At 62.2% G+C, this 57,671-nt stretch carries 51 protein-coding genes, 1 pseudogene and 1 riboswitch (2 of these 53 running past the window's edge); of the genes and pseudogenes, 42 read left to right on the top strand and 10 right to left on the bottom strand.

Going from position 1 to position 57,671, the window contains the following annotated elements; translation table 11 throughout:
• Positions 1–2,059, top strand: the 3' portion of a protein-coding gene (locus BLS51_RS06885) for a TonB-dependent receptor (RefSeq protein WP_090176092.1). 716 nt of this gene lie to the left of the window's left edge; 2,059 of the gene's 2,775 nt are visible here — the last part of the coding sequence; its start codon lies off the left edge, out of view; its stop codon occupies positions 2,057–2,059.
• Between the two features lie 96 nt (positions 2,060–2,155).
• Here BLS51_RS06885 and BLS51_RS06880 read toward each other — a convergent pair whose 3' ends face one another.
• The 6 genes from BLS51_RS06880 to BLS51_RS06855 form a co-directional block, all read right to left on the bottom strand.
• Complete coding sequence (locus BLS51_RS06880) at positions 2,156–3,454, bottom strand: DUF2325 domain-containing protein (protein WP_090176096.1); 1,299 nt, start codon at positions 3,452–3,454, stop codon at positions 2,156–2,158.
• A 15-nt stretch (positions 3,455–3,469) separates the two neighbouring features.
• Positions 3,470–3,802 (bottom strand): hypothetical protein, encoded by a 333-nt coding sequence (locus tag BLS51_RS06875; RefSeq protein WP_090176099.1) that lies wholly within the window; start codon positions 3,800–3,802, stop codon positions 3,470–3,472.
• Between the two features lie 112 nt (positions 3,803–3,914).
• Positions 3,915–4,115 (bottom strand): hemin uptake protein HemP, encoded by a 201-nt coding sequence (hemP, locus tag BLS51_RS06870; protein ID WP_175472521.1) that lies wholly within the window; start codon positions 4,113–4,115, stop codon positions 3,915–3,917.
• A gap of 173 nt (positions 4,116–4,288) precedes the next feature.
• Complete coding sequence (locus tag BLS51_RS06865) at positions 4,289–5,083, bottom strand: Crp/Fnr family transcriptional regulator (protein WP_090180478.1); 795 nt, start codon at positions 5,081–5,083, stop codon at positions 4,289–4,291.
• A 201-nt stretch (positions 5,084–5,284) separates the two neighbouring features.
• Positions 5,285–5,929: a response regulator gene (locus BLS51_RS06860; protein ID WP_090176109.1), complete on the bottom strand. Its 645-nt coding sequence runs from the start codon at positions 5,927–5,929 to the stop codon at positions 5,285–5,287.
• Between the two features lie 88 nt (positions 5,930–6,017).
• Positions 6,018–6,485 (bottom strand): universal stress protein, encoded by a 468-nt coding sequence (locus tag BLS51_RS06855; protein ID WP_090176114.1) that lies wholly within the window; start codon positions 6,483–6,485, stop codon positions 6,018–6,020.
• Between the two features lie 265 nt (positions 6,486–6,750).
• On the opposite strand from BLS51_RS06855, the gene BLS51_RS06850 reads away from it, so the two are divergent.
• From BLS51_RS06850 to BLS51_RS06755, 20 genes and pseudogenes are all read left to right on the top strand, one after another.
• On the top strand, positions 6,751–7,578 hold the full coding sequence (locus BLS51_RS06850; protein WP_090176117.1) for a protein phosphatase CheZ: 828 nt from the start codon (positions 6,751–6,753) through the stop codon (positions 7,576–7,578).
• The gene (locus BLS51_RS06845) at positions 7,578–9,476 is read left to right on the top strand and encodes a chemotaxis protein CheA (RefSeq protein WP_090176120.1); all 1,899 of its coding nucleotides are present in this window, start codon (positions 7,578–7,580) and stop codon (positions 9,474–9,476) included. Before BLS51_RS06850 ends, BLS51_RS06845 begins: the two co-directional genes overlap by 1 nt.
• A 189-nt stretch (positions 9,477–9,665) precedes the next feature.
• Positions 9,666–11,069: a 3-isopropylmalate dehydratase large subunit gene (gene leuC / locus BLS51_RS06840; RefSeq protein WP_090176126.1), complete on the top strand. Its 1,404-nt coding sequence runs from the start codon at positions 9,666–9,668 to the stop codon at positions 11,067–11,069.
• 48 nt (positions 11,070–11,117) lie between these two features.
• A complete protein-coding gene (locus tag BLS51_RS06835; protein ID WP_090176130.1) occupies positions 11,118–11,243 on the top strand; it encodes an entericidin A/B family lipoprotein in 126 nt (41 codons plus the stop codon).
• 39 nt (positions 11,244–11,282) lie between these two features.
• On the top strand, positions 11,283–11,930 hold the full coding sequence (gene leuD / locus BLS51_RS06830; RefSeq protein ID WP_090176132.1) for a 3-isopropylmalate dehydratase small subunit: 648 nt from the start codon (positions 11,283–11,285) through the stop codon (positions 11,928–11,930).
• Positions 11,931–11,938: 8 nt separating this feature from the next.
• On the top strand, positions 11,939–13,006 hold the full coding sequence (leuB, locus tag BLS51_RS06825; protein WP_090176137.1) for a 3-isopropylmalate dehydrogenase: 1,068 nt from the start codon (positions 11,939–11,941) through the stop codon (positions 13,004–13,006).
• Positions 13,007–13,028: 22 nt separating this feature from the next.
• Positions 13,029–14,156: an aspartate-semialdehyde dehydrogenase gene (gene asd, locus BLS51_RS06820; protein ID WP_090176140.1), complete on the top strand. Its 1,128-nt coding sequence runs from the start codon at positions 13,029–13,031 to the stop codon at positions 14,154–14,156.
• Positions 14,157–14,352: 196 nt separating this feature from the next.
• Entirely contained in the window at positions 14,353–16,950 is a 2,598-nt protein-coding gene (locus tag BLS51_RS06815; RefSeq protein WP_304529048.1) for a motility hub landmark protein FimV, read from the top strand.
• Between the two features lie 51 nt (positions 16,951–17,001).
• Positions 17,002–17,805: a tRNA pseudouridine(38-40) synthase TruA gene (gene truA, locus BLS51_RS06810; RefSeq protein WP_090180481.1), complete on the top strand. Its 804-nt coding sequence runs from the start codon at positions 17,002–17,004 to the stop codon at positions 17,803–17,805.
• 3 nt (positions 17,806–17,808) lie between these two features.
• Entirely contained in the window at positions 17,809–18,528 is a 720-nt protein-coding gene (locus BLS51_RS06805) for a phosphoribosylanthranilate isomerase (RefSeq protein ID WP_090176150.1), read from the top strand.
• Entirely contained in the window at positions 18,488–19,708 is a 1,221-nt protein-coding gene (trpB, locus tag BLS51_RS06800) for a tryptophan synthase subunit beta (RefSeq protein ID WP_090176155.1), read from the top strand. Before BLS51_RS06805 ends, trpB begins: the two co-directional genes overlap by 41 nt.
• Positions 19,709–19,719: 11 nt before the next feature.
• A complete protein-coding gene (gene trpA / locus BLS51_RS06795; protein ID WP_090176159.1) occupies positions 19,720–20,517 on the top strand; it encodes a tryptophan synthase subunit alpha in 798 nt (265 codons plus the stop codon).
• Positions 20,518–20,724: 207 nt separating this feature from the next.
• A pseudogene (locus BLS51_RS30610) lies at positions 20,725–20,859 on the top strand (BrnT family toxin); the annotation flags it as partial.
• 4 nt (positions 20,860–20,863) lie between these two features.
• Positions 20,864–21,127, top strand: a complete 264-nt coding sequence (locus BLS51_RS06785; RefSeq protein WP_090176163.1) for a hypothetical protein — start codon at positions 20,864–20,866, stop codon at positions 21,125–21,127.
• Between the two features lie 77 nt (positions 21,128–21,204).
• Complete coding sequence (gene accD, locus BLS51_RS06780) at positions 21,205–22,077, top strand: acetyl-CoA carboxylase, carboxyltransferase subunit beta (RefSeq protein WP_090176168.1); 873 nt, start codon at positions 21,205–21,207, stop codon at positions 22,075–22,077.
• An 80-nt stretch (positions 22,078–22,157) separates the two neighbouring features.
• On the top strand, positions 22,158–23,447 hold the full coding sequence (folC, locus tag BLS51_RS06775) for a bifunctional tetrahydrofolate synthase/dihydrofolate synthase (RefSeq protein ID WP_090176171.1): 1,290 nt from the start codon (positions 22,158–22,160) through the stop codon (positions 23,445–23,447).
• A gap of 22 nt (positions 23,448–23,469) precedes the next feature.
• Positions 23,470–24,471 carry an SPOR domain-containing protein gene (locus tag BLS51_RS06770; protein WP_090176175.1) on the top strand — a complete coding sequence of 334 codons (1,002 nt, stop codon included), beginning with the start codon at positions 23,470–23,472 and terminating at the stop codon, positions 24,469–24,471.
• A gap of 1 nt (position 24,472) precedes the next feature.
• Positions 24,473–24,961 carry a CvpA family protein gene (locus BLS51_RS06765; RefSeq protein ID WP_090176178.1) on the top strand — a complete coding sequence of 163 codons (489 nt, stop codon included), beginning with the start codon at positions 24,473–24,475 and terminating at the stop codon, positions 24,959–24,961.
• Between the two features lie 38 nt (positions 24,962–24,999).
• Entirely contained in the window at positions 25,000–26,526 is a 1,527-nt protein-coding gene (gene purF / locus BLS51_RS06760; protein WP_090176181.1) for an amidophosphoribosyltransferase, read from the top strand.
• Positions 26,527–26,528: 2 nt separating this feature from the next.
• Entirely contained in the window at positions 26,529–27,773 is a 1,245-nt protein-coding gene (locus tag BLS51_RS06755; RefSeq protein WP_090176185.1) for a cystathionine gamma-synthase family protein, read from the top strand.
• A 15-nt stretch (positions 27,774–27,788) separates the two neighbouring features.
• On the opposite strand, the gene lexA is transcribed toward BLS51_RS06755, so the two are convergent.
• Both lexA and BLS51_RS06745 read right to left on the bottom strand, forming a co-directional pair.
• Entirely contained in the window at positions 27,789–28,427 is a 639-nt protein-coding gene (lexA, locus tag BLS51_RS06750; protein ID WP_090176187.1) for a transcriptional repressor LexA, read from the bottom strand.
• A gap of 117 nt (positions 28,428–28,544) precedes the next feature.
• On the bottom strand, positions 28,545–31,193 hold the full coding sequence (locus BLS51_RS06745; protein WP_217636393.1) for a DUF5695 domain-containing protein: 2,649 nt from the start codon (positions 31,191–31,193) through the stop codon (positions 28,545–28,547).
• Between the two features lie 229 nt (positions 31,194–31,422).
• On the opposite strand from BLS51_RS06745, the gene rpsF reads away from it, so the two are divergent.
• The 12 genes from rpsF (at position 31,423) to BLS51_RS06685 (ending at position 38,973) form a co-directional block, all read left to right on the top strand.
• The gene (gene rpsF / locus BLS51_RS06740) at positions 31,423–31,809 is read left to right on the top strand and encodes a 30S ribosomal protein S6 (RefSeq protein ID WP_090176189.1); all 387 of its coding nucleotides are present in this window, start codon (positions 31,423–31,425) and stop codon (positions 31,807–31,809) included.
• A 21-nt stretch (positions 31,810–31,830) separates the two neighbouring features.
• Positions 31,831–32,136: a primosomal replication protein N gene (gene priB / locus BLS51_RS06735; protein ID WP_090176191.1), complete on the top strand. Its 306-nt coding sequence runs from the start codon at positions 31,831–31,833 to the stop codon at positions 32,134–32,136.
• Between the two features lie 15 nt (positions 32,137–32,151).
• Positions 32,152–32,442, top strand: a complete 291-nt coding sequence (gene rpsR / locus BLS51_RS06730; protein WP_090176193.1) for a 30S ribosomal protein S18 — start codon at positions 32,152–32,154, stop codon at positions 32,440–32,442.
• Positions 32,443–32,469: 27 nt separating this feature from the next.
• On the top strand, positions 32,470–32,922 hold the full coding sequence (rplI, locus tag BLS51_RS06725) for a 50S ribosomal protein L9 (RefSeq protein WP_090176195.1): 453 nt from the start codon (positions 32,470–32,472) through the stop codon (positions 32,920–32,922).
• 119 nt (positions 32,923–33,041) lie between these two features.
• Entirely contained in the window at positions 33,042–34,427 is a 1,386-nt protein-coding gene (locus tag BLS51_RS06720) for a replicative DNA helicase (protein WP_090176197.1), read from the top strand.
• A 63-nt stretch (positions 34,428–34,490) separates the two neighbouring features.
• Positions 34,491–35,117, top strand: coding sequence for a DUF47 domain-containing protein (locus tag BLS51_RS06715; RefSeq protein WP_090176199.1), 627 nt, complete (start codon positions 34,491–34,493; stop codon positions 35,115–35,117).
• Positions 35,118–35,137: 20 nt separating this feature from the next.
• Positions 35,138–36,151, top strand: coding sequence for an inorganic phosphate transporter (locus tag BLS51_RS06710; protein WP_090176202.1), 1,014 nt, complete (start codon positions 35,138–35,140; stop codon positions 36,149–36,151).
• A gap of 133 nt (positions 36,152–36,284) precedes the next feature.
• The gene (locus BLS51_RS06705) at positions 36,285–36,587 is read left to right on the top strand and encodes a hypothetical protein (protein ID WP_090176205.1); all 303 of its coding nucleotides are present in this window, start codon (positions 36,285–36,287) and stop codon (positions 36,585–36,587) included.
• Complete coding sequence (locus BLS51_RS06700) at positions 36,584–36,964, top strand: hypothetical protein (protein WP_090176207.1); 381 nt, start codon at positions 36,584–36,586, stop codon at positions 36,962–36,964. Before BLS51_RS06705 ends, BLS51_RS06700 begins: the two co-directional genes overlap by 4 nt.
• 68 nt (positions 36,965–37,032) lie before the next feature.
• A complete protein-coding gene (locus tag BLS51_RS06695) occupies positions 37,033–37,884 on the top strand; it encodes a metallophosphoesterase (protein WP_090176210.1) in 852 nt (283 codons plus the stop codon).
• An 8-nt stretch (positions 37,885–37,892) separates the two neighbouring features.
• On the top strand, positions 37,893–38,354 hold the full coding sequence (locus BLS51_RS06690) for a GNAT family N-acetyltransferase (RefSeq protein ID WP_090176214.1): 462 nt from the start codon (positions 37,893–37,895) through the stop codon (positions 38,352–38,354).
• A 70-nt stretch (positions 38,355–38,424) separates the two neighbouring features.
• Positions 38,425–38,973, top strand: coding sequence for a hypothetical protein (locus tag BLS51_RS06685; protein WP_090176218.1), 549 nt, complete (start codon positions 38,425–38,427; stop codon positions 38,971–38,973).
• Positions 38,974–39,085: 112 nt separating this feature from the next.
• Here the strand turns inward: BLS51_RS06685 and BLS51_RS06680 are convergent, their stop codons facing one another.
• The gene (locus BLS51_RS06680) at positions 39,086–39,979 is read right to left on the bottom strand and encodes an MBL fold metallo-hydrolase (protein WP_090176223.1); all 894 of its coding nucleotides are present in this window, start codon (positions 39,977–39,979) and stop codon (positions 39,086–39,088) included.
• 226 nt (positions 39,980–40,205) lie between these two features.
• On the opposite strand from BLS51_RS06680, the gene BLS51_RS06675 reads away from it, so the two are divergent.
• From BLS51_RS06675 to BLS51_RS06630, 9 genes are all read left to right on the top strand, one after another.
• On the top strand, positions 40,206–41,837 hold the full coding sequence (locus BLS51_RS06675) for an HD family phosphohydrolase (protein WP_090176226.1): 1,632 nt from the start codon (positions 40,206–40,208) through the stop codon (positions 41,835–41,837).
• 49 nt (positions 41,838–41,886) lie between these two features.
• Positions 41,887–44,082 (top strand): CHASE2 domain-containing protein, encoded by a 2,196-nt coding sequence (locus BLS51_RS06670; protein ID WP_090180489.1) that lies wholly within the window; start codon positions 41,887–41,889, stop codon positions 44,080–44,082.
• A 201-nt stretch (positions 44,083–44,283) separates the two neighbouring features.
• Entirely contained in the window at positions 44,284–45,858 is a 1,575-nt protein-coding gene (locus tag BLS51_RS06665) for a ShlB/FhaC/HecB family hemolysin secretion/activation protein (protein ID WP_090176229.1), read from the top strand.
• Between the two features lie 15 nt (positions 45,859–45,873).
• Positions 45,874–50,994: a two-partner secretion domain-containing protein gene (locus BLS51_RS29945; protein ID WP_217636394.1), complete on the top strand. Its 5,121-nt coding sequence runs from the start codon at positions 45,874–45,876 to the stop codon at positions 50,992–50,994.
• Positions 50,963–51,796, top strand: a complete 834-nt coding sequence (locus BLS51_RS06650; RefSeq protein WP_090176233.1) for a FecR family protein — start codon at positions 50,963–50,965, stop codon at positions 51,794–51,796. The genes BLS51_RS29945 and BLS51_RS06650 overlap by 32 nt, the downstream gene beginning before the upstream one ends.
• A gap of 67 nt (positions 51,797–51,863) precedes the next feature.
• Positions 51,864–54,071 carry a heavy metal translocating P-type ATPase gene (locus BLS51_RS06645; protein WP_229207364.1) on the top strand — a complete coding sequence of 736 codons (2,208 nt, stop codon included), beginning with the start codon at positions 51,864–51,866 and terminating at the stop codon, positions 54,069–54,071.
• Positions 54,068–54,454, top strand: coding sequence for a Cu(I)-responsive transcriptional regulator (gene cueR, locus BLS51_RS06640; protein ID WP_090176237.1), 387 nt, complete (start codon positions 54,068–54,070; stop codon positions 54,452–54,454). The genes BLS51_RS06645 and cueR overlap by 4 nt, the downstream gene beginning before the upstream one ends.
• Positions 54,455–54,457: 3 nt before the next feature.
• Positions 54,458–54,677: riboswitch (cobalamin riboswitch) on the top strand.
• Between the two features lie 66 nt (positions 54,678–54,743).
• Positions 54,744–56,792, top strand: a complete 2,049-nt coding sequence (locus BLS51_RS06635; protein ID WP_229207365.1) for a TonB-dependent receptor — start codon at positions 54,744–54,746, stop codon at positions 56,790–56,792.
• A 39-nt stretch (positions 56,793–56,831) separates the two neighbouring features.
• On the top strand, positions 56,832–57,554 hold the full coding sequence (locus BLS51_RS06630; RefSeq protein WP_090180499.1) for a glutathione S-transferase: 723 nt from the start codon (positions 56,832–56,834) through the stop codon (positions 57,552–57,554).
• On the opposite strand, the gene BLS51_RS06625 is transcribed toward BLS51_RS06630, so the two are convergent.
• Positions 57,555–57,671, bottom strand: the 3' portion of a protein-coding gene (locus tag BLS51_RS06625; protein ID WP_090176246.1) for a heavy-metal-associated domain-containing protein. 84 nt of this gene lie beyond the right edge of the window; only the last 117 of its 201 coding nucleotides appear in the window; the start codon falls outside the window, past its right edge; it ends in the stop codon at positions 57,555–57,557.

Genomic DNA, 57,671 nt, shown 5'->3' with positions numbered 1-57,671 from the left:
CAGCTGGAACGGCAACAACTACGTGTGGGACCGTTCGAGCACCTCGGCGATTCCAGGCAACGTCAGCGCCACCTACCGCAACGGCGTGACCCCGACCTCGACCTCGTCGATCGCTTTCAATCCGTACGCGCGCGCCAATGGCGGCAATTGCGGCCCGATGCAACAGCCTTCGTACAACAACACCGCCACTGCAGTGAACTGCGGTTTCGATTCGACCTCGACCATCGAGATCGTGCCGGAAAGCCGTCGTGACAGCGCCTTCGGTAAAGTCACCTGGCGCGCCACCGACAGCATCGAAGTGTTCGCTGAAGCGGCTTACTCGCGTCTGGACCTGACCGCGCGTATCGCTCCTAACGCCACCTCGATCGCCGTTGCCAAGGGTTCGGCCCTGTACGACGGCTATGTCAAGCCTTACTTGACCGCTGCACAGGACGCCAACCTGACCGCCGCCAGCGTCAGCTATCGTACCTACGACTGGGGCACCCGCGACAGCGAAACCATCACCGAGTCGAAAAACTTCGTGCTGGGCGCTGAAGGCGAGATCGGCACCTGGAGCTTCGGCACCGGCCTGACCTGGTCGCAGAACGCCATCGACGAGCGCTATGTGGGCGGCTATCAGAAGAACGCCGAGTTCCGCAGCATGCTGACCAACAACCAGTTCAACCCGTTCCTGCCAGCTGGCCAGCAAAGCGCCGCGACCAAGGCCCTGATCGCCAATTCGGTGTTCAACGGCTCGATCCGCGAAGCATCGACCACGCTGAAAGGCATCGATGCCCGCGCCTCGCATGAACTGTTCAAACTGCCGGCAGGTACCGCGCAAATCGCGCTGGGCGGCGACTACCGCAACTACCACTACAAGCAAACGCCAAACGCCACTTCGGCGGATATCTACGGCTTCAGCACCTCGGCTGCCTACGATATGGAACGTAATAACTACGGCGTGTTCACCGAGGTGAGCATCCCTGTTGTGAAGTCGTTCGAGATCAGCGGCGCGGCTCGTTACGACACCATCGAAGCAGTGAAAAACAATCTGGCTAACCGCGAGATGGGCAACAAGGAATCGGCCAGCACCTACAAGGTATCGGCCCGTTGGCAGCCTACCCAGTCGTTCCTGGTGCGTGGTTCGTATGGCACCGGCTTCAAGGCGCCTTCGATGCTGGACATCGGCCAGCCGCTGGTGGCTGCAGGCTTCACCGCTGCTTCGTATGACTGCCCAGCCAACCTGGCCGCGGAAAACCAGTCCTACTGCCGTCCAGGCAAGGCGCAGTACTACGTGGTCTCGGGTGGTAACGAAAACCTGAAACCAGAGAAATCGAAGCAGTTCACCGTCGGTTTCCGCTTCGAGCCAACCTCGTCGTGGCACGTACAGGCTGACCTGTGGGATGTGAAGATCCGTGATGCCGTGTCGTCGGTGTCGGAAGCCCAGATCTTTGCTGATCCAGTCAAGTTCCGCCAGCTGTTCACCACCTTCGTCAATCCAGGCAACGGCCAGACCGAGTGGGCCAAGCAGACGCTGTCGATCAACATCGGCCAGACCCACAACCAGGGTATCGACTGGGAAACCAGCTATCGTCACAAGTTTGGCTTCGGTAACTGGACCAATACCCTGAACGGCACCTATCTGCTGAAATCGGATTACACCGTTCCAGGTACCTCGGGCGACTGGACCAACAGCATGAACACCTTCGGTATCAATGATGCCGTATCGTTCCGCCACATCGTCCGTCTGGCCAGCGTGCTGGATACCGGCGCGTTCTCGAACTCGCTGATCGTCAACTACCGTAACGGCTACACCGACGCGTCGGCTACCGCTTACAACCTGGCGACCCTGAAGAACGAAACCTTCCGTATCCACGTTCCTTCGCACCTGACCATCGACTGGCAAGGCAAATGGCAAGCAACCAAAGCCATCGCTCTGCGCGCTGGCGTGAAGAACCTGGCTGACCGCGATCCACCGCTGTCGCTGCGTTCGTCGTCGGGCCACCAGGTTGGTTACGATCCACGTTACGCCGACCCTATGGGCCGTACGTTCTACCTGACCGGCAACTACACCTTCTAAGCTGAAGGGCTAGTCAGATAAAAAACTCCCACCAGCCTGGACGCGGTCAAGACCGCGCCCAGTGCAGGTGGGAGTTTTTTCTTATTGGGAAAGAAATTAAACGGCGCTGGCTTGTTCGAGGCCGCGCGCCAGGCTGGAGATCGACGGATTGTCGATGAACACGCAGCGCTTGCCGTTGCGCTTGCAGTAGTCCTTGACCCGCCAGTAGGCGCTGTGGCTGATGCAGCCGGTCTGGCAGATCACCAGGTCGGCCGCCGCCAGGCTGGCTTCCAGGCGGTTGGCGTTATCCTCCAGGCCGCCGTCGTGATGGCTGAATTGCGCGCCTTCGCGCTCGATCAGTTCACGGTAGCTGGCGACGTTGCCGTTGCGGCCGCCGACACACAGCACCGCGCGCTCGCGCAGGCTGAGCGGCATTTTCATCACATGCTCGACCACCTGCGGCGCTGCTTCCGGCACCGGCACCGGCGCTTCCAGCGCGCGCGCCAGTTCGACCCGCAACTCGGCCATCTGCTGGCGCATGGCGCGCTCGCGTTCTTCCATCTGCCCCAGGCGTTCGGCCAGCTTGGCGCGCGACTCCAGGCCGGGGATCGAGTCGCGCAACTGTTCCAGCTCGACTTTCAGCGAGTCGACCATGCTGTCCTTGCCGACTACCTGCGCGCGCAGCTGCATCAGCTGTGCCGCATGTTTTTCCGCATCGGTAGTCTTCTCCGCCATCAGCGCGGCGGCGCGCTGCTGTGCCTTGGCCAGGTCGTGCGTCAGGCGCTTGTTCTCGTCCAGCGTGGCGTTAAATTTAGTGATGTCGGCGCGCACGCAGGCGCCCGCCTGGTGCTGCACCATGTGCAGGTCGCGGCACATCTGTTCTTCCAGCTCCGAGGTGCAGCGCGGGTGCGTCAGGCCGGCCCAGAAGGCGCCGGCGACATCGCCGTTGTTGACCGCGTTGCGCCACATGTCGGCCACCTGTTCGGTGCTCTTGGCATTGCGGAAGCGCAGCAGCACGGCGGCATAGCGGCGTTCCAGTTCCTTCTGCAACGCCTCCGACAGGCGGTTGCGGCTACCGCATTCGGTGACCGCGCCAACGTGGACTTCGTAATCATCGGCCACCACCTTGCCGTTGGTGACCTTGTCGACCAGCTTGCGCAGCACGCCCAGCGGGAAACCGACGCCAACCAGCGGGCAGTGGCAGGCATGCCCCAGTTCCCACAGCCGGCGGCGGCGCGAAGCCTGCGCTTCGGGCTCTTTCGCCAGCACATTCAGCACGTTGTTAATGATGGGCTTGATGACTTGCGGCTTGGCCGCTTGCTCAGCCGGGCGCTGTACCGGGCTGGCGACGGGGCCGGCCACCTGCGGCATCGAGGCGGCAATGATGGCCGCCAATGGATCGTGTTTCTCGCACATGGTCAGAACGCTCCCTCAGGCCACCGACGGCGCGGTGCGCGCGCGTGCCATGATGCGGCTGAGGAAATTGGTTTTTTCCTGCTCGTGCATATTGCGCTCGACCTCGCTTGCCCACTGTTCCGACAGTTGCGCGCAGGTGGCGCTCAGCACCGGCGAAAGGTCGGGCAGGGTGGCCAGCGCTTTCAGGTGGCGCTCGATGACCGAGGCCAGCTTGACGCAGCCACCCGCATCGTCGCTGCCGGCGGTGTAGTGCGACATCAGATGCAGCACGGCCGACAGCATCAGTTCGGGATTGTGGCCGCCATGCGATGGGGCGAGGAAAATCGGGTTGCTATGTTCGATGGCCATCAGACGCTCCTGGTTCGGAAAGAGAGTTTGGCTGGCGGACGCGGCTGGCTACTCAAGGGGGGGGGGAGAGTGGGGCGCGGCGGCGCCCCTTTAACGCACAGTTAACTGGTACTCAGGCGGTGAGAATCAGCTTGTTCAGCTGAGTGATGCGCAGACGGTAGACCCGGCCCGAATGTTCGATTTCCAGCTCGCGGCCGCCGTCCATCAGGCTGGCGCTGGTGATGCGCTTGACCGGCTTGACCGCTTGCGCGGCAACGGCGGCGACTGGGTGGGCAACAACTACAGGGGGCATCGCAGGGGTGGTCGTAATCATCTTCGCTTCTCCTTAAATAAGAATGATTCGTATTTGCATTCATTATTGTAGAAGCGGGACAGGAATGCAAGCGTTTTTCAGTTATATAGACGATAAAAAATTAGACGATAAAAAAATGGCCCGGCAGGAAACCGGGCCCAAGGCTGGGTAATGCGGGAGGTAATACTGAGATGCTACAACGCCGCCAGCAACTGCCCGGACGGTTCGGTGGCGCCACGCTTGTTGCGGGCGGTAGAGGGCCTGGCCCGGCTGCGCGACGGCGGCAGGCGGCGCAGGGTTTTCAGCGCTTCCGGATCTTTGATGCCGATGGTGCGCTGGTCGACGCTGATCAGACCGATTTCGTTGAAGGCCGACAAGGTGCGGCTGACGGTTTCCAGCGTCAGCCCAAGGTAGCTGCCGATTTCGTGGCGCGTCATGCGCAGGTTGAACAGCTTGCTGGAATAGCCCATCTGCGCGAAGCGTTCGGCCAGTGCCACCAGGAAGCGCGCTACGCGCGCCTCGGCGCTGAGCGCGCCCAGCATGCCGATCATCGCCTGCTCGCGCACCAGTTCGCGACTCATGACGCCGTACATCATGTTCTCCAGTTCCAGGTGGATGCGGCCCAGCGCGGTAAGCTTCTTGAATGGCAGCAGGATCAGGTCGCAGTCCGACAGCGCGACCGCCTCCGACGAGTAGTGGCGGGTGTGGATGCCGTCGACGCCCAGCATGTCGCCCTTCATCGGGAAGCTGAGCACCTGTTCGTTGCCGTATTCGTCGATCAGCACGGTTTTGAGGAAGCCGGAATTGACAATGTACAGTGTGTCGAACGGCTGGCCGATGGTGTGGATGCGCTGGCCGGTCTTGAACTGCACGTGCTGGAACAGCAGTTCCTCGTTGGCCATCGAGCTGGCGGCGGGGATGTGCAGGATGTCGCAGACTTCCTTCAGGTTCGACCAGAGCCGCCCTTGACGCTGGCGGCCGGCTTCCATCGACGACTGCAGCGCCGTCGAGGCCGGACGAATTTCAGACGTTTGCGTAGACAGCATGGCGGGTCTCCTGTGGGCACGTATCTGGACGGTATGGTTTCAGTATGCCAACACAGCGGTAGGATAGATATCAGCAATGGCTGAATCTGGAGGTAGGAGTCAGGCTAGTGTTTGTAGGATAAGTCCTACAGACGAGCCTGCTTCTCAGGTCTTGAAGGGGGACAGCAGCCGGTGCGCGACCGCGTACTGCACCATTTCCGACAGCGAGCTCATGCCCATCTTCTGCATGATGCGGGTCTTGTGGGTGCTGACGGTCTTGACGCTCAGGTGCAGGCTGTTGGCGATCTCGGTAATCGAGCGCCCGGCCACCAGCAGCGAGAACACCTCGAACTCGCGGTCCGACAGCTGTTTATGCAGCAGCGACTCGTGCGGCATCATGATGTTGAGCGCCAGCTGCTCGGCCACTTCGGTGCTGATATAGGGGCGGCCGGAGGCAACCTTGCGGATCGCCCCCACCAGCTGGGTGCCGGCGCTTTCCTTGGTCAGATAGCCCTGGGCGCCGGCGCGGATGGCGCGCACCGCGTATTGTTCTTCCTCGTGCATGGTGAGGATCAGAATGGCCAGCTTGGGCGCCTCGGCCTTGATCTGGCGGATCAGGTCGACGCCGCTGCGGCCGGGCATCGACAGGTCCAGCAACAACAGGTCGAAGCCGCCCTGGCGCACATGGCCAAGCACCTCGAAGCCGTCGATGGCTTCGCCCACGATGTCGATGTCCGGCGCGCCATCAAGGATGCGCTTCAGGCCTTCGCGCATGATGGTGTGGTCGTCGGCAATCACAATGCGTATCATGGGGGTCACCAAAAGTTTATTAATAGTAAGTATTATTACTCTTGAATTAACCTTGTGATCCTACTACAAAATACGCGCCGCGCGGATGTTATTTGCTGCCCGGTTCCTTGATCAGGCGGTGCACCAGCACCGGTATCCTGGAATGCTGCAACACCTTGTTGGTGACGCTGCCCAGCAGCAGCTGGCCCCAGCCGCTGCGCCCGTGCGAGCCCATGAAGATCAGGTCGCAGCCGTGCTGCTGCGCCACCTCGACGATTTTCGCCGCCGCGCTTTCGTGGAAGGCGGTGATGGTCTCGCAGCGCACGCCGCGCCTGGCGCAGGACTCGGCGATGTCGTGCGTGTGGTCCTGGCCGGCGCGCTGCATGGCGGCGCGGTATTCGTCTTCGCTGGGGTAGCTGGGCGGGATGATTTCCACATAGATCGGGTACTGGTATTCCGGCGCCACGAACAGCGCCAGCACCTCGGCGCCCAGCTGTTCGGCAAACTGCACGCCGGCGCAGGCGGTCTTGCTGGAGACGGCCGAGCCGTCGGTGGTGATCAGGATTTTCCGGTACATGATGAACCTCCGTTCAGTATCAGCGCACCACTTTATTGTAGTCGCGATTTACATTATTAACAGGATGGAAAGACTTGATGTTTATCAAATAAAAGCGCTTTGTGCTGTGCGACAGGGTGTGGGCTTTTATGCGTTTTACACCTTTTTTTTGCACTAAAGCACTACTTTTGTGTCATGCGGCGTTCCTCGGCGATCTATCCAATGTTAGTATCTCCAAATACAGCAAGTTTAGGCAGTAACTTATCAATATGGAGAAGCAGGGATTATGACTAACGCCGCTGACGATTTCGACGCCTTATTTGAAGAAGTGTCCGCTCAGAGCAAGACCGCAGCGCCAGCTCCAGCGCCTGCGCCTGCAGCCGCCAGTGCCGAAGACGACCTGGAAAGCCTGTTTGAAGAAGTCGCCGCCGCCCGTCCGGCCGAGGTGGTGGCGGTTGCCGCTCCTGCCGCCGCTGCCGTTGCCGCCGAAGGCGAGGGCGAAGGTGAACCGGAAGAAGGCAAGGCGATGTTCGAACGCCTGGGTGGCATTGTGCGCCTGCTGCACGATTCGCTGCGCGAGCTGGGCTACGACAAGGCGCTGACCGAGGCGTCGACCCAGATCAACGATGCCCAGGACCGCCTGGAATACGTGGCCACGCTGACCGAACAGGCGGCCAACAAGGTGCTGAACACGCTGGACGAGGCGATGCCTGACCAGGACAACCTGTCGAAACAGTCGAAAGACATGGAAAACCGCTGGGCCGACCTGTTCGCGGGCAAGCTCAGCCTGGAGCAGTTCAAGCAGCTGGCCGGCGACTCGCAGCAGTTCGCCATCGCCGTGTCGGCCGCCACCGAGACCGAGAAAGCCCGCCTGCTGGAAATCATGATGGCCCAGGACTTCCAGGACATCACCGGTCAATTGATCAAGAAAGTGGTGAACATCACGAAAACCGTCGAGAGTGAACTGGCCACGCTGCTGCGCGACAATGCGCCACCGGCGGTCAAAGAGAAAATCGCCCAGAAAGAGGTGTCCCTGATGTCCGGCCCGTCGGCGCCGACGGTGGCACTGAATCAGGATAGTGTTGACGATCTGCTTGCCGATCTGGGGTTCTAATGGACGATATGCTGAAGGATTTCGTCGTCGAGGCGATGGATCTGGCGGTCAACGTCGAGGAGCACCTGCTGCGCCTCGAACGCGATCCGGAAAACAAGGAAACGCTGAATGCGGTGTTCCGCTCCTTCCACACCATCAAGGGCGGCGCCGGTTTCATGGGCCTGCCAGCAATGGTCACCGCCTGCCACCTGACCGAAAATCTGTTTGACGCACTGCGTACCGGCGCCGCGCCGGTAACGCCGCTGTCGATCGAAGCCGCACTGCAAGCTTCGGGCTTTGTGGCCGACCAGCTGGCTGAGCTGAACAACGGCGCTGAGCCGGACAGCCTGCCGGCCTTGCCGAAAGATCTGGAAACGCTGCTGAACGACGCCATCGCCGGCAAGACCGGCTCGGCGCCAGCCGCTGCCGCACCTGCACCTGCGCCAGCCCCGGCACCAGCACCAGCCCCGGCCGCTGCGGTAGCCGTGGCTGCGCCCGCCGCTGCGCCATCGGCCGACGGCCTCGACTGGGAAGGCATGTACGAAGCCGTGGTGCCAGCCGGTAGCTTCACCCGCTCGGCGCCTGCGCCGGCTGCGGTTGCGGCGCCGATTGCTGCTGCCGTGATGCCGCCAAGCGCTGCTGAAATTGCCGCTGTCGCAGCCGAAGTCAAGGCGGCCCCGGCTGCCCGCCGCGAAGCCGCCGAGAAGCGCGAAGAGCGTCCGCAGAGCGCGCCGGCCAAGGAAGAATCGATCCGTATCGACGCCGTCAAGCTGGATGCGCTGCTGGAAGTGGCTGGCGAATCGGTACAGGCCGCCAACCAGGCTGCCGTGCTGCTGGAACGCCTGCTGCAATTCAAGTTTGAAGGCCAGGCGCAGACGCTGATGGCAACGCTGGCGGAAACGCTGGAACGTGCCTCGCGCTACTCGACCGAACTGCAACGCGCCACACTGGCGACCCGCATGCAGCCGGTTGGCCGCCTGTTCCAGAAATTCCCGCGCCTGGTGCGCGAGCTGGCCAAGGACCTGGGCAAGGAAGTCGATCTGAACATCGAAGGCGCGGAAACCGAAGTCGACCGCGTGGTGGTGGACTCGCTGTACGATCCGCTGGTGCACATGCTGCGCAATTCGCTGGACCACGGCGTCGAGACGCCGGAAGAGCGTATCGCCGCCGGCAAGCCGATCAAGTCCTTCATCCAGCTGAAAGCCTGGCAGGAAGCCAACAGCGTCATGATCGTGCTGCAGGACGACGGCAAGGGCATGGACCCGGTCAAGCTGCGCGCGAAGGCGATGCAGAAGGGCCTGATCTCCGAATCGGCACAGTTAACCACCGACGATTGCCTGCAACTGGTATTCTTGCCAGGTTTCTCGACCAAGGAAGTGGCGTCGAGCGTGTCCGGCCGCGGCGTCGGCATGGACGTGGTGAAGACCGCCGTGGAGAAGAACCGCGGCGCGATCCAGATCGAGTCCGAGCTGGGCAAGGGCACCAAGTTCTCGATCCGCCTGCCGATCGAGCTGTCGATCGTGCCGACCATGCTGGTTTCGACCTCGGGCGCCGCGCTGGCGCTGCCGATGGCCGTGGTGCAGCGTGTGGTCGAGCTGCCGGAAGTCTTCATGGAAGTCGGCGGCGCCCCGGTGCTCAAGGATCAGGGCCGTCCGCTGCCGGTACGTTCGCTGGCCGACTCGCTGGGCTACGACAGCTGCCGCGAGAAGGTGGGTATTGTTGTCTCGGCACCACAGCCGTACATCCTGGCTGTGGAAGCGGTCGATGGCACTGCCGACCTGGTGATCAAACCGATGACCGCGATTACCGTCGAGGGCATTACCGGCACGGCGCGCTCTGCAGAGGGCGAGCTGGTGCTAGTGGTAGGCCTATCGTTCCTAATGGACGGTTGTAGAGGTAGTGTACGCATGGCGGCCTGAGTCGGAAGATCAGGCCCGAAGGATTAAAAAGCCTGCGTTCACACGCAGGCTTTTTTGTATTTAGGGGTCATACCACGTGGATCGGTAGGCAGAAGGCGTCGGGCTCAAGAGGCTGGACAGCGGTGGCTGCTATTGCATTGCACAATATGGCATAATCAAGTTGGATAATAGTAGCAGTAGCATAAAGACATCATGAAGACGCTTTACGACAAACTCTGGGAATCCCACGTCGTCAACACCGAGGAAGACGGCACCACCATCCTCTATATTGACCGCCACCTGGTCCACGAAGTGACCAGCCCGCAAGCATTTGACGGCCTGCGCGCCGCCAACCGCCAGCCATGGCGCCTGTCGGCCAACCTTGCCGTGGCCGACCACAATGTGCCGACCACCTCGCGCGCCGAAGGCATCGCCGACCCGGTCTCGCGCCTGCAAGTGGAAACGCTTGACAACAACGCCAAGTCCTACGGCCTGACCTACTTCAACATGAACGACAAGCGCCAGGGCATCGTGCACGTGATCGGCCCCGAGCAGGGCGCGACGCTGCCGGGCATGACCGTGGTGTGCGGCGATTCGCATACGTCGACCCATGGCGCCTTCGGCGCGCTGGCGCACGGCATCGGCACCTCGGAAGTGGAACACGTGCTGGCCACCCAGACGCTGCTGCAGAAAAAATCCAAGGCCATGCTGGTGGAAGTCAACGGCGCGCTGCCGGCTGGCGTCACCTCCAAGGACATCGTGCTGGCCATCATCGGCAAGATCGGCACCGCCGGCGGCAATGGCTACTGTATCGAGTTTGGCGGCTCCACCATCCGCGCGCTGTCGATGGAAGGCCGCATGACGGTCTGCAATATGGCGATCGAGGCGGGCGCCCGTGCCGGCATCATCGGCGTTGACGACACCACCATCAATTATGTCAAAGGCCGTCCGTTCTCGCCGGCCGGCCCGCAATGGGAGCTGGCGGTGGCCTACTGGCGCACGCTGCACACCGATCCGGGCGCCAAATTCGACCTGGTGGTGACGCTGAACGCTGCCGAGATCAAGCCGCAGGTCACCTGGGGCACCTCGCCGGAAATGGTGCTGCCGGTTGACGGCCGTGTGCCGGACCCGGACCAGGAAAAGGACAGCGTCAAGCGCAGCGCCATGGAAAAGGCACTGGTCTATATGAACCTGAAGCCGAATACCGCGATTGAAGATATCCGCATCGACAAGGTGTTCATCGGTTCCTGCACCAACTCGCGCATTGAAGACTTGCGTGCCGCCGCCGCCGTGGTGCGCGGTAAGCACCGCGCGTCCAACGTCAAGCTGGCGCTGGTGGTGCCGGGCTCTGGCCTGGTCAAAGAGCAGGCCGAGCGCGAAGGCCTGGACCGTATCTTCAAGGATGCCGGTTTCGAGTGGCGCGAACCAGGCTGCTCGATGTGTCTGGCGATGAACGCCGACCGCCTGGAACCGGGCGAACGCTGCGCATCGACGTCCAACCGCAACTTCGAAGGCCGTCAGGGCCAGGGCGGCCGCACCCACCTGGTGTCGCCGGCCATGGCTGCGGCAGCCGGTATCGCCGGCCACTTCGTCGACGTACGCGCACTGCACTGATACAAGAACGCGGCTGAGGCGCCGCACCAAAACTGGAAGGAACCCATCATGAAAAAGATCTTCGCACTGACCATTATCGCCACCTTCGTGCTGACCGGCTGCAACACCGTTTCCGGTGTCGGCAAGGACATTCAGCGAGCGGGACAAGCGGTGCAGGGCGCCTCGGGCCATTAAAAACCGGCGGGCCAGGCGCCCGTCTACAGAGTAACGATCATGGAAAAATTTACCATTTATGAAGGGCTGGTCGCGCCGCTGGATCGCGCCAATGTCGATACCGACGCCATCATCCCGAAGCAGTTCCTGAAGTCCATTCACCGCACCGGCTTCGGCCCCAACCTGTTTGACGAGTGGCGCTACCTCGACCACGGCGAACCCGGCATGGACAACAGCCAGCGTCCGCTGAATCCGGACTTCGTGCTGAACGAGCCGCGCTACCAGGGCGCGTCGATCCTGCTGACCCGCAAGAATTTCGGCTGCGGCTCGTCGCGCGAGCACGCGCCGTGGGCGCTCGACCAGTACGGCTTCCGCGCCGTGGTGGCGCCGTCGTTTGCCGACATCTTCTTCAACAACTGTTTCAAGAGCGGCTTGCTGCCGATCGTTTTGAGTGAAGCGCAGATTGATCATCTGTTCAACGAAGTCAAGGCTTTCCCCGGATACAAACTGGTGGTCGACCTTGAGCAGCAGCGCATTTCCACCAGCAATGGCAGCGTCTCCTACCCATTCGAGATCGACGCCTTCCGCAAATACTGCCTGATGAACGGGCTCGACGATATCGGCCTGACGCTGCGCCACGCCGACACTATCCGTGCATTCGAAGAGCGCCATCTGGCAAACCAACCATGGTTGGCTAACGTCATCTAAAGATAAACATGAAAATCGCAATCCTCCCGGGCGATGGCATCGGCCCGGAAATCGTCACCCAAGCGGTCAGGGTGCTGAACGCACTGGACGAAAAATTTGAGATGGAAACCGCGCCGGTCGGCGGCGCCGGCTACGAAGCCAGCGGCCACCCGCTGCCGGAAGCCACGCTGAAGCTGGCCAAGGATGCGGACGCGGTGCTGTTCGGCGCTGTCGGCGACTGGAAGTACGACACGCTGGATCGCCCGCTGCGTCCGGAGCAGGCGATTCTGGGCCTGCGCAAGAACCTCGGCCTGTTCGGCAATCTGCGTCCGGCCATCCTGTACCCGGAACTGGCCAACGCCTCGACGCTGAAGCCGGAAATCGTTTCGGGCCTGGACATCCTGATCGTGCGCGAACTGACCGGCGACATTTATTTCGGCCAGCCGCGCGGCGTGCGCGAGTGCCCGGATGGTCCGTTCAAGGGCCAGCGCGAAGGCTTCGACACCATGCGCTATGCGGAAGGCGAAATCCGCCGCATCGCCCATGTGGCCTTCCAGGCCGCGCAAAAACGCGACAAGCGCCTGACTTCGGTGGACAAGGCGAATGTGCTGGAGACCTTCCAGTTCTGGAAGGACATCGTCACCGACGTCCACAAGGAATATCCGGACGTCGCACTGGACCATATGTACGTCGACAACGCCGCCATGCAGCTGGTGCGCGCGCCGAAGAAATTCGATGTCATCGTCACCGGCAATATGTTCGGCGACATCCTGTCGGACGCGGCGGCGATGCTGACCGGTTCGATCGGCATGCTGCCATCGGCTTCGCTGGATGCCAACAACAAGGGCCTGTACGAGCCGTCGCACGGTTCGGCGCCGGACATCGCCGGCAAGGGCATCGCCAATCCGCTGGCGACCATCCTGTCGGCGGCGATGATGCTGCGCTTCTCGCTGAACAAGGTGGAGCAGGCGGACCGCATCGAAAACGCCGTCAAGAAAGTGCTGGCGCAAGGCCTGCGCACCGCCGACATCTACGAACCGGGCACCACCAGGGTGGGCACCGAAGAGATGGGCAACGCTGTCGTCGCGGCACTGTAACGATCACATAAAAGGAAAGCAAATGAAACTCGTAGGTCTGGTAGGTTGGCGCGGTATGGTGGGTTCGGTCCTGATGCAACGTATGCAGGAAGAGGGCGATTTCGCCCATATCGAGCCAGTGTTCTTCACCACATCGAATCCGGGCGGCAACGCGCCGGCGATGGCCAAGAACGAAACCAAGCTGAAAAGCGCCACCGACATCGACGAACTGAAAAAGTGCGAGATCATCATCTCGTGCCAGGGCGGCGATTACACCACCGAGGTGTTCCCGAAACTGCGCGCCGCCGGCTGGAACGGCTACTGGATCGACGCTGCGTCGACGCTGCGCATGGAAAAAGATGCGGTCATCGTGCTGGACCCGGTCAATATGCACGTCATCAAGGACGCGCTGTCGAAGGGCGTGAAGAACTTCATCGGCGGTAACTGCACCGTATCGTGCATGCTGATCGGCCTGGGCGGCCTGTTCCAGCAAGGCCTGGTCGAGTGGATGACGTCGATGACCTATCAGGCGGCCTCGGGCGGCGGCGCGCAGCACATGCGCGAACTGCTGACCCAGTTCGGCACCATCAACGGCGCCGTCAAGCCGCTGCTGGACGATCCTGCCTCGGCCATCCTGGAAATCGACCGTCAGGTGCTGGCCACCCAGCACGGCCTGTCGGCGGACGAAACCAGGCAGTTCGGCGTGCCGCTGGCCGGCAACCTGATCCCGTGGATCGACAAGGATCTGGGCAACGGCCAGTCGAAGGAAGAGTGGAAAGCCGGCGCCGAAACCAACAAGATCCTCGGCTTGGGCGCGGACTTCGGCTCGAAAGCGATTCCAGTGGACGGCCTGTGCGTGCGTATCGGCGCCATGCGTTGCCACTCGCAGGCACTGACGATCAAGCTGAACAAGGATGTGCCGCTGGACGAAATCACCGACATCATCGCCTCGGCCAACCAGTGGGCCAAGGTCGTGCCGAACACCCGCGAGGCATCGGTGAAAGACCTGTCGCCAGCCGCCGTGACCGGCAGCCTGACCATCCCGGTCGGCCGCCTGCGCAAGCTGGAAATGGGTCCGGATTACCTGTCGGCCTTCACCGTGGGCGACCAGTTGCTGTGGGGCGCGGCCGAACCGCTGCGCCGCATGCTGCGCATCGTGCTGGACAAGTAAGCCTCCATCGCTACAACTGAAGGGGTTTTTCCTATGTGTTCTCATAGGGAAAACCCCTTTTTGTCGTTTAAACTTGCAGAGTCAAAAGCATGATGTTATGTTGACATATCTGGGAAAGTAACATTTTCCTACTGACAACCATAAAAAACGTCCCACTATGCCAGTACAAAATCGTCCCCGCCTTGTTTCGTTTGCGTTGAAGACTCTCACCAGCGCAGTTGCCAGCGCGGTGCTGATGGCCGCCACGGCCCATGCAGCGGGGCTAGGCAAGCTGACCGTGCTGTCGGCGCTGGGACAGCCGCTGCGGGCCGAAATCGAGCTGACCGCCGTGACGCCGGAAGAGGCCAGCGCGCTGGTCGCCAAGCTGGCGCCGCCGGAAGCCTACCGCAGCGCCAATATCGACTTCAATCCGGCGCTGATGTCGCTGCGCTTCGACGTGGAGCAGCGCAATGGCCGCCAGATCATCAAGGTGAGCTCCAGCCAGACCATCAACGAACCGTTTGTCGACATGCTGCTGGAACTGAGCTGGACCGGCGGCCGCATGGTGCGCGAATACACCTTCCTGCTGGACCCGCCTGACCTGCGCGCGACGCAGGCGCCGCAAGTGACGGCGCCGGTGGATGTTGCCAGTCGCCCGGCCCAGCCGGCTGCGACGCCAGCCCCGCCAGCGGCACAGGCAGCCGCGCCGGCACGTCCGGCAGCGCCGGCGCCGAAGGTGGCTGCCACCGAATACACCGTCAAGCAGGGCGACAACCTGACTCGCATCGCCAACCAGGTCAAGCCGGTCGACGTTTCGCTGGACACCATGCTGGTCGCCCTGTACCGCGCCAATCCGGAAGCCTTCAGCGGCAAGAACATGAATCGCCTGAAATCGGGCCAGATCCTGTCGGTGCCGGATGCCGAGCAGATCCGCGCCGTCGGCGGTGAGGGCGAGGCGCGCAGCGTGGTGGTTGCCCACGCGGTCGACTTCAACGCCTACCGCGCCAAGCTGGCCGGCCAGGTAGCCGCCAGCACGCCGGCCAAGGAAGCCGATCCGACGCAGAATGTGTCCGGCAAAATCACTGCCAAGGTGGAAGAGAAACCAAACGCCGCCAACACCGCCAAGGACAAGCTGACGCTGTCCAAAGCCACCACCGATAAGCCGCAAGCCGGCAAGACCGGCGTGGCGGCGGATGAAGACAAGATCGCCAAGCAAAAGCAGGTGGATGAAGCTGCAGCGCGCGTCAAGGAACTGGAAAAGAACGTCAACGACCTCGAAAAGCTGATGGCCGTGAAGAGCAAGACCGCCGCTGACGTCAAGGCGCCTGCCGCCTCGGCTGCGGCTGTTGCATCGCCACCCGCCGAAGCGGCGGCCGAGCAGAAGCCGAAGAAAATGGTGCTGCCGCCGAAACGCATCGCCGAGCCGAGCCTGTTCGAAACCATCATGGACAACCTGACCTACATCGGCCTGGCCGTGGCGGCTGTCCTGGCGGGGGCGTTGGGTATCGCCGCTTCGCGCCGCCGCAACAAATTTACCGTGCCGCCAGAGGAACCGTCGATCCTGGGCGAGGTGGCCGAGCCGTCGCCGCAGCCGCTGATCGCTGAACCGGGTGGCCAGAGCGTCGACACCAACAACAGCGTGTTCAATTCGAACTTCGCGCCGTCGGCCAGCCAGCTGGACACCAATGAAGTTGATCCGGTGGCAGAAGCCGACGTCTACATCGCCTACGGCCGCGACGCCCAGGCGGAAGAAATCCTGAAAGAAGCACTGCGCACCCATCCGGAACGCCACGCCGTGCGCCTGAAGCTGCTGGAAATCTACCTGGCGCGCAAAGATGCGCGCGCGTTTGAAACCCAGGCTTCGGAACTGTATTCGCTGACCCGTGGCGATGGCGAAGAGTGGGAGCAGGCCGCCACCATGGGCCGTTCACTGGACCCGGCCAATCCGCTGTACAACGCTGGCCAGAATGACGGCTTTGCCACTGCGCCAGTCGCCACCGCCGCTGTCGCTGCTGCTGCCGTCGCTGCGACGCTGCCGGAGGAAGATCAATTTGGCGATACCTTCGCCACCGAGCCTGAATCGGCGCCTGCGCTGTCGCCGATGGATCTGGACCTGAGCCAGGATACCGCACCAGCCGCTGGCAGCGCCGACTTTGACGCTAGCTTTGGCGGCGCCGACCTGGAAACCGCGCTGCCGCAAGCGGCCGATGCCAGCGTGTCGCCGGCTTCCGTGGCTGCCGAAGGCAACCTCATGGACTTCGATCTGGGTGGCCTGAACTTCGAGACTACCCCGGCGCCATCGGCTGAAACACCAGCCCCGGCACCGGCTGACGACATGAGCATGGACTTCGGCCTCGATCTGCCAGCAGCGGCGCCGGCCGCCGATTCGCTGCCAGCCGCCAATACTGATCCGCTCGATCTGGACCTGGCCGGCTTCGATATTCCGCCAGTGCAAGCCTTCACCGAAACACCGAAAGCACCAGCCGATCCGCTGGACTTCGACACCAATCTGGACCTGCCGGCCGATGTGGAGACCATCACGCCGGCGCCGGCCAGCCAGGAATTCGACCTGTCCGGCATCGATCTGGACCTGGGCAACCTGGGCGGCGACACCACACCGGCAGCGCCTGCTGGCGGCAGCAACGAACCGCTGTCGGCCATGCACATGGAAATGGACACCAAGCTGGACCTGGCGGTCGCCTATCAGGAAATCGGCGACAAGGAAGGTGCGCGCGAACTGCTGGACGAGGTGCTGCGCGGCGGTAACGACGAGCAGGTGGCCAAGGCCAACGCCATGAAGGCCCAGCTGGGATAAAGCCCCGCCGTTATATAATGGCTGACTCAGACATTTAGATTGGGCAGCAATTTGAAACGGATCGCAATCGGGCTCCAGTACGACGGCCAGGCCTGGCACGGCTACCAGAAGCAGGACCACGGCCTCACCGTGCAGGACAAGCTGGAGCAGGCCATCCTGGAATTTGCCACCGTGCCGCTGGCCACCACCTGCGCCGGCCGCACCGATGCCGGCGTCCACGCCTCCGAGCAGGTGGTGCACTTCGATACCGAGCTGAACCGCTTGCCGCACGCCTGGGTGCGCGGCATCAACGCCTTCCTGCCGCCATCGATCGGCGTGCGCTGGGTCAAGGAACTGGACGGCGATCCGACGGTCGACAACTTCTTCCATGCCCGTTTTAGCGCGCAGGCGCGCACCTATCACTATGTGCTGTACAACAATCAGACGCGCTCGCCGCTGCTGAATGGCCGCGCCGGTTTCTATCATCACCCGCTGGATGTGGAGCGCATGCAGGAAGCGGTCAAGCCGCTGATTGGCATGCAGGATTTCACGGCTTTTCGTGCCGCCCATTGTCAGGCCAAGTCGCCGGTCAAGCTGATGCACGACATCCAGATCCGTCGCCAGGGCGACCTGATCATCTTCACGCTGAAGGCCAATGCCTTCCTGCACCACATGGTGCGCAACCTGGTCGGTTCGCTGGTCTACATCGGCCAGGGGCGCGAGGAGGTCAGCTGGATGGGCGAGCTGCTGGCGGCGAAGAACCGCCAGATCGCCGCGCCCACCTTCATGCCGGACGGCCTGTACCTGGCCAAAATCGATTACGATGAAAAATGGGCGCTGCCGCAGGAAGCCAGCGACCAGCTGCCCTGGTTTTAAAGGATGAACATGCGCACCCGTATCAAGATCTGCGGCCTGACCCGCGAAGAAGACGTGCAAGCGGTGGTGGCTGCCGGCGCGGATGCGATCGGTTTCGTGTTCTATCCGAAAAGCCCGCGCTACGTGACGCCGGAACGCGCCGCCGAATTGATACGCAGCGTGCCGCCGTTTATCACCGCCGTCGGCTTGTTCGTCAATCACACGCCGGAAGAAGTGGCGGCGGTGGTAAGTACGGCGCCGGTATCGTTAATACAATTGCATGGCGATGAAACGGTCGGGCAGGCTGCTGCCATCGCCGCAGCGGCCGGACGACAGTTCATGAAGGTGTTCCGCGTCAAACCTGACACCCGCCCGGATGAACTGCTAGAATACGAACAGGCAAACCGCGCCGCCAGTCCCTTGTTCACCAGCCTGTTGCTGGATACCTATGTGGACGCCTACGGTGGCGCAGGAAAGGGTTTTGATTGGTCTCTCATTCCAAAAGATCTCGCGCCTCGGGTCGTTTTAAGTGGTGGCTTGAGCGTACACAACGCGACTGACGCGGTGGCAGGTGTACGCCCCTACGCTGTCGACATCAGCTCTGGTGTCGAGGCGGCCAAGGGGATCAAGGATGCCCGCAAGATCGCCGACTTTGTCGCGGCGGTGCGGGCCGGAGATGCCATTTTAGAAAGCCTGAATCATCATGAAACCTCTGTTTCACGCCAAGGATTACCAACTTCCTGACGCCAAAGGTCACTTTGGCCCCTACGGCGGCAGTTTCGTCGCCGAAACCCTGACTTATGCGCTGGCCGAGCTGAACGAAGCCTATGCGAAGTACAGCAAAGACCCCGAGTTCCTCGAAGAGTTCCGCTACGAGCTGAAGCACTTCGTCGGCCGTCCGTCGCCGATTTATCATGCCAAGCGCTGGTCCGAACTGGCCGGCGGCGCGCAGATCTACTTCAAGCGCGAAGACCTGAACCATACCGGCGCGCACAAGATCAACAACGTCATCGGCCAGGCCTTGTTGGCCAAGCGCATGGGCAAGCCGCGCATCATCGCCGAGACCGGCGCCGGCCAGCACGGCGTAGCCACGGCCACCATCTGCGCGCGCTTCGGCCTGGAGTGCGTGGTGTACATGGGCAGCGAAGACGTCAAGCGCCAGGCCCAGAACGTCTACCGCATGAAGCTGCTCGGTGCGACGGTGGTACCGGTGGAGTCCGGCTCCAAGACCTTGAAAGATGCGCTGAATGAAGCGATGCGCGACTGGGTCACCAATATTGAAAACACCTTCTACATCATCGGCACCGTGGCCGGTCCGCATCCGTATCCAATGCTGGTGCGCGACTTCCAGTCGGTGATCGGCGAGGAGTGTCTGGTGCAGATGCCGGAAATGACCGGCCGCCAGCCGGATTATGTGGTGGCGTGCATCGGTGGCGGCTCGAATGCCATGGGTATTTTCTATCCGTACATCGACGAAACCGGCACGCGCCTGGTCGGCGTGGAAGCGGCAGGCGAGGGACTGGATGGCGACAAGCACGCGGCTTCGCTGACCAAGGGCTATCCGGGCGTGTTGCACGGTAACCGCACCTATCTGCTGCAGGATGAAAACGGCCAGATCATCGAGACGCACTCGGTATCGGCCGGCCTGGATTATCCGGGCGTCGGGCCGGAGCATGCGTATCTGAAGGATAGCGGCCGTGCCGAGTATGTATCGATTACTGACGAGGAAGCGCTGCAAGCCTTCCACGATTGCTGCCATATTGAAGGCATCATTCCGGCGCTGGAGTCGTCGCACGCCCTGGCCTATGCGGCCAAGCTGGCAGCCACGCTGCCGAAGGATAAGATTGTATTGGCCAACCTGTCGGGCCGTGGTGACAAGGACATGCATACGGTGGCTGAACGTATGGGTCTGAACTTCAACTAAGGAAACCGACAATGTCCAACATCGCAGCAACCTTCAGCGCTTTGAAAGCGCAAAACAAGACCGCGCTCGTTACTTTCATCACCGCCGGCGATCCAGGCCGTGAATCGACCGTGCCGCTGATGCATGCCCTGGTGGCAGGCGGCGCCGATATCATCGAGCTGGGCGTGCCGTTTTCCGATCCGATGGCCGAAGGCCCGGTGATCCAGCGCGCCTGCGAACGTGCGCTGGCGAATGGCGTCGGCATCAAGGACGTGTTTGCTTATGTGGCCGAGTTCCGCAAGACCAACCAGACCACGCCGGTGGTGCTGATGGGCTATGCCAATCCGATCGAGCGCATCGGCACCGCCGAGTTCATCGCCCGATCGGTGGCGGTGGGCGCGGATGGGGCGATTGTGGTTGACTATCCGCCGGAAGAGTGTGAAGCGTTCGCCGCCGCCATGCGCGCGGCCGAGCTGGACCTGATCTTCCTGCTGGCGCCGACCTCGACCGAACAGCGCATCGAGCAGGTGGCCAAGGTGGGGGGCGGCTTCAGCTACTACGTCTCGCTGAAAGGTGTGACGGGCGCCGGCAATATCGATGTGGTGGATGTGGCCAATCGCCTGCAAGCCATCCGCAAGCATGTGAAGTTGCCGGTTGGCGTAGGCTTCGGCATCCGCGACGGCGCCACCGCGCGTGCCGTGGCCGAGGTGGCGGACGCCGTCGTCATCGGCAGCCGCATCATCCAGGAAATCGAAACCGCCGGCAAAGACGGCGCCGTCGCCGCCGTGCAAGCCTTCACCACCACCATCCGCACCGCCCTCGACGCCTGACGTCCATCAAATCCCGACTGCTCACCTTGATACATAGTTAAGTACCCGCTATGTTGAAAGGGAGCAGTCGTGCGCTTCACCTGGGATACCCGCAAAGCCAAAAGCTAACCTGCGCAAGCACGGCGTAAGCTTTGATGAGGCTTCTACGGCTTTTGACGATCCGCGTGGACAGCTGCGCTTCGATACCGCTCATTCGACTATGAAGACAGATTTATTCAGTTGGGCCGCAGTGATCGGGGCCGCCTGCTTTTGGTGTGCCACTGTTACCGGCGCGATGTGATTCGCATTATTTCTGCGAATCAAGCTGATCCGGTGGATGAAATGGATTATTTCGAGAGGTAATCACATGAGCAAACATGCGTGGCAACCAAGTCCGTACTTCGAGCAACTTAGCGAGGAAATTACCTTCAGGCTGGATTTTCGCTCGATTGAGTACTTTGAAGAGCTGGGCAGACCATATGGTTTGCCGGCGCAGGATATGATCAGCATGTACCTTCGCCACATGGCTGGATCTGGTTATAAAGCCAATCTTGGCATTCTCACCCTGGAAGAACGTGAGGCCTTGAGGAAATCGCTGGAGGCAGAGGGGAAGCTCCCTCTGGAGGGCTAGTGGATTTCCTCTAAAGTTCGACAGGGGGGCGAGAAACGGCTACACTTCGGGCCACGAGTAAGCTGCAAGGAGAATTTATGAGTTGGTTGGAAAAACTGCTGCCCCCACGTATCCAGCGTTCCGACGCCGGCGCCCGCAAGACCATGCCGGAAGGCCTGTGGGTCAAATGCCCGTCGTGCGAAGCCGTGCTGTACCGCACCGACCTGGAGTCGAACCTGCACGTCTGCCCGAAATGCGACCACCATATGCGCATCCGCGCCCGCGAACGCCTCGACAGCCTGTTCGACGCCGGCGGCCGTTATGAAATTGGCATGGATACGCTGCCAGTCGATACGCTGAAGTTTAAAGATAGCAAGAAATACCCGGACCGCCTGAAGCAGGCCATGGAAGCCACCGGCGAAACCGACGCGCTGATCGTCATGGGCGGCTCGATCATGAGCCTGCCAGTCGTGGTGGCGTGCTTCGAATTCGAATTCATGGGCGGCTCGATGGGCTCCGTGGTCGGCGAGCGCTTCGTGCGCGGCGCCCAGGTCGCGCTGGAACAGAAAGTGCCATTCATTTGCATCACCGCCACCGGCGGCGCCCGCATGCAGGAGGGCCTGCTGTCGCTGATGCAGATGGCAAAAACCACCGCCATGCTGACCAAGTTGTCGGACAAGAAACTGCCCTTCATCAGCGTGCTGACCGACCCGACCATGGGCGGCGTCTCCGCTTCGTTCGCCTTCATGGGCGACGTGGTGATCGCCGAACCGAAGGCGCTGATCGGCTTCGCCGGCCCGCGCGTGATCGAGAACACCGTGCGCGAGAAACTGCCGGAAGGCTTCCAGCGCGCCGAGTTCCTGGTGCAGAAGGGCGCCGTCGACATGATCGTCGATCGCCGCAAGATGCGCGAAGAAATCGCCCGTCTGCTGGCACTGTTGCAAAATCAGCCAGTGGAAGTGCTGGCTTAAGTTCGAGCCACCGCTACACGCGACGGCGCGCAATCGGATATCATCCGGCCTGCGCGCCGTTTTCATTTCAGAAGTCAATCATGTCGAACCTCCCAACTACTTTGCCCGCCTGGCTTGCGCTGCTTGAATCGCGCCACGCCGAAACCGTCATCAACATGGGCCTGGACCGCGTGCTCGCCGTCAAGGAACGCCTGCAGCTGAGTTTCAGCTGCCCGGTCATCATGGTGGCTGGCACCAATGGCAAGGGTTCGACCTGCGCCATGCTGGAATCGATCCTGATGCGCGCCGGCTACAAGGTCGGCCTGTACATCAAGCCGCACTTCCTCGACTTCAACGAACGCGCCCGCATCAACGGCGACATGGCCAGCGACGAGACGCTGGTGCAAGCCTTCAACGCAGTCGAAGCGGCGCGCGGCGACACCTCGCTGACCTACTTCGAATTCACCACGCTGGCCATCATGATGCTGCTGTCGCAATCCGGCATGGATGTGGTGATCCTGGAAGTCGGCCTGGGCGGCCGCCTGGACGCGGTCAACATCATCGATGCAGACGTCTCCATCGTCACCAGCGTCGATATCGACCACACCGACTACCTGGGCGACACGCGCGAGAAGATCGGCTACGAGAAGGCCGGCATCTTCCGCGCCGGCAAAACCGCGATCTGCTCCGATCCGGTGCCGCCGCAAGCGCTGATCGACCATGCCGAAGCCATCGGCGCCGACCTGTGGCTGATGGGGCGCGATTTCAATTACTCCGGCGACAAGCAGCAATGGAGCTACGGCGGCCGCAACCAGCGCCGCAATTCGCTGGCTTACCCAAGCCTGCGCGGCGCCAACCAGATTCTCAACGCCTGCGCCGCGCTGGCCGCGCTGGAGGCACTGAAACTGGAACTGCCGGTCGGCGCACAGGAAGTGCGCACCGGCCTGGTGACGGTGGAACTGCCGGGCCGCTTCCAGGTGCTGCCGGGCCGCCCGACCATCATCCTCGACGTCGCCCACAACCCGCACGCCGCCGCCGCGCTGAACCAGAATCTCGGCAATATGGGCTTCCACCGCTACACCTACGCGGTGTTCGGCTCGATGCATGACAAGGATATCGACGGCGTCATCGCCGCCATGTCCGAACACGTCGACCACTGGTGCCTGGCGACGCTGCCATCGCCACGCTCGGCCAGTGCGTCGGAACTCGCCGCCAAGGTGCAGCTGGTACAGCCGGAACGCGACGAACGCACCATCAACGTGTTCGACGATCCTGCCGCCGCGTACGCAAATGCCATCAGCCGGGCCGGGGAGGATGATAGAATTGTGGTCTTTGGATCTTTCCTGACCGTCGCCGGTGTCATGGCGGCCCGAAAATCCTCACTCCACTGAACGCACAGGACTGAAATCACGCATGGGCTTGTTCTCGAAATCTGGCAAAAACAAGCAAGACGCTGGTCAAGACAGCGGCTATTACACCAGCGCAGATGATCAGGCGATGACGGAGCGCGCCCGCTCCAAGCGCGCCTCATCGGCTGACGGTCCGAAGCGCCGCACGCGCGACCGCGAAGATGACGATCCGGTATTGCCGGAAAAGAAACGCGCACGTCGCCGTCTGGTTGGCGCCATCATGCTGGCGCTGGGCGTCGCTGTCGGCCTGCCGATGCTGCTCGATTCCGAGCCAAAACCGCTATCGTCCGATATCGAAATCAAGATTCCAGCCAAGGACAAGCCATTGGCTGACGCCGCACCTGCGCCTGCGCCTTCGTCCGCTGCAACGGTAGCCGCCAACGCCGCGCTGGACAGCCGCGAAGAGATCGTCGAAGACGTAAAGCCGGCCGCCAAGCCGGCACAAGCGCCATCGCCGGCCGCCGCCGCGCCGGTGGTTGCCGCCGTCGACACCAGCAAAGCCGACGCCAGGGCGGAAGCCGAGGCGAAGGCCAAGGCAGACGCCAAGGCCGAACGCGAGCTGAAGGCCCGCCAGGACGCCGAGCACAAACAGGAACAGGAACGCAAGCTGGCCGAGGCCAAAGCCGAAGCAAAGCTGAAAGCCGAAAAACAGGAAGCCGAGCGCAAGCTGGCCGACGCCAAGGCCAAGGCCGCTGAAAAGCCGGCGGAACCGAAACCGGCCGCCAAGAACGAGGATGCGCGTGCGCTGGCCATCCTGGAAGGCAAACCGGCCGCCGCGCCGTCGGCCGAAAAGTTCGTGCTGCAGGTGGCCGCGCTGAGCGATCAGGCCAAGGTGGATGAATTGCGTGCCAAGCTGAAAACCGGCGGCATCAGCTCCTTCACACAGAAAACTGCGTCGGGCATCACCCGCGTGCGCGTTGGGCCGTTCAGCAGCAAGGAAGAGGCCGAGAAGGTGAAGGCCAAGTTGAGCAGCATGGGCCTGGAAGGCCGCCTGGAAACTGTCTGACGTGACGGTCTTCGACTACCTGGTGATCTTTGTCATGGTCACCTCGGTCATCATCGGACTGGTGCGCGGACTGGTCAAGGAAGTGCTGTCGGTGCTGAGCTGGATTATCGCCTTCATCGTGGCCAATGCCTATGCCGTGCCGCTGTCGCAGATGTTGCCGGAGGCGGTGCCGGGCGAAGTGCTGCGGCTGATCATTGCCTTTATCGCACTGTTTATCGGCGCGCGGATTTTAATGGGCCTGCTGTCGCTGGCGCTGGACGCCTTGCTGGACGCCGGCGGCCTGAGTTTTATTGATCGCCTGCTGGGCGCCGTGTTCGGCGTGGCGCGCGGGCTTGTAATTGTGCTGGCAGCCGTCATCTTGAGTGGGATGACCTCGCTGCCGCAACAGGATTTGTGGAAGCATGCGATGTTGAGCCATTACGCCGAGGACGGCGTGCGCATGGCCAAGCCCTATCTTCCCGCTGCATTGGCGCAGCACGTGAATTTTTGAATTCTTTAAATCTGTAGTACCTGTCCAGGAGCACCATCATGTGTGGCATTGTCGGCGTCGTTTCCCATCAACCTGTCAACCAAATGCTGTATGACGCCTTGTTGCTGTTGCAACATCGCGGCCAGGATGCGGCAGGTATCGCGACCAATCACAGCAGCATGTTCGCCATGCACAAGGCCAACGGCCTGGTGCGCGACGTTTTCCGCACCCGTAACATGCGTACGCTGCAAGGCAATTCCGGTATCGGCCACTGCCGCTATCCAACCGCCGGCTCGTCCAGCGAGGAAGAAGCGCAGCCGTTCTACGTCAACGCGCCGTTCGGCATCACGCTGGCGCACAACGGCAATCTGACCAACTGGGAACAGCTCAAAAAAGAGATGTTCGAGAACGACCGCCGCCACATCAACACCGACTCCGATTCGGAAGTGTTGCTGAACGTACTGGCGCACGAAATTGAAAAAGCCACGGTGGGCATCTCGATCGACGCCAACACCATCTTCAACGCGGTCACCGTGCTGCATCGCCGGGTACGTGGCGGTTACGCCGCCGTGGCGCAGATTGCCGGTGTTGGTCTGCTGGCGTTCCGCGATCCGTTCGGCATTCGCCCGCTGTGCCTGGGTATCAATGAAAGTGCCGATGGCGTCGAATACCTGATCGCTTCGGAATCGGTGGCGCTGGAAGGCATGGGCTTCCGCTTCGTGCGCGACATCGCGCCGGGCGAAGCGGTGTTCATCGACAACGACAAGCAGCTGCATTCGCGCCAGTGCGCCGACAACCCGTCGCTGAATCCATGCGTGTTTGAATTCGTCTACCTGGCGCGTCCGGACTCGGTGATCGACGGCGCCTCGGTGTACGCCACCCGCCTGAAAATGGGCGAGTACCTGGCCGAGAAGATCAAGCGCGAACTGAAGGACATGAAGATCGACGTGGTGATGCCGATTCCGGATTCGTCGCGTCCGGCGGCGATCCAGCTGGCGCTGGCGCTGAACGTCGAGTACCGCGAAGGCTTCATCAAGAACCGCTACATCGGCCGTACCTTCATCATGCCGGGCCAGGCCGCGCGCAAGAAATCCGTGCGCCAGAAGCTGAACGCGATTCCAGATGAATTCAAGGGCAAGGTCGTGCTGCTGGTGGATGACTCCATCGTGCGCGGCACCACCAGCCGCGAGATCGTGCAGATGGCGCGCGACTCCGGCGCCACCAAGGTGATCTTCGCGTCGGCGGCGCCACCGGTGATCTACCCGAACGTGTACGGCATCGACATGCCGACCCGGGACGAGCTGATCGCCCACGGCCGCACCGTGGAAGAAGTATGCCGCGAAATCACCGCCGATGCGCTGGTCTACCAGGATATCGACGCGCTGAAACGTGCGATCTCGGACGTCAATCCGGCGCTGACCAACTTTGAAGCGTCGTGCTTCGACGGCGTGTATGTGACCGGCGACGTCACCCGCGAGTATCTGGACAAGCTGGAATACGAGCGTCATCACCCGACCAAGGCAGCCGCGCCGGAAGACGCCGGCCGTTCGCAACTGAACCTGAACCTGGCCGCCAGCGAAGCGTAACCATGAGCGAAAAAAAGCACTACGGTTTCACCACCACCATTTTGCACGGCGATCGCCAGAAGGGCATCGAGCACGGTTCGCTGCACAAGCCGATTCATACGTCGGTGGCCTTCGGCTACGCCGATGCGCGCCAGCTGGCGTCGGTATTCCAGGGCAAGGAGCCGGGTTTCCGCTATGGCCGCCAGGGCAATCCGACCATCTCGGCGCTGGAAGAGAAGGTCAACAAGATGGAGCAGGGCGTTGGCACGATCTGCTTCGCCACCGGCATGGGTGCGATCGGTGCCGTGGTGCAGGCGCTGCTGCGCGCCGGCGATCACGTGGTGTCGTCGGCCTTCCTGTTTGGTAACACCAACAGCTTGTGGCAGACCGCCATGAGCCAGGGCATCGGCGTGTCCTTCGTCGACGCCACCGATGTCGCCAACGTCGAAGCGGCGATCACCGACGCCACTCGCGTGGTGTTCGTGGAAACCATCGCCAATCCGCGCACGCAAGTGGCGGACCTGAAACGCATCGGCGAGCTGTGCAAGGCACGCGGCATCCTGTACGTGGTCGACAACACGATGACCACGCCGTATCTGTTCCAGCCGAAGTCGGTGCACGCCGGTCTGGTGGTCAATGCGCTGACCAAGTCCATCGGCGGCCACGGCAACGCACTCGGTGGCAGCATCACCGATACCGGCGCCTATGACTGGAAGCAGTTCCCGAACATCTACGAGAACTACAAGAAGGCCGCGCCGCTGCAATGGGGGCTGGCGCAGATCCGTGCCAAGGCGCTGCGCGACTTCGGCTCGTCACTGGCACCGGACGCCGCCCACCACATCGCGGTTGGCGCCGAAACGCTGGCGCTGCGCATGCAGCGCACCACCGCCAACGCGCTGGCGCTGGCCGAGTTGCTGGAGAAAGATGAACGGGTGGCCGCTGTCTACTACCCGGGCCTGAAGTCGCACCCGCAGCATCACATCAGCGCGGAACTGTTCCGCGCCCATGGTTCGCTGCTGAGCTTTGAGCTGAAGGATGGACTGGACTGCTTCGACTTCCTGAATCGCCTGAAGCTGGCGATTCCGGCGTCGAACCTGGGCGACAACCGCACCCTGATCATTCCAGTCGCGCACACCATCTTCTACGAGATGGGCGCGGAACGCCGTGCTTCGATGGGCATCGCCGAGTCGCTGATACGCGTATCGGTCGGCATCGAAGACACCGACGATCTGCTGGACGACTTCTGCACCGCCCTCGAAGGCTGCTAAGTCACTACGGTAGGCTTAGTGCCAGGTGCGCATCAGGCCTACCGCCAAACCTTCCAGCGCAAATTCATCCGCTTCAGGATCAACCTTGATGATGTTGAAGTCCGGATTCTCCGGCAGCAGTTCAATGGTGGCGCCGGTCTTGCGATAACGCTTGACCGTCACTTCGCTGCCGATGCGGGCCACGACGATCTGGCCATTCTTGGCGCTATCCACCTTTTTCACCGCCAGCAGGTCGCCGTCCATGATGCCGGCGTCGCGCATCGATTCGCCGCGTACTTTCAGCAGGTAGTCCGGCTTGGCGGCAAACATCGCCGGATCGACGCTGTAGCTGGTTTCCAGGTTTTCCTGCGCCAGAATCGGCGAGCCGGCGGCGACGCGGCCGATCAGCGGCAGCGACATCATCAGCGCGGCCGGTACTTTCGGCGTGGACGGTTCGGCGTGCGTGCCCAACAGGCGGATGCCGCGCGACGTGCCAGCGGCGATTTCAATCGCGCCCTTGCGCGCCAGCGCCTGCAAGTGTTCCTCGGCCGCGTTGGCGGACTTGAAGCCCAGTTCGTTGGCGATCTCGGCGCGGGTCGGCGGGAAGCCGGTGTTTTCGATCGCGTCCTTGATCAGATTCAGGATTTGTTCCTGGCGTGCAGTGAGCTTGAGCATTGTGGTCAGTAGCCTGTGGATATAGACAGTCTGTATTTTTGTACAGTATGGCCGGCAATGCAAGGGAATTTATTGCTTTCAGCGAAATAAAGTGAAAAAAGTTGCTGCACGGTTGCTTCAATCCGGCCGCACGGTCAGCCCGGTCGGCGTGGCCGACAGCGGTACCGTGTAGCCGCCGCGTTCGCCCAGTGCGCCCAGTGTGGGCAGCGGCTTGCCATCGCGCGTGACGAAGACGCGTGCGCGCGGCGTGTGCGGCGTGGCTGGCGCCAGTTGCAGGAGGATGGCGCCGCTGCGCGTGTCGATCTCGGCGCCGGCGATCTTGCCGGCTTCCAGCGTGATCCAGGTTTTGTTTGGCGCGTAGAACAGGCGCGTGCGGGCGCTGTCCTTCGGCGCGATGTGCAGCTTGCCGTTGTCGTCGCGCAGGTTGGCGCCGAAGGCCAGCCAGCCGAAGGTCGGATCGTTGACCACATAGGTGGCGCTGGCGTAGGCGTGGCCGTAGAAGCCCATGCCGTAATCGCCGCTGTAGGCGTCCCAACGCATCATGTCCGGCCAGGCGTGGAAGGCGGCCGAGGAGAAGCCTTGTTGGTCGATATTGGTGACGCCGCCCAGCAGGCCGCCGTAGGCGACGCGCAGCAGGTGCAGGTCGGACGGGTTGGCGCGGTAGGCTTCAAATAGCGGCACCGCGTTCAGCGTCGAGCCGTAGTGGTGGATCTGGCGTTCGATGCGCTGCGTCTTGCCGCCGTACAGGAAGTCCCAGTAGCGGCGGGCGTTGCCGTTGTAGCCCCAGCTCGGCACGGTTGGATCGTAGCCGAGTATCACTTCGCGCGTGATGTCAGCCTGCTTCTGGTAGCCGAAGTGGCGCATCCACGCGTACACCTCGGCCTGGCCGGTCGAGTCCCACGCCATCTCGCTGCCGAACGGGAAGGCCAGCGAGCGCCAGTGGTCGGCGCGCTGCTTCATCAGCTTTTCCATGTTGACGGCTTCGGCCTGCAGGCCTTCGCGTTGCAGGTCCTTGAGGATGTCGACGAAGACGTCGCCTTCCATCAGGCCGAACTGCGCGTACTCGGGCGCATCGCGCACCATCGCCACGACAGTCTGGTAGGCGCGTTCCAGATACCAGCGCCAGTCGTGTGCCATCACCAGGCCGGTATGGTTGCGCGCCAGGCGGTAGAGCACCCAGTGGCCGATGGCCACGTGCGGGTAGTTGTAGGCGCGGCCGAGGTTGTCGGCGTCCTTCTTGCTCCACGAGGTCCAGGTTTTCCAGTCCTGCTTGGCATCGTAGTACTGCGGGAAGGCTTGCGGGTCGTAGTAGAACAGGCTTTTGCGCACGGCGCCGGCTTGCGCGCCATCGGCTACTTGCAGCTTGCCGACCACGGTTTCGTTGACCACGCGTTCCAGCTTGGCCACTTCGGCGGCGTCGGGATTGTCCAGCTGTTTCATGATGGCGGCCACCCAGCTGCCGCCACCGCCTTCATCGCTCATGCCGGAAATCCACACTCGGGCGTCGCCGGTGACGATGCGCTTGGCGTCGTTGTCGTAGGTGAGGATGGCTGGCGCGCGCTTGAACGGATCGTTGTGGTCGTCAAACCATTGCTGCGTGGTGGCGAAGCGGCCAAGATCGGCCACCGCCTGTTCCAGCGGCTTGGTGATGAAGTAGCTGACGGTCTGCACGCTGCCATCGGCGTAGGTGATGTTGAGGCGTGCCGGTCCCCAGCCCTGCGTGCGCACCGCATAGCGCTGCCAGCCCTTGGCGGTGGCGCTGGCCGGAGCGGCAATCGGCGTCGCGGCGAGCGCGCCGGCCGGCTGGCTGGTGATGCTGGTCACCTTGTGCGGTGCATGCAGGAACAGCGCGGCGTCGAGGTCGGTCGGCACGACGTAGCCGGGAATGCCGACCGCGACTGGCCGCTGCTGCTTGATCAGCGTTGGCTCGATGGCGCGGATCGATGCTGCGGTGACGAAGCGCACGCCGATGTCGCGCCGCTCGCCAGGCGCCAGCGTCAGGCTGGTTGGCTGGTTCCATTGTTCTCCAGCGTCCTTCCAGTCGGTTTCGGCGTAGGCTTTGCTGGCCACGGTCCAGTCGTAGAAGCCTTCTGCGGTTTGTGCGCGCTTGCTGTTATCGTCGATCGGCCGCCAGGCTTCCAGCGGCGTGCGGCCATCCGGCAGTACCAGCAGGGCGGGGCCCTGGCCGTTCAGGCGCGTGACCTGCACGTAGCCGGCGTCGCGGCCGATGTAGGGATCGGCAAAGCTGGCGCTGGCGTGGGCCTGCTCCAGCGAGCGGTCGGTAATGATGTTGTCAAACACCATCGGCATGCCGAGGCCGCCAATTTCAACCGGCTGGGCCGAGCGATTGATCAGCGTGAAGCGCAGCACCAGCGCCCCTTTATCGTTGAGCCAGCGCCGCTCGACCGTCAGCGGCAGGCCGGCGCCGAAGGTGGCGCTGAGGTCGGCGGCGGCCAGTGCGCGGCCGGCCGGCAGCACGCGGATCGGCTGGCGCGCCTTGGATGACGAGAATTCCTGCCAGGCACCGTCACCGCTGCGTAGCCGCAGGTTCAGGTCGCCGACATGGGCATAGCCGTCGCCGCGCCGCTCCTGCGCCCGCGTGCCAGGCACGAAATCGAAGCTTGGGTCGGCAATCGGCGTCAGCCGGGCCAGCGTTTGCGTGTCGGCGCGCAGGGCCAGCAGCAACTGCGGCGTGCTGTAGGCCTTGTCGGCGGCAATGGCGGGGAGGGCGATCAGGGCGGCAATGGCGGCAGCGAATAGTTTCATAAGCAATCCTGTTAGAAGTGCAAGCATTGTAACTCCGGTGTCAGGTCTGACAATCGCACACAACCTCGACTGTATTAAGGCTGTGCTCGTGTGCGAATGTCAGACCTGACACCGGGGTTTTTGCTGGCGTTCTTGCCCAAAAGCTGCTATAGTCGCGGGCTTACCTCTTCCCACACCTGTCTTGACGCCAGGGTGGGCTTATTTTCACAAGTCCTTAAGGGAGTTATACATGCGTCACTACGAAATCGTATTTATCGTCCACCCGGACCAGAGCGAGCAAGTGCCCGCGATGATCGAACGTTACAAAACCACCGTAACGACCCGTGGCGGCAACGTTCACCGTGTTGAAGACTGGGGCCGTCGTCAGATGGCTTACCCAATCCAGAAACTGGCCAAGGCACACTACATCTGCCTGAACATCGAAGCCGACAACGAAACCCTGGTTGAGCTGGAAACCGCATTCAAATTCAATGATGCCGTTCTGCGTCACCTGACCGTCAAGCTGAAGAAAGCCGAAACCGCTCCTTCGCCAATGATGAAGTCGGTACAACGCGAAGATGCAGCGAAATCGCATCGCACCGAAGCTCCAGCCGCTGCTGCTCCAGCCGCTGCTTAATTGTTCTGAGAAGGAACCGCGCTGAACCAGCTCCAGTTCATCGCCCTCATCGCCGAACGGGATGCAATACGCTATACACCCGCCGGCATGCCGATCGTGAATGCTGTACTCCAGCACCGGTCGCAGCAGGTGGAGGCGGGCATCGTCCGATTGAGCGAGTTTGAAATTACCGCGCTTGCCGCGGGCGAGATTTCAGGCCGCTTCAGTCAGACGCCGCTGGCAGGGCTGTACCAGTTCACCGGTTTTCTCAACAAGAAAAGCCGCAATAGCAAAAGCCTGGTGTTTCACATCATTGATTTTAGTGCTGTCGCAGACAGCGCAATTTAAATACAGGAGCCTAAAATGGCATTCGGTAAAAAGTTCGACAAAAACAAGCTCAAGCTGAAAGAAAAGCGCAAGCAACAAAACCCACTGTTCAAGCGCAAGAAGTTCTGCCGCTTCACCGCCGCTGGCGTTGAGCAAGTAGACTACAAAGACGTAGACACCCTGAAAGACTTCGTCCAGGAAAACGGCAAAATCATGCCAGCACGTCTGACCGGTACCAAAGCGCACTACCAGCGCCAAGTTGACACCGCCATCAAGCGCGCTCGCTATCTGGCCCTGCTGCCGTACACCGATCTGCACAACGCTTAATCGCGGCAGAGTAACTGGAGAAGAACTATGCAAATCATTCTGTTGGAAAAAGTTGTCAATCTGGGCAACCTGGGTGAAGTCGTTAAAGTTAAAGACGGCTACGCACGTAACTTCCTGATCCCGCAAAAAATGGCCCGTCGTGCTACCACGTCGGCTATCGCGGAATTCGAAGCCAAGCGCGCTGAACTGGAAAAAGCTGCTGCCGCCAAACTGGCTGCTGCCCAAGCCCAAGGCGAGAAACTGAACGGCATGACCGTGACCGTTTCGCAAAAAGCTGGCGTTGACGGCCGTCTGTTCGGCTCGGTCACCAACTTCGACATCGCTGAAGCCCTGACCAAAGCAGGTTTCGCTGTTGAAAAAGCTGCTGTGCGCCTGCCTACCGGTCCACTGAAGACCACCGGCGAGTTCCCAGTCAGCGTTGCGCTGCACACCGACGTGATCGCAGAAGTGACCGTTGCTGTCGTAGGCGAAGCTGCCTAAGACTGGACCGGGCGGCAACGCCTGTCCGGTATGCAACACCCTAAAAAAGCCGGGCTTTGCCCCGGCTTTTTTCTCGTCATAATTTTGTAATACTGCACAAGCAGGTATAATTCGTCGCCATGAACGCCCCCTCCGATCCGCAAGTCGAGTCGCTTCGCGTCCCGCCGCATTCCATCGAAGCAGAACAGTCCGTCATCGGCGGCCTGCTGCGCGATAACGCGTCGTTCGACCGTATTGCCGACATGATGCAGCCGGAAGACTTCTACCGCTACGACCACCGCATCATCTTCGAACAGATCGTGCGCATGATTAACGCGTCCAAGCCGGCCGACGTCATCACCGTCTTCGAGAACCTGACCCAGCTGGGCAAGGCCGATGACGTCGGTGGCCTGACCTACCTGAACGCGATGGCGCAGAACACGCCGTCCGCCGCGAATATCCGCCGCTACGCGGAGATCGTCCGCGACCGCTCGGTGCTGCGCCAGCTGATCACCGTGGCGGACGACATTTCCGGCCAGGCGTTCAGCCCGCAAGGCAAGGAAACCAAGGAAATCCTCGACGAGGCCGAATCGCGCATCTTCGCCATTGCCGAGCAGGGCGCGCGTGGCGCCGCCGGCTGGCTGGCGGTGCAGCCGCTGCTGACCCAGGTGGTCGAGCGTATCGATGAGCTGTACTCGCGCGAAAACCAGTCGGAAATCACCGGCGTGCCGACCGGCTTCATCGATCTGGACCGCATGACTTCCGGCCTGCAGGGCGGCGACCTGGTCATCGTGGCCGGCCGTCCGTCGATGGGTAAAACCGCATTTTCGGTCAACATCGGCGAAAACGTTGCGATCGAAGCCGGTTTGCCGGTGGCGATCTTCTCGATGGAGATGGGCGGCGCACAGCTGGCGATGCGTATGCTGGGCTCGGTCGGCCAGCTGGACCAGCACCGTCTGCGTACCGGCCGCCTGAACGACGAGGACTGGCCGCGCCTGACGCACGCCATCCAGAAGATGAACGACGCCCAGGTGTTCATCGATGAAACCCCGGCGCTGAATCCGATCGAGATGCGCGCCCGCGCACGCCGCCTGGCGCGCCAGTGCGGCAAGCTGGGCCTGATTATCGTCGACTACCTGCAGCTGATGCAGGGTTCCAAGGCCGGTGACAACCGCGCCGCCGAGATCTCCGAGATCTCGCGTTCGCTGAAAGGCCTGGCCAAGGAGCTGGGCTGCCCGGTGATCGCGCTGTCGCAGCTGAACCGCTCGCTGGAGCAACGCCCCAATAAACGTCCCGTCATGTCCGACCTGCGCGAATCCGGCGCGATCGAGCAGGATGCGGACGTCATCATCTTCCTGTATCGCGACGAGGTGTACAACGCCGACTCGCCGGACAAGGGCACCGCTGAAATCATTATCGGTAAACAGCGTAACGGTCCAATCGGCGCGGTGCGCCTGACCTGGATCGGCGCGTATACCAAGTTTGGCAATTACTCTGGTAGTTTGGGTGTTTACCAGGGCGACTAATCCTAACGCCGGTCAGGCACAAGCTGGCTGGCGATCTGCAGTAGTAATAAAACGGAGAAAAATATGTTTGGACGTTTGATGCCCACCGAGGGCAAATTCTTTGACCTGTTCAATCAGCACGCTGAGCTGTGTGTCAAAGGCGCAAAAGAGATGGTGGGCCTGATGTCGAATTTCGATGACCTGGAAAATCGCGTGCACGCGATCGAGAGCATCGAGAAGCAGGCTGACAAGATCACTTACCAGACGGTCGACCTGCTGCACAAAACCTTCATCACGCCGATCGACCGCGATGACATCCACAAGCTGATCACGCGCCAGGACGACATCCTCGACCTGCTGGAAGACGCTGCGCAAACCGTGTCGCTGTACGACCTGCATTCGGTGACACCGGAAGCCAAGCGCCTGGCCGAGCTGGTGCTGGCCTGCGCCGAGAAAGTCAAGGAAGCAGTCGGCATGCTGCACAATATGGACAATTCGCGCCAGATCGTCGCAGTCTGCGAAGAGATCGACCGCCTGGAATCGGACGCCGATCACGTGATGCGCGCCGCCATGTCCAAGCTGTTCCGCGATGAACCGGACGTGCGCAACCTGATCAAGATGAAAGCCATCTACGAAATCCTGGAAACTGTGACCGACCGTTGCGAAGATGTGGCCAACATCATCGAAGGCATCATCGTCGAAAACGCTTGATTACAGAAGACTGACCTGACATGCAAACCCTACAAATCAGTATCTACGTGCTGGCGGGCCTGATCGCGCTGGCACTGATATTTGACTTCATGAACGGCTTCCATGACGCCGCCAATGCGATCGCCACCGTGGTGTCGACCGGCGTGCTGAAGCCGCAGACCGCTGTTGCCATGGCGGCGGTGTTCAACTTTGTCGCCATCTTCGTGTTCCACCAGCTGACCGTGGCCGCCACGGTGGGCAAGGGCACCATCGACCCGGGCGTGGTCGACCAGTATGTGATCTTTGGCGCGCTGGTGGGCGCCATCGTCTGGAACGTGTTCACCTGGTACTACGGCATTCCATCGTCGTCGTCGCACGCGCTGATCGGCGGCCTGGTGGGCGCGGCCGTCGCCAAGAGCGGCACCGGCGCGCTGATCTCGGCCGGCCTGATCAAGACCGTGCTGTTCATCGTGCTGTCGCCGCTGCTGGGCTTTGTGTTCGGCTCGATCATGATGCTGCTGGTGTCGTGGGTCTTTGTCCGCTCGACGCCGCGCCGGGTCGACAAATGGTTCCGCCGCCTGCAACTGTTCTCGGCTGCTTCGTACAGCCTGGGACACGGCGGCAATGACGCGCAGAAGACCATCGGCATCATCTGGATGCTGCTGATCGCCGCCGGTTATTCGACCGCTGGCGAAGCAGAACCGCCACTGTGGGTGATCGTCTCGTGCTACACGGCGATTTCGTTCGGCACGCTGTTTGGCGGCTGGCGCATCGTCAAGACCATGGGCCAGAAGATCACCAAGCTGAAACCGGTGGGCGGCTTCTGCGCCGAGACCGGCGGCGCCATCACGCTGTTCACCGCGACTGCGCTGGGCGTGCCGGTATCGACCACGCACACCATCACCGGCGCGATTGTCGGTGTCGGTTCGGCACAGAAAATGTCGGCGGTGCGCTGGGGCGTGGCGGGCAACATCGTCTGGGCCTGGATCTTCACGATTCCGGCCTCGGCCTTCGTTGCCGCGATCGCCTGGTGGATCGGCCACCACATCATGTAACAAAGGGAGCCTCGGCTCCCTTTTTTGTTTCGACTGACATTTCGCAAATGGCTGACCCGGCAATTGGAGTGAGCTTGGTATCTTGAAGTCGCATTTTGCGACTTCAAGTTGGGGAGGTAAGCGCAAGATACCCGTGGCATTCACGGAGCACGGTGCGATTATGGCTGCGACGGTGCTGAGGTCACCGAGAGCCGCAGAGGTCTCGGTGTATGTGGTGCGTGCTTTCGTGCAGCTAAGAGGATTGTTGGCAAGCCACCAGGAACTGGCGGACAAGCTGGCTGACCTGGAGGCGACGACTGCGCAGTTGTCTGCACGGCACGAGTCTTTCGCCCTGCAGTTAGCGCAGATTATTGAGGCTATCCGTCAACTGACCGCTGTGCCGCAGGCGTCGGCGCGGCGAGCGATAGGTTTTGTAACACAGCAGGATACACAATGATCGATTTTGCGCATCTTAAAAAATTGGCCGAGGCTTCAGCAGCGGTGACGGTGGCTTGCAGTTGCCACGACGCGGCGCTGCTGGCATGGCAGCAGCTGCCTTTGACGCTGGAACTGGAACAGTTCGAAGAGGTGGACTCGCTGGTCGAGGATCCATACGATGAGCCGGCCTTTGCCGAGTACCATCCGGCCGGCACGCGCTATGAGAGTGAGCAGGCGCCGATCGCGCCGCGTTACTATCCGTACAACCGCTGCCAGCTGGCGCGTTGCGTCAAATGCAGCCGCCACTATCTGCGCTATAACGAAGCCGGCGGTTATTTCACCGAAATGCGCATCCGCGCCTTGCGCCCGCAACTGCTGGTGGACGCACCACTTTAATCGTTGACGGCCGCCGGGGCGGCTTCAGTTCGGTTATCATGCCGGGTTTGCCTTGCCGGATTGCCGCCATGTCCTCCCCGCGTAACAAGCGCTATACACGCCGCCAGCATTTCATCGAGACACTGCTCGGCGCGGCCATGCTGGGCGGCAGACTGTCGGCCCTAAGTTACCGCATCGGCCTGCACGGCAAGCTGGGCGTCACGCGCCATACGCTGACGCTGCCGTCGGAGCGGCGCCTGGCGCAGCCGCTGAAGATCGCCTTTGCGTCCGATTTCCACGCCGGCCGCACCACCCATGCGGCCATCTTCGACGACCTGTTCGCGCGCATCGCCAGCGAGCAGCCCGACGTGCTGCTGCTGGGCGGCGATTACATCACCGGGCCGGCCACGCATGCCGAGGTATTGAGCGCACGCCTGGCGCATTGTCATCCGCCGCTGGGCAAGTTTGCCGTGTTCGGCAATCATGACCTGTCCACCGATGACGCGCTGATTGCCGATCTGTTCGAGCGTGCCGGCGTGCGGATGCTGGTCAACCGCAGCATCACGCTGGCGGCGCCGTTCAGCGAGGTATCGATCTGCGGCATGGACGATCCGTGGACCGGCGCCCCTGACGCCGCCGCCACTTTCGACGGCGCCGGCGCCGTGCGGCTGCTGCTGATGCACGCGCCGGATGGTCTGCTGAAGCTGCGCGGACAGCGCTACGACATCGGCTTCGCCGGCCACACGCACGGCGGCCAGATCGCGCTGCCGGACGGCACGCCGATCATCATGCCGCAAGGACCGCTGTCGCGTCCCTACTATTACGGCCGCTTCCCGGTACAGGGCAATGGCGACCTGATCGTGACGCGCGGTATCGGCTGTGGCGGCATCCCGGTGCGCATCAATGCTGATCCGGAGCTGGTGATCTGCACTGTGCAATAATAAGCCGCATGAACACTTCGACCCTGCAACTGCGCAAAGAAGATCCCGCCGCAGCCGATTCGATGCGGCTGATGGAGGAATTGTCGAACGCTCTGGAAGCCATCACTGGCGACAGCGGCAAGGCTTCGTTCGACGCGGCCGACGTGATCGGCCCCGCCGCCTGCTTCGTGGTGGCGCGCGACGACAGCGGCAGCGCGATCGGCTGTGGCGCCTTGAGGCCGCTGCAGCCGGGTGTCGCCGAGATCAAGCGCATGTATGCGCGCCATGGCACCGCTGGCGTCGGCAGCGCCGTGCTGCGTTTCCTGGAAACAGAGGCGGCAGCATCAGGTTATCAGGCGCTGTGGCTGGAGACGCGGCTGGTCAACCGCCGCGCGGTCGACTTCTACGAAGCGCACGGCTACACGCGCATCGCCAACTACGGCAAATATATCGGCAACCCGCTGGCAGTTTGTTTCGAGAAACAGCTGTAAGGATCGTCTTACAAGGCGTTGCGGCAAGCGCTGCTACCGTGCTGAAGCGTGGCAGGGCAGAATAACGTCCATGAAAATCGTAGACCAACGCTATCTGGATAGCGACAACCGCTATTCCACCCAACCCTGCCTGCTCAGCATCCTGGAGCTGGACCCTGTTGAACCCGAGCAAACCGCGCAAGCGCAAGAGCGTCTGTACGCCGCTTTGCCAGGCCTGCGCCGCCTGCGCGGCCTGGTCGGCAAGCGCGCCGACGCTGAATCCGTACCAGCGCTGGTCGAGCTGGTGCAGCAAACCGCGATCGAACTGCGCCGTCTGGCGCTGAATGAAGTGACGGTCGGCTTTGTCGGCGTGGTGCCGCGCATGCCGGGCCGCTATCGCCTGGTGCTGCCGTACAACGCACAAGCTGCCGCCGCGCCGGCGCTGGCGATGGCCACGCAGCTGGTCAGCGCCATGCTGGCCGGCCGCTCGTTTAACGTCAAGGCCGGACTGGCACGCCTGCGCGCCTTGGCCGACCGCCGCAGCAAGCCGCGCTATTTGATGCAGACCGCGCGCACCATCTTGATGTCGGTGATCCCGAAGAGGACTTTTTCGATGCCGTCCATTTTCACGGCCCTATAGCCCTTGTAGCCCTTTTAGCCCTTGTTGCACTCCTCGCAGCCGACCGCGCAAAGCGGCGTGAGCTGCCCTCCTGCGCAGATTACGCGCGCCACCAGCGCCGAGCGGGACTAGGTCACAACTGCACTTCCATGCCTTCGTAAGCCAGGAAGACCTGTAAATCGCCCAACAGCGGCGCATGGCGCTCCATGACATCAGCGAACACGGCTTCCAGTTCGTCGTCGCTGCGGGTTGGTTCGTGATGGGTACAGTACAGCGCCTTGGCGCCGGTGCGCAGCGCCAGCGCCAGGGCCGAGTCGAAGGTGCCGTGGCCCCAGCCCCGCTTGGCCGGGTACTCTTCGCGCGTGTACGAGCAGTCGACGATCAGCGCGTCGACGCCGCGCACGGTGGCGTCGATGGCGGCGCTGCGCTCGGTCATCCAGGTTTCGTAGACGGCATGCTCCGGATGGCCGGGCGGGTGGATGTTGTAGTGCGGTTCGTGGTCGCCGGTGAAGAACAGCGAACGGCCATTGCAGTCGACGCGGTAGCCGAGGTCGATCACCGGGTGATTCATCACCACATTGCTGACGGTGGCGTCGCCGACGCTGATCGGCTGGCCGACCTCCAGCGTCTGGTATTCGATGGTGGCGTCCATCTGCGTTTCGCTGACCGGGAAGTAGCTGTTTTGCAGTTGCACGCCCATCACATGCTCGATGCCGTTGCCGGTGGCGGGATCGGTCACGCCATGCAGGCGCACGCGGCTGTCGCGTATGAACAGCGGCGTGAAGAACGGCAGGCCATGGATGTGATCCCAGTGACTGTGGGTAATAAAGATGTTTGCGTGGATAGGTTTGGTCTTGTTCTGTATCAGCGATTGCGCCAGCGAGAACAGGCCGGTGCCGCCATCGATAACGATCAGGGTGTCGTTATTGGAGCGCACTTCGATGCAGGTGGTGTTTCCGCCATAGCGCGCAGTGCGCGGGCCGGGTGAAGGGATGGAACCGCGGACTCCCCAAAATTTGAATTTCATACGCTGATCCCTGGTGTGCTTTTTATTATTGCTATGTTGTATTGCCGCGTTGCCTGCGACCGATGATAGCTTTTTTTGCCAGACACAGGGAAAAAGCCGAGTCAAAAGTGTTGCATCGCCAATTTCTGGATGTACAACAGCTTGCACTAAAGCTACACTTATACAACTACGTCCATGCGTAGGGGGAACACGCGCCTTGTCCTGAGCAGGTATTGAAAAAACAACCATGCAAGAGTTGAATCAAACGCAGATTGCTGAACGGCTGTACCAGCTGACCGAACTGAGCGTTCAGCTGGGCAGTACGCATGAGACCGACTCTTTGCTTGAGCGCATCCTGGTGCTCGCCAAGCGCATGACCAATGCCGATGGCGGCACGCTGTACCGTCCCAGCGACGACAAGCGGCAACTGAATTTCCACATCCTCCTCAACGATACGCTGAACACCCACCAGGGTGGTTCCAGCGGTGTGCCGGTGACGGCCGGCAGCGTGCCGCTGTACAACGCCGACGGCGAGAAGAACCTGTCGGCCGTGGCTGCCTATGCCGCCCACTTCGGCCTGTCGGTGAATATCGAAGATGTGTACAAGGCCGACGTGTTCAACTTCTCCGGCATGGTCAAGTTCGACCAGCTGCGCAACTACCATTCGCAGTCCTTCCTGACAGTGCCGATGAGCGACCACGAGGGCAAACTGGTGGGTGTGCTGCAACTGATTAACTCCAAGGACGCCGACACCGGCGAGATCCGCGCCTTCACCCAGACCGACCAGCGTTTCATCGAAGCGCTGGCGGCCCAGGCGGCGGTGGCGCTGACGCACCAGCGCCTGATCGCCCAGCTGGAAGAACTGCTGGAATCGCTGGTCAACCTGATCAACATCGGCATCGATGAAAAGTCGCCGTACACCGGCCGCCACTGCCAGTTCGTGCCTGAGCTGACCATGATGCTGGCCGAGGCGGTGCACAACACCGACAGCGGCCCGCTGGCGGATTTTCGCATGACCGACGCCGACCGCAAGGAGCTGTGGCTGGCCGGCCTGCTGCACGACTGCGGCAAGATCACCACGCCGGTGCACGTGGTCGACAAGGCGACCAAGCTGGAAACCATCTTCGACCGCGTCGCCATGGTCGACACGCGTTTTGAGGTGCTGCTGCGCGATGCTGAAATCGCCGCACTGAAACGCAAGCTGGAAGCCGGCGCCGACGTCGCCGCGATCGACGCCGAACTGGTACAGCAACAAGCCACGCTGCGCGAGGAGCGCGACTTCATCCGCTACGCCAACGTTGGCGGCGAGGGCATGAAGCAGGAGGACCAGGAGCGCGTGCGGCAGATCGGCAAGCGCCGCTGGATCGGGCCGGACGGCGCCGAGCGCGATTTCTTCGACGACGACGAACTGACCAACCTGACCATCAAGTTCGGCACGCTGACCGAGAGCGAGCGCAAGGAAATCAACAACCACATCGTGATGACCATCAAGATGCTGGAGGCGCTGCCATGGCCCAAGCACCTGAAGAACGTGCCGGAATACGCCGGTGGCCACCATGAACGCATGGACGGCAAGGGCTATCCACGCGGCCTGACCAAGGAGCAGATGTCGGTGCAGGCGCGGGTGATGGCGATCGCCGACATCTTCGAGGCGCTGACCGCCAAGGACCGCCCGTACAAGAAGGGCAAGATGCTGTCGGAGTCTTTGCGCATCCTCGGCAACTTCGCGCAGAACGGCCATATCGATCCGGACCTGTTCGACATCTTCATCCGCAATAAGATCTATCTGGAGTTCGCCCACAAGAATATGGACGAGAAACAGATCGACGTCATCGACGTATCGAAGATCCCGGGCTACCGTGCGGATCAGGGCGCTTAAAAAATACGGCCTGCGCTGGGCACTGGGCCTGCTGCTGACCGCCATCGCCATGCTGCAGGTGGCGGGACAGGTGCGCATCGATGCGATCGAACGCATGGACACTTTCTTTGCCGACCTGCGCATGCGGCTGGTGAAGCCGGTGTTCGATCCGAAGATCGTCATCGTCGACATCGATGAAAAAAGCATCGCTGAAGTCGGCCATTTTCCGTGGAACCGCAAGATCGTCGCGCAACTGGTCAGCCAGCTGACCGACCACTACGGCGTGGCGGCGGCCGGCTTCGACATTGTGTTCCCCGAGGCCGACAACACCTCCGGCTACGAGGTGCTGGACGGCCTGGCGCGGCACGAGATGAAAGACGTCAACGGCTTCCGCGCGCGCGTCGACACGCTGAAGGAGGCGATGGATTACGATGGTCTGCTGGCCAAGGCGCTGCAGGACCAGCCGGTGGTGCTGGGCTATAACATTGCCGACAACCAGCGCAAGGGCCAGTTGCCCGATCCCTTTTTCACCAGCGAGACGCTGAACGGCCGCACGGTGCCGGCGATCACTTCGCGCGGCTACCTGGCCAACCTGGAGCGGCTGCAATCGGCTGCGGCCACCGGCGGCATCTTCACCGCCACGCCGGATCCGGACGGCATCCTGCGCCATTCGGCGCTGGTGATGCGCATTGGCGATGGTTTCTATCCGACGCTGTCGCTGGCGACGGCGGCGGTGGCCTTGCAGGCGCGCGCCATCACGCCGGCCTTCAGCAAGACGGTCGACCAGTTGTCGGCCAGCGAGCGCGCTTACGGCGGCCTGGAAGAATTGCTGATGTTTGTCGGCCAGGAGAAAGTGCCGCTGCGCATCCCGGTTGGTGAAAACCTGACCGCGCTGATCGAGTATCGCGGCAGCGGCGGGCCCAAGGGCGGTGCCTTCCCGTATGTGTCGGCGGCCGACGTGCTGGCCGGCCGCGTGCCGAAGGAGGTGCTGGCCGACCACATCATCCTGGTCGGTACCACCGCGCCGGGTCTGCTGGACTTGCGGCCGACGCCGGTCAACAACGAATATCCCGGTGTGGAAGTGCACGCCAATATGATCAAGTCCATCCTCGACGAGCGCTTCAAGGTGCGGCCGGATTACGCGGACGGCATCGAGGGCGTCCAGGTGCTGCTGGCCGGCGGCGTGCTGGCGATCGCGCTGGCGGTGCTGTCGCCGCTGCCGTCGATGCTGCTGGCGGTGGCAGTGGCCGGCGCTGTGTTCGGCTTCAATTACTGGGCCTACAGTGAGATGGACTGGGTGCTGAAGATGGCGATGACGCTGGTGCTGATTGCTGCCGTGTTCGTGTTCAATGTCGCCTGGGGCTATTTCTTCGAGGTGCGCCGTAACCGCGGGCTGGTATCGCGCTTCGGCGAATACGTGGCGCCGGAGCTGGTGGCGCAGATGTCCGAAAATCCCGAACAGTACAATATGGACGGCGAAAGCCGCGAGCTGACCGTGATGTTTGTCGACGTGCGCGGCTTCACCACCATCTCCGAAGGGCTGACGCCGAAGCAGCTGCGCGAATACATCAACCTGTACCTGACGGCGATGTCGGAAGACATCCGCAGCGCCCACCAGGGCACGCTGGACAAATACATCGGCGACGCGGTGATGGCCTTCTGGGGCGCGCCGGTGCATTTTGACGATCACGCCAGCCGTGGCGTTGCCACCTCGCTGCTGATGCAGCAAAGCGCCCAACGGCTCAACGAGGACTTCATCGCGCGCGGCTGGCCGGCACTGAAAATAGGCATCGGCCTCAACTCCGGCCTGATGCACGTGGGCGACATGGGCTCGAACATCCGCCGCGCCTACACGGTGATGGGCGACGCGGTCAACCTCGGTTCGCGGCTGGAGGGTATTACCAAGGTCTATGGCGTCGGTATCGCGGTGGGCGATACCACCCGCGCGGCAGCAGCGGAATTCAGTTACCGTGAGCTGGACCTGGTGCGGGTCAAGGGTAAGAACGAGCCGGTGGCGATCTTCGAGCCGGTGGCGCTGGCAACCGAGGTTGACGAGGCCACCCAGCGCGAACTGGCGCGCTGGCACGAGACGCTGGCCGCCGTGCGCGCCCAGCAATGGGAGACGGCGGAAAACTTGCTTGCCGAGTTGCAGGCGCTGTCGCCGCAGCGCGGCCTGTATCAGCTGTATGTCGAGCGGATTGCCCACTATCGCCAGCACCCGCCTGGCGCGGACTGGGATGGTGTGACCACATTTGAAACAAAATAGCGAAAAATTCTCGGCCCGAGCGTAACGATAGGAAACGCCACAAGCACTATTGCAACTAAGTCCAGACAGAAATCCAACACTTCAGCCGGATGCGAAAGGAAGCTCCCGCAGGCGGGTGTTGCTATGCTAGCATCGGCAGATATTATTGCGGAATAGCAAACAAGATCGAGTCTTCGTCATAAGAAAACCATGAGTCAAATAATGAGATCTACCATGAGGCGCCTGCTCGCAGGCACTGTGCTGGCCGCTGCTGTGGCCTCGGCCTGGGGCGCGGATGAGGGCGTCATCCGATTTGAAATCGCCCGCTTCGAGGTGAAGGGCAATACGCTGCTGCCTCCAGCGCAAGTCGATGCCTTGCTGGCGCCTTTTGCCGGCAAGCAACGCGACTTCGGCGATGTCCAGCGTGCGCTGGAGTTATTGGAAAAAGTCTATCACGACAATGGTTATAACGTCGTCACGATTGAATTGCCGGAACAGGAATTGAACGGCGGCGTGGTGACGCTGCGCGTGGTGGAAAACAAGATAGGCCGTGTCAGCGTCAAGGACAACCGCTATTTTGACGAGGCGAATATCCGCCGCAGCCTGCCAGCATTGCAGGAAGGCCGCTCGCCCAATCTGAAGGCGGTGTCGGCCAACCTGAAGCAGGCCAACGAGAATCCGGCCAAGCAGGTCACTATGAAGTTGCAGACCGGCGAGCGCAACGAAGAGGTTGACGCCGTGCTGGAGGTCAAGGATGAGTCGCCGTGGAAGATCATGGGCAATGTCGACAATACCGGCACCGATCCCACCGGCAAGACGCACGTCGGCGTGACGCTGCAAAACGCCAACCTGTTCAACCGCGACCATGTCGCCACGTTGCAATACATCACGTCGGCCGAGGAGCCGGGCCGCGTCAAGGTGTACGGCGCCGGCTACCATATTCCGCTGTACGGCTCGGGCGACTCGCTGGACTTCTACGCCAGCTATTCCAATGTCGATTCCGGCACCGTCAACGCCGGCCTGTTCAACCTGGCCGTCAGCGGCAAGGGCGCCGTGTATGGCGCACGCTACAACCAGGTGCTGGCCAAACGCGGCGAGCTGGAATCGCGCCTGTCCTACGGCGTCGACGTCAAGGCCTTCAAGAACAGCGTACAGTTCGAAGGCACCGAGCTGGGCAATGATGTCACCGTGCACCCGGTCAGCATCAGCTACCAGGCCAGCACGCCGATCAAGCAGGGCGACGCCGGCGTGCAGCTGACGCTGTTGCGCAATATCTCCGGCGGCTCGAACGGCGACCAGCGCGCCTTCACGCTGGCGCGCATCCACGCCAAGACCGATTACACCATCCTGCGCGTGGGCGGCAGCATCACCCGCGCATTGGAAAACGCATGGCAGCTGCGCGCCATCGTCAACGGCCAGTACACCCGCGATGCACTGATCCCCGGCGAGCAGTTCGGCGCCGGCGGCGCAACGTCGGTGCGCGGCTTCGTCGAGCGGGAAATCGCCAACGATTCCGGCCTGAGCGTCAACCTGGAAGCATACACGCCCAACCTGTGCGCACGCGCGGGCTGGAACTGCCGCCTGCTGGGTTTCTACGATACCGCCTACGTCAGCCGCAACAAGGCCCTGCCTGGCGAACTGGACAACACGACCATCGCCAGCGCCGGTGTCGGCGCCCGCTTCGTGCTGTCGACCTACGTTAACCTGCAACTGGACTACGGCCATGTGACCAAGGCCGGCGCCACCACCCGCGCCGATGCCAACCGCCTGCATGTGCGCCTGGGCCTGGCTTATTGATCGAAGAGAACGCATATGAAACCGCAAATCGCATTTAACCTGCGCCGCAAGGCGCTGGCCGTGGTGGTGGCCGCAGCCTTCAGCACGGCCCAGGCAGCGCCGGTGGCGCCGACCGTGGTGCACGGCATGGCCACCTTCAACCAGCAGGGCAGCCTGTACTCGATCACCAATACGCCGAACACCATCATCGACTGGCGCAGCTTCTCGATCGCGCCGGGCGAGATCACCCGCTTCATCCAGCAGAGCGCGGACAGCAAGGTGCTGAACCGCATCACCGGCCAGGACCCGAGCCAGATTCTGGGTTCGCTGCAATCGAACGGCAAGGTGTTCTTGATTAACCCGAACGGCGTGATTTTCGGCGCCGGTTCGCGGGTCGACGTCAACGGCCTGGTGGCCTCCAGCCTGAACCTCTCCAACGCCGATTTCCTGGCGGGCAAGAACAACTTCAGCGGCGACAGCAGCGCCGGCAAGGTCAGCAACCAGGGCACGATCAGCACGCCGTCCGGCGGCCAGATCTTCCTGATCGCGCCAGCGGTGGAAAACAGCGGCATCATCTCGTCACCGAATGGCGATGTGGTGCTGGCGGCGGGCAAGAGCGTGCAGCTGTTCGACTCGGCTGATCCGAATGTGCAGGTGGTGGTGTCGGCGCCGTCCGACCAGGCGCTGAACCTGGGCAGCATCGTGGCGCAGGGCGGCCGCGTTGGCGTGTTCGGCGCGCTGGTCAACCAGCGCGGCACCATCAACGCCAACAGCGCGGTGCGCGGCGAGAACGGCAAGATCGTGCTGAAGGCCAGCGGCACTACGCTGGTGGAGGCGGGCAGCAGCACCACCGCCACCGGCAGCAATCTGAACACCGGCGGCGATATCGTGCTGCTCGGCGCACAAGTGGGCCTGACCGGCAATGCCGTGGTCGACGCCAGCGGTGAGGGCGGCGGCGGCAAGGTGCTGGTCGGTGGCGACTATCAGGGCAAGAACGCGGCAGTCATGAACGCCGACTCCACCTATGTGGGCAAGGATGTGGTCATCAGCGCGGACGCCACCCGGCAGGGCGATGGCGGCACCGTGGTGGTATGGAGCCAGGATGCCACCCGCATGTATGGCGCGCTGTCAGCGCGCGGCGGCGCGGCTGGCGGTAACGGCGGCCTGGTGGAAACCTCGGCCAACTACCTGGATGTTGCCAGCGCGCGCGTGAATACCAGCGCCGTACACGGCAAGACCGGCACCTGGCTGCTGGACCCGTATGACATCGAGGTGGTGTCCGGCCGCGCGCCCGACAGCCTGACGCCAACCGCCACTTTTGGCGGCGGTTCGGCCACCGGCAAGACGACTGTGGGCGCCGACCTGATCTCGGAATCTTCCACCAATGTGGTGTTGCAGGCCAAGCACGACATCACGTTCACGAGCGCCATCAGCAACGATGCAGGCGCTTCGCTGACGGCGCAAGCCGGCAATAACATCACGGTGGACGCGCCGATCTCCATGGCTGGCAACATCACGTTGAGCGCGAATGACGCGGCCAGCGGCAGTGCCACCGGCGTGGGCGGCGTGACGGTGACGACAGCTGGCAGCGTGAGCACCAACGGCAGCATCGCCACGCTGAAAGGCAGCTTTGTCACCATCAATGGCCAGGTGGACGTGGGCACTGGCAGCCTCGATGCGCGCGCCAATGTTGCTGGCGGCTATATCACGCTTGGCGCGGAAAGCCGGGTTGCCAGCACAGGCGACAGCGAGGCTTCCTTGTCCTTTATTACCGACAATATCAACCTGTACGGCAGTGAAGGCACCGTCGGCGGCAATGGCCCGTACGATTCGGTGTCGTTTGCCACTTACACTGCCGGACGCGGTATCACGCTGGGCGGCACCGGCACCAATACGCTGAACCTGGAGGCCGGCCGGCTGGACTCGATCGCCACCGGCAACCTGATCATCGGCAATAGCGGCGCGGGCAATATCACCACCGGCGGCGAAGTCAACCTGTATAGCGCGCGCAATCTGACCCTGGAGAGCGGCGGCAACATTACCATCAACCATGCGCTGAACGGCTACTCGACTGCCTATGTCAGCGTGGATGGCACGGGGACGCTGGCCATGGGGGGCAACGGCAGTCTAAGCAATCCCGACGGTACGGTTTACCTGGTCGGTAACAAGATGGACCTGAAAGGCAGCGTCAACGCCTACCACATCTATGTGGATACCTATGGCGCCACTACCGGTATCAACCTTGGCACGGAAGCCAACGGCAAACTAAGCCTGACCGGCAGCGAACTGAATACGCTGCATTCCAGCAGCCTTGACATCGGCACCAGCCAGGACTACAACGGCGCGTTGACGGTTGCGGGTGAGATCGACTTGAGCAGCGGCTTAACCGCATCCAGCGAGCTGAACCTGCGTGGCAAAGGCGTGACGGTGACGGGTACGCTGAATACCGCCGGGCAGTTAAGCCTGGACGGTATGACAGGCGCGATCAGCGGCACGGGCGCCATCACGTCCGCCGACCTGGAGCTCAAGGCCGCGTCGGTCTCGTTGACCGGCGCTAATGTGGTCAGCAGCATCAGTGGCAGCGCGTCCAGCGGCGATTTCGCTTTCAAGACCGCAGGCTCCTTGTATGTCGGTGGCGGCGGCATCACCGCGCTGAACGGTAATACCTCGCTGACGTCAACCCTCGCGGGTGATTCATCAGGCAACATCTCGCAGGAAAACACTGCGCAGATCCAGACCAAAAAGCTGACGGTCAGCGCCCCTGGCAGGGTGACGCTGGCGTCACCTTCCAACCAGGTTGAGTCGCTGACGGCCACCAGCGCCGCTTCGCTGTCGCTGACCAACAAGACGGCGCTGACGTTGAACGCCATCACGCTCAACAGCAATGGCAATTCCGATTCCAGCCTGAGTGTTACTGCCACCAACGCCAACATTACTGTGGCAGGCGCAGTCAATACCAATGGTCGCGATATGTACCTGAATGGTAGCAATATCGGCGGTGGCGGCGCAATTACTGCCGCCACGCTGAATCTGCAAGCCAGCGCTTCGGTGAACCTGACTGGCGCCAACAAGACCACGAGCGTCCAGGGGAGTTCGGTCGGCACCTTTGCCTATAATGCTTCCGGCGCCATGGCGTTGGGGTCGATCACATCGGCCACGGGCATCGCGCTGACGGCTACCGGCGATATCACCCAATCGGGCGGCTACAGCTACCTCATCGCACCGGAGCTGAGCGTCAGCACGCCGGGCGCCGTGAGCATCGGCGGCGGTACCAACGCGATCGATGCTTTGCGCGCCAGCAGCGTAGGTTCGCTGAAGGTAAGCAATCCTGGTGATATGACCGCAGGAGCGATTACGCTGACCGGCAATTATGCCGGTGGTGGCGTCATCGACCTGTCTAGCTCGTACGGCGCCATCACGGTGGCAGGGCTGCTTGATGCGAAAACCAAGGGCGCGGTAACGCTGTCCGCCGGCCAGGTGACCGTCGGCGCCAACGGCGGCGGGGCCGCCGACATTTTCAATTTCAACGCCAACCAGTTGACGCTGAATGCTGACCTGACCGGCAAGGTGGCCAACATCAAGCCACTGAATGCTGAATACGGCATCGTGGTCGGCGCGGAAAGCATCTCGTGCTCGGGTTGCCTTGGAGTGAGCAAGCTGTACCATCTGGTAGTACCCACCATCAGTATCGGCTCAACCGACGCGGCGCTGAAAGTAGGGCCGGTTTCGGTCGCAGGTATCAGCGGCGTCGGCGCATCGGCGTCCAGTATCAGCAGCGCCACCAAGCGCGTTTTGCTGAACAACTCCGTCGGTGACATCACCCAGACTGGCGCGATCAATGTGCAGGACCTGGGTATCCAGACCAGCGGCAATGTCGCGCTGGACAATGCTGGCAACATGGTCAAGAATCTGGCGGTGTCGCAAAAGGGATCCGACAACGATATCAGCTTCGTTAACAACACGACCGTGGCGATCGCCCAGTTGCGCACTCTTAGCGCAGCGGGGACTGAGCTGTTCAACATCAACGGCGTGCAGTCCGATGGCGATGTGGTGATGAATGTCACCGGCGGCATTATCAAAGGAAGTGGCTCGGTGCCTGGCGGCAGCATTGTTGCGGATAACCTGACCATGCACACTACTGGCGGAGTCGGTATCTCGACACTGGCGCTGGCGACCACGGTTGCCAGTTTGAGTGTGGAGAACAGTGCAGGTAGCGGCAGTACCAGCATGATCAACATCGCCAACGTCAATCCTGAAGGTGTGGAGATGACGGTGACCAAGGCGTGGCAGACCGATATTGGTGGCGGCAATGGCGGTGCCATCACGATTGATAACATTGGCGGCATGCTCATCGGCGCTGCAACGCCTACTCCCTCGCCCGGTGTGCCGATCGTGAAAACCACTACCGGTGCGATCACCTTGCAAACTCACAGTCCATTGACGATTAACGGCGAGGTGACTTCGGGTAGCGGCGCCATTACACTGGCAGCCGGTACCGGGTATAGCCTGGATAACAAGGTTATTATTGGAGCGAACGGCAATGTGCATACGACCAATGGCGGCACGGTGTCGGTTATTACTACGGTATTTGACAATACCTCGGGCGGCACGATCACAGGCGCCAACGGCAGCACGGTGACACCAACGATTCAACAGCCAGTGACACCAACGCCGACGCCGACACCGACGCCAACGCCAACGCCAACGCCAACGCCGACGCCGACGCCGACACCGACACCAACACCGACGCCGACGCCGACGCCAACGCCGACACCGACGCCGACGCCGACGCCGACGCCGACGCCAACGCCAACGCCAACGCCAACGCCGACACCAACGCCAACACCGGCGCCATCGGCCGACATCTGCGTGATCGCGCCGAATTCCGCGCTGTGCCAGGTGCTGTCGCCGCCAACCGCGTCGGAGCCGAACAAACCAGCGCAAGGCGCGGCTACCCAGGTGGTCACCACGCTGGCCTCGGCAACGGGTGACGGCAAAGGTGGCAGTTCGTCCGGTGGCGGCGGCTCCAGTTCGGGCAACAGCTCGACCTCGGACACGCCGGAAGACGACAAGAAATCTGAAAAATCCTCTGGCTCCGCAGCCAACGAAAAGACCGGAAAGCAAAATGAAGCCACTGACAAAAAATACTGCAATTAAGGCGTGGCTGGCGTTGATGCTGTTCTGGGTGGCCAGCGTCAGCTGGGCTGCCCAGGTGGCCGGCACGGTAATCCAGCTGAGCGGCCCGCTGATGGCCAAAAAGGCCGATGGCGCCGTGCGCATCCTGTCCATGCGTTCCGAAGTGGAAAGCGGCGACACGCTGATGACCGAGAAAAACACCTATGCCATGGTGAAATTCATCGACAACAGCGAAATCACGCTGAAGCCATCGACCACTTTCAAGGTGGAGAACTTCTCCTACGACGCCGACAAGCCGGACGGCGACAAAGCCTCGTTCAACCTGGTCAAGGGCGGCTTGCGCTCCGTGACCGGGCTGCTGGGCAAGCGCAACAAGGAAAAGTTCGAGATGAAAACGCCAAGCGCCACCATTGGCATTCGCGGCACCACCTTCATTGCGGAATGGGTGGAACCGTCGGCGACGGCAATCGCCGCGCGCGAAGCCTACCTGATGGCCAGCACCGCCTCGCTTGATCCGCTGGCGGCGCCGGTACAGCCATTGATGCTGGCGCAGGCGCCGATGGCCAGCCCCACTGGCTTCGCAGCTGGCCTGTATGTGCATGTGCTTGACGGCATGATCAACCTGAACAATCAGGGCGGGTCGATGCAGTTCAACGCCGGACAGTTTGGCTTCACGCCCAACTTTAAAACGCCTCCTGTCGTGCTGCCGCAAAATCCCGGTCTCCAATTCTCGCCACCACCGACATTTGGCACCGTCTCCGGTCCGTCGGGCAACAGCGGTGCACCGGCGCAATCCAACCAGGTCGACTGCGTGGTGCGCTAAAAAAACCTTGACCTTCCAATCGTGGGATACTTGATGCTGTAGAGGATGAAACAGCACTGGGTGTCCCATGAATCAGCAAGCGATCAAAATTGAAGGCATGAGCTGCGCCTCCTGCGTTGGCAGGGTGGAGCGGGTATTGGCGGCCGTGCCCGGCGTCGACAAGGTCAGTGTTAACCTGGCAACCGAGATGGCGCGGGTGGAGTCGGCCCAGCCGGTCGAGTTTGCCGTGCTGGCGCAGGTCATCGACAAGGCCGGCTATCACGCGTCGCTGCCGCCGCCGGAACCGGGCGTCGCGCCAGCGGCGGACACGCCGGCCGGGCCAGCATCCGCCGCGCCGGCGCTGATGCCCACCGGCGGTGTCGCCGTGCTGCTGGCTGCCTTATTTTCCCTGCCACTGGTTCTCCCCATGCTGCTGGAGCTGGCCGGTATCCACTGGATGCTGGACGGCCGCCTGCAATGGCTGCTCGCCACGCCGGTGCAATTCTGGCTGGGTGCGCGTTTCTACCGCGCTGGCTGGCTGGCCGCGCGCGCCCGCAGCGGCAATATGGATCTGCTGGTGGCGCTGGGCACCAGTGCCGCCTATGGCCTCAGCGTCTACCTGCTGCTGGCCGGTGGCGCCATGCCACACCTGTATTTTGAAGCGTCGTCGGTGGTCATCACGCTGGTCCTGCTGGGCAAGTGGCTGGAAGCGCGCGCCAAGCGGCAGACTGCTGCCGCTATCCGTGCGCTGCAAACGCTGCGGCCGGAATCGGCGCGCGTACGGCGCGATGGACAGGACGTGGACGTCGCCATCCATGCGGTGCGGGTTGACGACATCATCGTCGTCCGTCCCGGCGAGCGCATTGCCGCCGATGGCGTGATCGCCGAAGGCGCCAGCCATGTCGACGAAGCGCTGATTACCGGCGAAAGCCTGCCGGTGGCACGCCATGCCGGCGAGCGCGTTACCGGCGGCGCCATCAACGGCGAAGGCTTGCTGCTGGTGCGCGTGACGGCGATCGGCGCGGAAAGCACGCTGTCGCGCATCATCCGACTGGTGGAAGACGCGCAGGCGGCCAAGGCGCCGGTGCAACATCTGGTCGACCGTGTCAGCGCGGTGTTCGTGCCGGTGGTTCTGGTGCTGGCACTGCTGACCTTTGGTGGCTGGTGGCTGCTTGGCGGCGACGCCGAGCAAGCCATCATCAACGCCGTGGCGGTGCTGGTGATCGCCTGTCCATGCGCGCTGGGGCTGGCGACACCGGCCGCCATCATGGCCGGCACCGGCGTCGCCGCGCGTTATGGAATCCTGATCAAGGATGCCGAGGCGCTGGAACTGGCGCACCGCATCACCACCGTGGCGTTCGATAAAACCGGCACGCTGACGGAAGGGCAGCCATCGCTGGCGGTGCTGGCGCCGGCGCCAGGCGTCGACGAAGCGCGGCTGCTGCAACTGGCTAGCGCCGTGCAGCGCGGCAGCGAGCACGCACTGGCCCGCGCCGTGCAGCAGGCGGCCGCTACACGCGCGGTGGCGGCGCTGGCGCCCGCCGCCGACATCAGCGCCTTGCCGGGACGCGGCGTGGCGGCGACAGTGGATGGCGTGCGCCTGCTGTTGGGCAGCACGCGGCTGATGCAGGAGCAGGGCGTGTCCTTGCAGGCGCTGTCCGCACGCGCGGAGGAACTCGAACGTAGTGGCCACACCATCTCCTGGCTGGCCGACGCCGATGCGCATCAGCTACTTGGCCTGCTGGCCTTCGGCGACCGCATCAAGCCACAGGCGCAGGCAGCGATCGCGGCGTTGCACGCGATGCATATCCAGACCATTCTGCTAACCGGCGATAATCAGGGCAGCGCGGATGCTGTTGCCCGGCAGCTGGGCGTACAGCGTGTGATCGCCAACATGCTGCCGGCGGACAAAGCCAGCACGGTCGCCGGGCTGAAGGGCGAGGGCGCCACCATCGCCATGGTTGGCGACGGCATCAATGATGCGCCGGCGCTGGCGGCGGCGGATGTCGGGATCGCCATGTCCAGCGGCACCGATGTTGCCATGCATGCCGCCGGCATCACGCTGATGCGCGGCGATCCGGCATTGGTGGCGGCGGCGATTTCCATCTCGCGCCGCAGCTATAGCAAGATCCGGCAGAATCTGTTCTGGGCCTTTATCTACAACCTGATCGGCATACCGCTGGCAGCGCTGGGCCTGCTCAATCCGATGGTGGCCGGCGGCGCGATGGCGCTGAGTTCGGTCAGCGTCATCAGCAATGCGCTGCTGCTGCGGCGCTGGAAACCGGAGGGGCAATGAATATCGGCGAAGCAGCCAAGGCGTCCGGCGTCTCGGCCAAGATGATACGCTACTACGAAAGCATCGCCCTGATACCGCCGGGGCGGCGCAGCGACGCCGGTTATCGCATCTACGCCGACAACGACCTGCACACGCTGCGCTTCGTCAAGCGCGCGCGCCTGCTGGGCTTCTCGCTGGAGCAGATCCGCGAACTGCTGTCGCTGTGGCAGAACAAGGCGCGCGCCAGCGCCGATGTCAAGCGCATCGCCACCGGTCATGTGGCGGAACTCAACCAGCGCATCGCCGAACTGACCGAAATGCGCGACACGCTGCAAACGCTGGCCAGCTGCTGCCACGGCGATCACCGCCCCGACTGCCCCATCCTCCAAAGCCTCGCCGACTAACGTATAATCCTGACACGTTTTGGTGCTCGCGCATTCGCCCGGATGCGCAGTTAAACGGGAAACAGGGAGCCTTCGCCGGCGATCCTGTGCTGCCCCCGCAACGGTCAACAAGCGTCGTCCCACGACGACAATCCGCTTCGCTATACCACTGTGCCTTGTGCATGGGAAGGTCAGGTGGATTTGCTTGCCAGCCCGGATACCGGCCAAACAGGTGGAGGCGTCATGGGCGCCTCTGTTCAATCCACTCACGGGGAGGTGAGGGGATTGCATCTTTAGTCAAATCATATCTATGCGTTTATCCATTTGTTCGATGGAGGTGCTGGCTTCGCTCGCGCTTCTGCCTTTGACCACCCACGCCGATCCAGCCGACACCACCATTGAAGTGCGCGGCCACTATGACAACGGCGTTGGCACTTCCAGCGCCGCCAGCCAGGGCGCGGTGACGGCCGACCTGATCGCCAACCGGCCGGCCTTGCGTCCCGGCGAGCTGCTGGAGTTTGTGCCCGGCGTGATCGTTACCCAGCACAGCGGCGACGGCAAAGCCAACCAGTACTTCCTGCGCGGCTTCAATCTGGATCACGGCACCGACTTCGCCACCTTTGTCGACGGCATGCCGGTGAATATGCGCACGCATGCGCATGGACAAGGTTATACCGATCTGAATTTCCTGATTCCCGAACTGGTGGACCGCATCAATTACAAGAAGGGGCCGTACTACGCGGACGAGGGAGATTTCGCCTCCGCCGGCGCGGCGCACATGACACTGGCGAACAGGCTGCGCGACAATACCGCCAGTATCAGCGTGGGCGAGAACGCCTATTACCGCTCGGTGTACACCGGTTCGACGCCGCTGGGCGCGGGCAATCTGGTATACGGCGCGGAGCTGGGACACAACGACGGTCCGTGGCAAACGCCGGAGGCCTTTCACAAGAGCATAGGCGTGCTGCGTTATGCGCAAGGCGCGAGCGACGATCAGTTCAGCGTGACCGGCATGTTCTACAAGGGCGCATGGCATGCCAGCAACCAGATTCCCTTACGCGCGGTGCAGAGCGGCGAGCTGAATGAATTCGGCGCGATCGATCCGAGTGATGGCGGCGACACGTCGCGTTACAGCCTGTCGGCCAGTATGCGCAAGCGCTCCAGCGATAGCCTGCTGCAGGCGAATGCCTATCTGGTGCAGTCGGAGCTGACCTTGTTCAATAACTTTACCTACTTCATGGATGATCCGGTCAATGGCGACCAGTCGCGCCAGCACGAGAAGCGCCGCATGGGCGGCTTCGATGTGGCACAGACGTGGTTCGGCCATTGGGGCGGGCTGGATGTCAGCAACAAGGTGGGCGTGCAGGGACGCTATGATTATCTGTCGCCGCTGTCGCTGCACGCGACGCGCAATCAGCAGGTGTTGCGCACGGTGTCCGAGTCGCGCGTGAAGGAGGGCAGTGTCGGCGCGTATCTGGAGAATACCGTGCAGTGGCGCGACTGGCTGCGCACCACGGCGGGCCTGCGCTATGACCGTTATCGCTTCGATGTCGACAGCAATATCGCCGAGAATTCCGGCAAGGTGAGCGCCGGCACGACGTCGCCTAAATTGTCGGTGGTGCTGGGGCCTTGGGCCAAGACCGAGTTCTTCGTCAACTATGGCGAGGGCTTTCACAGCAACGACGCGCGTGGTGCGACGGTGCATCTGACGCCGAAGGAAGGTGAGCCGATCGATCCGGTGACGCCGCTGGTCAAAACGCGCGGCGCGGAGATTGGTGCGCGCACCGAGTTCCTGCCTGGTCTGCAAAGCTCGGTCGCTGTGTGGAAGCTGCGCTCCGCTTCGGAGCTGGTGTTTTCCGGCGATGCCGGCGACACTTCGCCAAGCCGTGGCAGCTACCGCTCGGGCATTGAGTGGAACAACCATTACATCGCCAATTCCTGGCTGCTGTTCGATCTGGATCTGGCGTACTCGCGTGCTCACTACACCGAACATGACGAGGTGGGTGACAAGATTCCGGGCGCGATCGGCAAGGTGGCGTCGTTCGGTGCGACCATTGTGGATCTGGGGCCGTGGTCGGCGGCTTTCCAGATGCGTTACTTCGGCCCGCGTCCGCTGATCGAGGATGACAGCCGGCGTTCATCGACCACCGCGATTGCGTATGCGCGTGTGGGCTACAAGTTCAACCGCCGCTGGTCGGCGCAGCTGGATGCCTTCAACCTGTTTGACCGCCGCGTCAGCGATGTCGATTACTACTATGCCTCGCGTCTGCCGGGCGAGCCGGCGGAAGGCGTGGACGATATCCACTACCACCCTGCCGAACGCCGCACCTTCCGCCTGACGGTGAAGGCGACGTTCTAGCGCGCTCCCGCGATGAAGCGGTGGTGCTACCATCGCTTCATGACGACTCCATACCAACTCTATTACTGGGACGGCTTGCAGGGCCGCGGTGAATTTGTCCGGCTGGCGCTGGAGGAGGCGGGCGTGCCGTATGTGGATGTGGCGCGGCAGAAGAAGGGCATGCCGGCGCTGATGGCCAGCCTGGATGGCGACAAGGTGGCGCATCCATCGTTTGCGCCGCCGGTATTGCAGGCAGGCGCACTGCTGATCGGGCAGACCACGAATATCCTGATGTTCCTGGGCGCGAAACATGGACTGGCACCGCGTTCTTTAGAGGGACGCTTGTGGGCCAACCAGTTGCAGCTGACGATCGCCGACATCGTCGCCGAGGCGCATGATACGCACCATCCCATCTCCACGAACGCCTACTACGAAGACCAGAAGAGGGAAGCCAAGGCGCGCGCCAAGGATTTCCGCGAGCAGCGCATCCCGAAGTTCCTGGATTATTTTGAAGGTGTGGTGCAGCGCAATCCGGGGCGCGGAGGCTATGCGATCGGTGCGCGCCTGTCCTACGTGGATCTGTCGCTGTTCCAGCTGATCGACGGCCTGCGCTATGCGTTCCCCAAGACGATGGCGAAGCTGGCAGCCACCTATCCGCACCTGCTGGCACTGTATGACAAGGTGGCGCAGCGTCCAAATGTCGCCGCCTACCTGCGTTCCAAACGCCGGCTTCCACACAATGAAAGCTGCATCTTCCGCCATTACCCGGAGCTGGAGAAATAGTCAGGCTGCGCTGGTGACCGGGTAGCCGGCGTCGGCGATGGCGGATTTCAGCGGTGCCAGCGGCGTCGCGCTGTCGATCCGGACCGACTTGGTGGCCAGATCGATATCCACCTTGGC

The organism is Duganella sp. OV510 (genome assembly GCF_900100205.1).
GTDB lineage: Bacteria > Pseudomonadota > Gammaproteobacteria > Burkholderiales > Burkholderiaceae_D > Rugamonas.
Note: the sequence above shows the minus strand (reverse complement) of the source record. Positions and strands in the feature narration are given on the sequence as shown.

Bases quoted from the DNA above. Each gene is read 5' to 3' on its own strand.
- BLS51_RS06880 (WP_090176096.1), bottom strand. From the start codon at position 3,454: ATGTGCGAGAAACACGATCCATTGGCGGCCATCATTGCCGCCTCGATG.
- BLS51_RS06875 (WP_090176099.1), bottom strand. From the start codon at position 3,802: ATGGCCATCGAACATAGCAACCCGATTTTCCTCGCCCCATCGCATGGC.
- hemP (WP_175472521.1), bottom strand. From the start codon at position 4,115: ATGATTACGACCACCCCTGCGATGCCCCCTGTAGTTGTTGCCCACCCA.
- BLS51_RS06865 (WP_090180478.1), bottom strand. From the start codon at position 5,083: ATGGAAGCCGGCCGCCAGCGTCAAGGGCGGCTCTGGTCGAACCTGAAG.
- BLS51_RS06860 (WP_090176109.1), bottom strand. From the start codon at position 5,929: ATGATACGCATTGTGATTGCCGACGACCACACCATCATGCGCGAAGGC.
- BLS51_RS06855 (WP_090176114.1), bottom strand. From the start codon at position 6,485: ATGTACCGGAAAATCCTGATCACCACCGACGGCTCGGCCGTCTCCAGC.
- BLS51_RS06850 (WP_090176117.1), top strand. From the start codon at position 6,751: ATGACTAACGCCGCTGACGATTTCGACGCCTTATTTGAAGAAGTGTCC.
- BLS51_RS06845 (WP_090176120.1), top strand. From the start codon at position 7,578: ATGGACGATATGCTGAAGGATTTCGTCGTCGAGGCGATGGATCTGGCG.
- BLS51_RS06835 (WP_090176130.1), top strand. From the start codon at position 11,118: ATGAAAAAGATCTTCGCACTGACCATTATCGCCACCTTCGTGCTGACC.
- leuD (WP_090176132.1), top strand. From the start codon at position 11,283: ATGGAAAAATTTACCATTTATGAAGGGCTGGTCGCGCCGCTGGATCGC.
- leuB (WP_090176137.1), top strand. From the start codon at position 11,939: ATGAAAATCGCAATCCTCCCGGGCGATGGCATCGGCCCGGAAATCGTC.
- asd (WP_090176140.1), top strand. From the start codon at position 13,029: ATGAAACTCGTAGGTCTGGTAGGTTGGCGCGGTATGGTGGGTTCGGTC.
- BLS51_RS06805 (WP_090176150.1), top strand. From the start codon at position 17,809: ATGAACATGCGCACCCGTATCAAGATCTGCGGCCTGACCCGCGAAGAA.
- trpB (WP_090176155.1), top strand. From the start codon at position 18,488: ATGAAACCTCTGTTTCACGCCAAGGATTACCAACTTCCTGACGCCAAA.
- trpA (WP_090176159.1), top strand. From the start codon at position 19,720: ATGTCCAACATCGCAGCAACCTTCAGCGCTTTGAAAGCGCAAAACAAG.
- BLS51_RS06785 (WP_090176163.1), top strand. From the start codon at position 20,864: ATGAGCAAACATGCGTGGCAACCAAGTCCGTACTTCGAGCAACTTAGC.
- accD (WP_090176168.1), top strand. From the start codon at position 21,205: ATGAGTTGGTTGGAAAAACTGCTGCCCCCACGTATCCAGCGTTCCGAC.
- folC (WP_090176171.1), top strand. From the start codon at position 22,158: ATGTCGAACCTCCCAACTACTTTGCCCGCCTGGCTTGCGCTGCTTGAA.
- BLS51_RS06770 (WP_090176175.1), top strand. From the start codon at position 23,470: ATGGGCTTGTTCTCGAAATCTGGCAAAAACAAGCAAGACGCTGGTCAA.
- purF (WP_090176181.1), top strand. From the start codon at position 25,000: ATGTGTGGCATTGTCGGCGTCGTTTCCCATCAACCTGTCAACCAAATG.
- BLS51_RS06755 (WP_090176185.1), top strand. From the start codon at position 26,529: ATGAGCGAAAAAAAGCACTACGGTTTCACCACCACCATTTTGCACGGC.
- lexA (WP_090176187.1), bottom strand. From the start codon at position 28,427: ATGCTCAAGCTCACTGCACGCCAGGAACAAATCCTGAATCTGATCAAG.
- BLS51_RS06745 (WP_217636393.1), bottom strand. From the start codon at position 31,193: ATGAAACTATTCGCTGCCGCCATTGCCGCCCTGATCGCCCTCCCCGCC.
- rpsF (WP_090176189.1), top strand. From the start codon at position 31,423: ATGCGTCACTACGAAATCGTATTTATCGTCCACCCGGACCAGAGCGAG.
- rpsR (WP_090176193.1), top strand. From the start codon at position 32,152: ATGGCATTCGGTAAAAAGTTCGACAAAAACAAGCTCAAGCTGAAAGAA.
- rplI (WP_090176195.1), top strand. From the start codon at position 32,470: ATGCAAATCATTCTGTTGGAAAAAGTTGTCAATCTGGGCAACCTGGGT.
- BLS51_RS06720 (WP_090176197.1), top strand. From the start codon at position 33,042: ATGAACGCCCCCTCCGATCCGCAAGTCGAGTCGCTTCGCGTCCCGCCG.
- BLS51_RS06715 (WP_090176199.1), top strand. From the start codon at position 34,491: ATGTTTGGACGTTTGATGCCCACCGAGGGCAAATTCTTTGACCTGTTC.
- BLS51_RS06710 (WP_090176202.1), top strand. From the start codon at position 35,138: ATGCAAACCCTACAAATCAGTATCTACGTGCTGGCGGGCCTGATCGCG.
- BLS51_RS06700 (WP_090176207.1), top strand. From the start codon at position 36,584: ATGATCGATTTTGCGCATCTTAAAAAATTGGCCGAGGCTTCAGCAGCG.
- BLS51_RS06695 (WP_090176210.1), top strand. From the start codon at position 37,033: ATGTCCTCCCCGCGTAACAAGCGCTATACACGCCGCCAGCATTTCATC.
- BLS51_RS06690 (WP_090176214.1), top strand. From the start codon at position 37,893: ATGAACACTTCGACCCTGCAACTGCGCAAAGAAGATCCCGCCGCAGCC.
- BLS51_RS06685 (WP_090176218.1), top strand. From the start codon at position 38,425: ATGAAAATCGTAGACCAACGCTATCTGGATAGCGACAACCGCTATTCC.
- BLS51_RS06680 (WP_090176223.1), bottom strand. From the start codon at position 39,979: ATGAAATTCAAATTTTGGGGAGTCCGCGGTTCCATCCCTTCACCCGGC.
- BLS51_RS06675 (WP_090176226.1), top strand. From the start codon at position 40,206: ATGCAAGAGTTGAATCAAACGCAGATTGCTGAACGGCTGTACCAGCTG.
- BLS51_RS06670 (WP_090180489.1), top strand. From the start codon at position 41,887: ATGCTGCAGGTGGCGGGACAGGTGCGCATCGATGCGATCGAACGCATG.
- BLS51_RS06665 (WP_090176229.1), top strand. From the start codon at position 44,284: ATGAGATCTACCATGAGGCGCCTGCTCGCAGGCACTGTGCTGGCCGCT.
- BLS51_RS29945 (WP_217636394.1), top strand. From the start codon at position 45,874: ATGAAACCGCAAATCGCATTTAACCTGCGCCGCAAGGCGCTGGCCGTG.
- BLS51_RS06650 (WP_090176233.1), top strand. From the start codon at position 50,963: ATGAAGCCACTGACAAAAAATACTGCAATTAAGGCGTGGCTGGCGTTG.
- BLS51_RS06645 (WP_229207364.1), top strand. From the start codon at position 51,864: ATGAATCAGCAAGCGATCAAAATTGAAGGCATGAGCTGCGCCTCCTGC.
- cueR (WP_090176237.1), top strand. From the start codon at position 54,068: ATGAATATCGGCGAAGCAGCCAAGGCGTCCGGCGTCTCGGCCAAGATG.
- BLS51_RS06635 (WP_229207365.1), top strand. From the start codon at position 54,744: ATGCGTTTATCCATTTGTTCGATGGAGGTGCTGGCTTCGCTCGCGCTT.
- BLS51_RS06630 (WP_090180499.1), top strand. From the start codon at position 56,832: ATGACGACTCCATACCAACTCTATTACTGGGACGGCTTGCAGGGCCGC.